Annotated in this window: 57 protein-coding genes (2 of these 57 running past the window's edge); 26 read left to right on the forward strand and 31 right to left on the reverse strand. The window is 67.6% G+C overall.

Features of this window, described 5'->3' with window-relative positions; genetic code table 11:
* Nucleotides 1-801, forward strand: the end of a protein-coding gene (locus HT102_RS00950; RefSeq protein WP_192037537.1) for an allophanate hydrolase. The gene continues 984 nt to the left of window position 1, outside the view; the window shows 801 of its 1,785 coding nt (coding positions 985-1,785); its start codon lies off the left edge, out of view; its stop codon occupies nt 799-801.
* Between the two features lie 48 nt (nt 802-849).
* Here HT102_RS00950 and HT102_RS00955 read toward each other — a convergent pair whose 3' ends face one another.
* The 4 genes from HT102_RS00955 to HT102_RS00970 all read right to left on the reverse strand — a co-directional run bounded on the left by HT102_RS00955 (nt 850) and on the right by HT102_RS00970 (nt 5,839).
* A complete protein-coding gene (locus tag HT102_RS00955) occupies nt 850-1,233 on the reverse strand; it encodes a hypothetical protein (protein WP_192037538.1) in 384 nt (127 codons plus the stop codon).
* A gap of 221 nt (nt 1,234-1,454) precedes the next feature.
* A complete protein-coding gene (locus tag HT102_RS00960) occupies nt 1,455-2,414 on the reverse strand; it encodes a DUF2157 domain-containing protein (protein WP_192037539.1) in 960 nt (319 codons plus the stop codon).
* A 182-nt stretch (nt 2,415-2,596) separates the two neighbouring features.
* A complete protein-coding gene (locus tag HT102_RS00965) occupies nt 2,597-3,280 on the reverse strand; it encodes a GOLPH3/VPS74 family protein (protein ID WP_192037540.1) in 684 nt (227 codons plus the stop codon).
* A gap of 177 nt (nt 3,281-3,457) precedes the next feature.
* A complete protein-coding gene (locus HT102_RS00970) occupies nt 3,458-5,839 on the reverse strand; it encodes an ATP-binding cassette domain-containing protein (RefSeq protein ID WP_192037541.1) in 2,382 nt (793 codons plus the stop codon).
* A 329-nt stretch (nt 5,840-6,168) separates the two neighbouring features.
* Between HT102_RS00970 and HT102_RS00975 the strand changes: the two genes are divergently transcribed.
* The 3 genes from HT102_RS00975 (at nt 6,169) to HT102_RS00985 (ending at nt 8,418) form a co-directional block, all read left to right on the forward strand.
* Nucleotides 6,169-6,594 (forward strand): hypothetical protein, encoded by a 426-nt coding sequence (locus HT102_RS00975; RefSeq protein WP_192037542.1) that lies wholly within the window; start codon nt 6,169-6,171, stop codon nt 6,592-6,594.
* A 21-nt stretch (nt 6,595-6,615) separates the two neighbouring features.
* Nucleotides 6,616-7,074: a limonene-1,2-epoxide hydrolase family protein gene (locus HT102_RS00980; protein ID WP_192037543.1), complete on the forward strand. Its 459-nt coding sequence runs from the start codon at nt 6,616-6,618 to the stop codon at nt 7,072-7,074.
* Between the two features lie 216 nt (nt 7,075-7,290).
* A complete protein-coding gene (locus HT102_RS00985) occupies nt 7,291-8,418 on the forward strand; it encodes an IS30 family transposase (protein WP_192037544.1) in 1,128 nt (375 codons plus the stop codon).
* 52 nt (nt 8,419-8,470) lie between these two features.
* On the opposite strand, the gene HT102_RS00990 is transcribed toward HT102_RS00985, so the two are convergent.
* The 4 genes from HT102_RS00990 to HT102_RS01005 are packed head-to-tail and all read right to left on the reverse strand — an operon-like array spanning nt 8,471 to nt 11,057.
* Entirely contained in the window at nt 8,471-8,803 is a 333-nt protein-coding gene (locus HT102_RS00990; protein ID WP_192037545.1) for a hypothetical protein, read from the reverse strand.
* Nucleotides 8,804-8,850: 47 nt separating this feature from the next.
* Nucleotides 8,851-9,465 (reverse strand): uracil-DNA glycosylase family protein, encoded by a 615-nt coding sequence (locus HT102_RS00995; RefSeq protein WP_192037546.1) that lies wholly within the window; start codon nt 9,463-9,465, stop codon nt 8,851-8,853.
* A gap of 52 nt (nt 9,466-9,517) precedes the next feature.
* Nucleotides 9,518-10,534 (reverse strand): PIN domain-containing protein, encoded by a 1,017-nt coding sequence (locus HT102_RS01000; RefSeq protein WP_192037547.1) that lies wholly within the window; start codon nt 10,532-10,534, stop codon nt 9,518-9,520.
* 7 nt (nt 10,535-10,541) lie between these two features.
* Nucleotides 10,542-11,057 (reverse strand): helix-turn-helix domain-containing protein, encoded by a 516-nt coding sequence (locus HT102_RS01005; protein ID WP_333473223.1) that lies wholly within the window; start codon nt 11,055-11,057, stop codon nt 10,542-10,544.
* A 120-nt stretch (nt 11,058-11,177) separates the two neighbouring features.
* Here HT102_RS01005 and HT102_RS01010 point away from each other — a divergent pair, with 120 nt between their 5' ends.
* The 3 genes from HT102_RS01010 (at nt 11,178) to HT102_RS01020 (ending at nt 14,517) form a co-directional block, all read left to right on the forward strand.
* Nucleotides 11,178-11,534: a hypothetical protein gene (locus HT102_RS01010; protein ID WP_192037548.1), complete on the forward strand. Its 357-nt coding sequence runs from the start codon at nt 11,178-11,180 to the stop codon at nt 11,532-11,534.
* A gap of 8 nt (nt 11,535-11,542) precedes the next feature.
* On the forward strand, nt 11,543-13,795 hold the full coding sequence (locus HT102_RS01015) for a TPR repeat region-containing protein (RefSeq protein WP_456298952.1): 2,253 nt from the start codon (nt 11,543-11,545) through the stop codon (nt 13,793-13,795).
* 107 nt (nt 13,796-13,902) lie between these two features.
* Nucleotides 13,903-14,517 carry a hypothetical protein gene (locus HT102_RS01020; RefSeq protein WP_192037550.1) on the forward strand — a complete coding sequence of 205 codons (615 nt, stop codon included), beginning with the start codon at nt 13,903-13,905 and terminating at the stop codon, nt 14,515-14,517.
* Between the two features lie 105 nt (nt 14,518-14,622).
* On the opposite strand, the gene HT102_RS01025 is transcribed toward HT102_RS01020, so the two are convergent.
* The 14 genes from HT102_RS01025 to HT102_RS01085 form a co-directional block, all read right to left on the reverse strand.
* Complete coding sequence (locus HT102_RS01025) at nt 14,623-15,489, reverse strand: DUF6390 family protein (protein ID WP_333473224.1); 867 nt, start codon at nt 15,487-15,489, stop codon at nt 14,623-14,625.
* A gap of 1 nt (nt 15,490) precedes the next feature.
* The gene (hypE, locus tag HT102_RS01030; protein WP_192037552.1) at nt 15,491-16,573 is read right to left on the reverse strand and encodes a hydrogenase expression/formation protein HypE; all 1,083 of its coding nucleotides are present in this window, start codon (nt 16,571-16,573) and stop codon (nt 15,491-15,493) included.
* The gene (gene hypD, locus HT102_RS01035) at nt 16,566-17,675 is read right to left on the reverse strand and encodes a hydrogenase formation protein HypD (RefSeq protein WP_192037553.1); all 1,110 of its coding nucleotides are present in this window, start codon (nt 17,673-17,675) and stop codon (nt 16,566-16,568) included. The genes hypE and hypD overlap by 8 nt, the downstream gene beginning before the upstream one ends.
* Nucleotides 17,672-18,010 (reverse strand): HypC/HybG/HupF family hydrogenase formation chaperone, encoded by a 339-nt coding sequence (locus HT102_RS01040; RefSeq protein ID WP_192037554.1) that lies wholly within the window; start codon nt 18,008-18,010, stop codon nt 17,672-17,674. Before HT102_RS01040 ends, hypD begins: the two co-directional genes overlap by 4 nt.
* Nucleotides 18,011-18,057: 47 nt before the next feature.
* Nucleotides 18,058-20,325, reverse strand: a complete 2,268-nt coding sequence (gene hypF / locus HT102_RS01045) for a carbamoyltransferase HypF (protein WP_192037555.1) — start codon at nt 20,323-20,325, stop codon at nt 18,058-18,060.
* Nucleotides 20,322-20,576 (reverse strand): HypC/HybG/HupF family hydrogenase formation chaperone, encoded by a 255-nt coding sequence (locus HT102_RS01050; RefSeq protein ID WP_192037556.1) that lies wholly within the window; start codon nt 20,574-20,576, stop codon nt 20,322-20,324. Before HT102_RS01050 ends, hypF begins: the two co-directional genes overlap by 4 nt.
* Nucleotides 20,577-20,579: 3 nt before the next feature.
* On the reverse strand, nt 20,580-21,098 hold the full coding sequence (locus tag HT102_RS01055) for a hydrogenase maturation protease (RefSeq protein WP_192037557.1): 519 nt from the start codon (nt 21,096-21,098) through the stop codon (nt 20,580-20,582).
* 10 nt (nt 21,099-21,108) lie between these two features.
* Nucleotides 21,109-21,228, reverse strand: a complete 120-nt coding sequence (locus tag HT102_RS16375; RefSeq protein WP_408611284.1) for a DUF6893 family small protein — start codon at nt 21,226-21,228, stop codon at nt 21,109-21,111.
* Nucleotides 21,225-22,676: a hypothetical protein gene (locus HT102_RS01060; protein ID WP_225443047.1), complete on the reverse strand. Its 1,452-nt coding sequence runs from the start codon at nt 22,674-22,676 to the stop codon at nt 21,225-21,227. The genes HT102_RS16375 and HT102_RS01060 overlap by 4 nt, the downstream gene beginning before the upstream one ends.
* Nucleotides 22,673-23,338, reverse strand: a complete 666-nt coding sequence (locus HT102_RS01065) for a DUF6084 family protein (protein WP_192037558.1) — start codon at nt 23,336-23,338, stop codon at nt 22,673-22,675. The genes HT102_RS01060 and HT102_RS01065 overlap by 4 nt, the downstream gene beginning before the upstream one ends.
* Nucleotides 23,335-23,904, reverse strand: a complete 570-nt coding sequence (locus HT102_RS01070; protein WP_225443101.1) for a DUF5947 family protein — start codon at nt 23,902-23,904, stop codon at nt 23,335-23,337. Before HT102_RS01070 ends, HT102_RS01065 begins: the two co-directional genes overlap by 4 nt.
* 83 nt (nt 23,905-23,987) lie before the next feature.
* Entirely contained in the window at nt 23,988-24,926 is a 939-nt protein-coding gene (locus tag HT102_RS01075; RefSeq protein ID WP_192037560.1) for a NifU family protein, read from the reverse strand.
* Between the two features lie 4 nt (nt 24,927-24,930).
* On the reverse strand, nt 24,931-26,745 hold the full coding sequence (locus HT102_RS01080; protein ID WP_408611285.1) for a nickel-dependent hydrogenase large subunit: 1,815 nt from the start codon (nt 26,743-26,745) through the stop codon (nt 24,931-24,933).
* 28 nt (nt 26,746-26,773) lie between these two features.
* Entirely contained in the window at nt 26,774-27,829 is a 1,056-nt protein-coding gene (locus HT102_RS01085) for an NADH-quinone oxidoreductase subunit B family protein (RefSeq protein ID WP_192037561.1), read from the reverse strand.
* Nucleotides 27,830-28,215: 386 nt separating this feature from the next.
* On the opposite strand from HT102_RS01085, the gene HT102_RS01090 reads away from it, so the two are divergent.
* The 12 genes from HT102_RS01090 to HT102_RS01145 all read left to right on the forward strand — a co-directional run bounded on the left by HT102_RS01090 (nt 28,216) and on the right by HT102_RS01145 (nt 40,350).
* On the forward strand, nt 28,216-29,205 hold the full coding sequence (locus tag HT102_RS01090) for an ABC transporter substrate-binding protein (RefSeq protein WP_192037562.1): 990 nt from the start codon (nt 28,216-28,218) through the stop codon (nt 29,203-29,205).
* A 3-nt stretch (nt 29,206-29,208) separates the two neighbouring features.
* Nucleotides 29,209-30,306, forward strand: coding sequence for a FecCD family ABC transporter permease (locus tag HT102_RS01095; protein WP_192037563.1), 1,098 nt, complete (start codon nt 29,209-29,211; stop codon nt 30,304-30,306).
* Nucleotides 30,303-31,364 (forward strand): FecCD family ABC transporter permease, encoded by a 1,062-nt coding sequence (locus HT102_RS01100; protein WP_192037564.1) that lies wholly within the window; start codon nt 30,303-30,305, stop codon nt 31,362-31,364. Before HT102_RS01095 ends, HT102_RS01100 begins: the two co-directional genes overlap by 4 nt.
* Entirely contained in the window at nt 31,365-32,171 is an 807-nt protein-coding gene (locus tag HT102_RS01105) for an ABC transporter ATP-binding protein (RefSeq protein ID WP_192037565.1), read from the forward strand.
* 31 nt (nt 32,172-32,202) lie between these two features.
* On the forward strand, nt 32,203-33,168 hold the full coding sequence (locus HT102_RS01110; protein ID WP_192037566.1) for an ABC transporter substrate-binding protein: 966 nt from the start codon (nt 32,203-32,205) through the stop codon (nt 33,166-33,168).
* A 41-nt stretch (nt 33,169-33,209) separates the two neighbouring features.
* Nucleotides 33,210-34,181, forward strand: coding sequence for an iron-siderophore ABC transporter substrate-binding protein (locus HT102_RS01115; protein WP_192037567.1), 972 nt, complete (start codon nt 33,210-33,212; stop codon nt 34,179-34,181).
* 4 nt (nt 34,182-34,185) lie between these two features.
* Nucleotides 34,186-35,931: an ABC transporter ATP-binding protein gene (locus HT102_RS01120; RefSeq protein WP_192037568.1), complete on the forward strand. Its 1,746-nt coding sequence runs from the start codon at nt 34,186-34,188 to the stop codon at nt 35,929-35,931.
* Nucleotides 35,928-37,718 (forward strand): ABC transporter ATP-binding protein, encoded by a 1,791-nt coding sequence (locus HT102_RS01125; RefSeq protein WP_192037569.1) that lies wholly within the window; start codon nt 35,928-35,930, stop codon nt 37,716-37,718. Before HT102_RS01120 ends, HT102_RS01125 begins: the two co-directional genes overlap by 4 nt.
* Complete coding sequence (locus HT102_RS01130) at nt 37,688-38,647, forward strand: (2Fe-2S)-binding protein (RefSeq protein ID WP_192037570.1); 960 nt, start codon at nt 37,688-37,690, stop codon at nt 38,645-38,647. The genes HT102_RS01125 and HT102_RS01130 overlap by 31 nt, the downstream gene beginning before the upstream one ends.
* Before the next feature lie 98 nt (nt 38,648-38,745).
* Nucleotides 38,746-39,567 (forward strand): siderophore-interacting protein, encoded by an 822-nt coding sequence (locus HT102_RS01135; protein ID WP_192037571.1) that lies wholly within the window; start codon nt 38,746-38,748, stop codon nt 39,565-39,567.
* 76 nt (nt 39,568-39,643) lie between these two features.
* Entirely contained in the window at nt 39,644-40,057 is a 414-nt protein-coding gene (locus tag HT102_RS01140) for a hypothetical protein (protein WP_192037572.1), read from the forward strand.
* A gap of 5 nt (nt 40,058-40,062) precedes the next feature.
* Nucleotides 40,063-40,350, forward strand: coding sequence for a hypothetical protein (locus tag HT102_RS01145; protein WP_192037573.1), 288 nt, complete (start codon nt 40,063-40,065; stop codon nt 40,348-40,350).
* Here HT102_RS01145 and HT102_RS01150 read toward each other — a convergent pair.
* From HT102_RS01150 to HT102_RS01165, 4 genes are all read right to left on the reverse strand, one after another.
* The gene (locus HT102_RS01150; protein ID WP_192037574.1) at nt 40,284-40,742 is read right to left on the reverse strand and encodes a cupin domain-containing protein; all 459 of its coding nucleotides are present in this window, start codon (nt 40,740-40,742) and stop codon (nt 40,284-40,286) included. The two genes, HT102_RS01145 and HT102_RS01150, sit on opposite strands and share 67 nt — an antisense overlap.
* A gap of 12 nt (nt 40,743-40,754) precedes the next feature.
* Nucleotides 40,755-41,594, reverse strand: a complete 840-nt coding sequence (hypB, locus tag HT102_RS01155) for a hydrogenase nickel incorporation protein HypB (protein ID WP_192037575.1) — start codon at nt 41,592-41,594, stop codon at nt 40,755-40,757.
* A gap of 3 nt (nt 41,595-41,597) precedes the next feature.
* The gene (locus tag HT102_RS01160; RefSeq protein ID WP_192037576.1) at nt 41,598-41,927 is read right to left on the reverse strand and encodes a hydrogenase maturation nickel metallochaperone HypA/HybF; all 330 of its coding nucleotides are present in this window, start codon (nt 41,925-41,927) and stop codon (nt 41,598-41,600) included.
* A 138-nt stretch (nt 41,928-42,065) separates the two neighbouring features.
* Entirely contained in the window at nt 42,066-42,482 is a 417-nt protein-coding gene (locus tag HT102_RS01165; RefSeq protein ID WP_192037577.1) for a MarR family winged helix-turn-helix transcriptional regulator, read from the reverse strand.
* A 100-nt stretch (nt 42,483-42,582) separates the two neighbouring features.
* Between HT102_RS01165 and HT102_RS01170 the strand changes: the two genes are divergently transcribed.
* A complete protein-coding gene (locus HT102_RS01170; protein ID WP_192037578.1) occupies nt 42,583-43,650 on the forward strand; it encodes an alkene reductase in 1,068 nt (355 codons plus the stop codon).
* A gap of 36 nt (nt 43,651-43,686) precedes the next feature.
* On the forward strand, nt 43,687-44,469 hold the full coding sequence (locus HT102_RS01175; protein WP_192037579.1) for a TauD/TfdA family dioxygenase: 783 nt from the start codon (nt 43,687-43,689) through the stop codon (nt 44,467-44,469).
* Between the two features lie 62 nt (nt 44,470-44,531).
* On the opposite strand, the gene HT102_RS01180 is transcribed toward HT102_RS01175, so the two are convergent.
* From HT102_RS01180 to HT102_RS01195, 4 genes are all read right to left on the reverse strand, one after another.
* A complete protein-coding gene (locus tag HT102_RS01180) occupies nt 44,532-46,067 on the reverse strand; it encodes an acyl-CoA synthetase (RefSeq protein WP_225443103.1) in 1,536 nt (511 codons plus the stop codon).
* Nucleotides 46,068-46,138: 71 nt separating this feature from the next.
* A complete protein-coding gene (locus tag HT102_RS01185; protein WP_192037580.1) occupies nt 46,139-47,662 on the reverse strand; it encodes an aldehyde dehydrogenase family protein in 1,524 nt (507 codons plus the stop codon).
* 56 nt (nt 47,663-47,718) lie between these two features.
* Entirely contained in the window at nt 47,719-48,195 is a 477-nt protein-coding gene (locus HT102_RS01190; RefSeq protein WP_192037581.1) for a PaaI family thioesterase, read from the reverse strand.
* Nucleotides 48,192-49,451 (reverse strand): acyl-CoA dehydrogenase family protein, encoded by a 1,260-nt coding sequence (locus tag HT102_RS01195; protein WP_192037582.1) that lies wholly within the window; start codon nt 49,449-49,451, stop codon nt 48,192-48,194. The genes HT102_RS01190 and HT102_RS01195 overlap by 4 nt, the downstream gene beginning before the upstream one ends.
* A gap of 209 nt (nt 49,452-49,660) precedes the next feature.
* Here HT102_RS01195 and HT102_RS01200 point away from each other — a divergent pair, with 209 nt between their 5' ends.
* From HT102_RS01200 to HT102_RS01220, 5 genes are all read left to right on the forward strand, one after another.
* Nucleotides 49,661-50,254, forward strand: a complete 594-nt coding sequence (locus HT102_RS01200) for a TetR/AcrR family transcriptional regulator (RefSeq protein WP_192037583.1) — start codon at nt 49,661-49,663, stop codon at nt 50,252-50,254.
* Nucleotides 50,255-50,276: 22 nt separating this feature from the next.
* A complete protein-coding gene (locus HT102_RS01205; RefSeq protein ID WP_192037584.1) occupies nt 50,277-50,759 on the forward strand; it encodes a DUF2231 domain-containing protein in 483 nt (160 codons plus the stop codon).
* A gap of 292 nt (nt 50,760-51,051) precedes the next feature.
* On the forward strand, nt 51,052-51,381 hold the full coding sequence (locus HT102_RS01210) for a hypothetical protein (RefSeq protein WP_192037585.1): 330 nt from the start codon (nt 51,052-51,054) through the stop codon (nt 51,379-51,381).
* Nucleotides 51,378-53,714, forward strand: coding sequence for a TPR repeat region-containing protein (locus HT102_RS01215; protein WP_192037586.1), 2,337 nt, complete (start codon nt 51,378-51,380; stop codon nt 53,712-53,714). The genes HT102_RS01210 and HT102_RS01215 overlap by 4 nt, the downstream gene beginning before the upstream one ends.
* Nucleotides 53,711-54,502 carry a hypothetical protein gene (locus HT102_RS01220; RefSeq protein ID WP_192037587.1) on the forward strand — a complete coding sequence of 264 codons (792 nt, stop codon included), beginning with the start codon at nt 53,711-53,713 and terminating at the stop codon, nt 54,500-54,502. Before HT102_RS01215 ends, HT102_RS01220 begins: the two co-directional genes overlap by 4 nt.
* A 129-nt stretch (nt 54,503-54,631) precedes the next feature.
* Here the strand turns inward: HT102_RS01220 and HT102_RS01225 are convergent, their stop codons facing one another.
* Nucleotides 54,632-55,273: the 3' portion of a hypothetical protein gene (locus HT102_RS01225; protein WP_192037588.1), read on the reverse strand. It continues 384 nt past the right edge of the window; 642 of the gene's 1,026 nt are visible here — the last part of the coding sequence; the start codon falls outside the window, past its right edge; its stop codon occupies nt 54,632-54,634.

Here is a 55,273-nt window from a genome sequence, read left to right on the forward strand (position 1 = left end):
TCTGGCGGCGGGGTCTCTGGCGGCGGGGTTTCTCGCGGCGGGGTTGATCCGACCGTTCGCGCGATCACCATGAAGGCGAAGGACATCCCGGCCCGCGACCTAGTGCGCGATCAGCAGCACCTGCGCGCGCTCCGGCTGCGCGCCCGCTCCTTGCTCGACGGGTTCGACGCGATGCTCGTGCCCACTGCCCCCGAGCACCCCACGATCGAGGACGTGCAGGCCGACCCGATCGGTGTGAACTCACGCATGGGCACATACACGAACTTCATGAACCTGCTCGACATGGCCGGGATCGCCGTTCCCGCGGGCGAGGCGGACGGCGGACGCTTCGGCGTCACCATCGTCACGCGGGCCTTCGAGGACCAGGTCGGCATCGATATCGCCGCGCTGCTCACCGGCACCGAGCCGCCGCTCTACCCCAGCACCGGGCTCGACGTCGCGTTGTTCGGCGCGCACATGCGCGGGCTCGCCCTCAACCACCAGATGATCACCCACGGTGGACGATTCATCCGCGAGATCGCTACCAGCCCCCGCTACACCATGCAGGCCCTGCCCACCGACATCCCCAAGCCCGCAGTCACCCGAACCGGCACCGCCAGCCTTGTCGGCGAGCTGTGGCAACTACCCCCGGCCGGGCTCGGAGCCTTCCTCGACGCGCTGCCGCAGCCGATGACGCTCGGCAAGATCGAGCTCGCCGACGGAACCTGGGTGACGGGCTTCGGGTGCAGCGACCCCACCGGCGAGGACATTTCCGCCCACGGCGGGTGGCGCGCCTACCTCGATCTGAAGCCTCGATCGTGAAGATCCAGCCACCTACCGCGTGGCCAGAACTTCACGATCGGTGGCGGATCAGAGCACCAGGATAAAGCGCTCGACTACCCGCGGAGCACCGGAGCGATCGTAGGCGAAGCCCATGTAGACACCCGGCTGCACCTGGCGGATCTCATCGCGGATGAATCCCAGCGGCCCGCCGGCGTAGTCGATCAGAATGGCCGGGGCCCCGTCGGCGTAGGACGGGCCCACACTCACCGAGGCCGGGAAGACCTCCAGGCCGACCACACGGTTGGTGACGGTGCCCGTTCCGAAGACCTTGCCCTGCCACACCAACTCGGCGACGGGATTGCCCTTCACGAACCCCTGGGCGGTGGCGTTCTGCGGAACAGTGCCCGGGCCGAGCGCGCGGTACAACGCGTCATACTCGGCGGCGGAGCAACCGAACCGTAGATCGTTCACGGTCGCTGCGGGATCACCCGCGCTGACCGAGCACGATGGCCCGGTGCTGGGCTGCGACAATGCCGCCGGTGCACCACCAGCAAGAAGGGCGAGAGAGGCGGCCCCCGCCGCTAGGGAACGTGTCCAGAACCTGCCCATGATGCACGCCTTTCCTTGATCAACAGTGTTCCCTCCACCGTACGCAGTGTGGCGTGGATCACAAGCGCTAGGATGGGCTGCTCTCATTCGTCGACCCGCGCGCGATAGAGCCCGACCGCGCTGCCCACCAGCAGCACCGTGCCCGCGATCAGCACTGCCGCCGCTCCCCCGATCGCACCGCCGGTCCAATGCCACACTGCCTCCGATACGGCGAGCGCGGTGGCGAGCACACCACCGATCACCAGGATGGGTGACCGCGTCGCGGCGAACAGCACGAAGCACGCCACCGCCACCACCGCCGCGAGCGAATACGCCCACGCCTCGGAGTCCGCACCCAGCCCGAGCTGCGAGCCAATCACCGCGATCGCCACACCCACCAGGAACCCTGCCCACGCGGGTGCCAGGATTGAGCGGGCAGCGAGCACCAGCCAGCCGATTCCCAGCACCACCAGCCCGACCGCCAGGAATTCCTCGGCCACGTTGAGCTCCCCCAGCGTTCCGGCGACCGCGACCACGCTCATCACCGCGCCCGCCGACAATGTCACCAGCGCGGGCATCGCCACATAGGCGCATACCGCCACCACGAGTCCTGCGAGGCCCGCCCACATCGCTTGCTCGCTGCTGGCAAACGAGCCCGCCGCGAACGCGATCGTCACCGAGGCCGCCGCGAACAGCACAGCTCCGAGTCGTTGCCGCGCCGAACCACCATTCGACGGCAACGCCCGCACCCCTCCTGCGAAGCCGACCGCGGCGATGATCAGCACCAGGGATGTCACCGCTAGGATCAGCGCCCGCGCATCGCGGGACAGGTCCTCCCACGCCAGGCCCAGCAGCAGCGTCGCCCCCGCGACGACCAGGGCGCCACCGACATATCCCGCGACCTCCGGCAACACCCGGCGCACCAAAGGCGCGCGGTCCTCCCGATAGCCGGCTTCCAGCGCCGCTACCACGGCTTCGCGCTGGTCCTCGCGCAGCACACCGGAATCCACGAGGTTCTGCAGCCTCGCGAGCTGGGCGGGATCGAGCGCATTCGAGGTAGTCATGCGCGAAGCGTACAACTCGGCGGGAACGGGCATCGGCTGGTTCCTGGCGCGGACACGGCTGGCGCCGGTCACGGTTGGCGCGGGGAAATCTGCTGGCTATTGTCATCCGACACGCCGCGACACACCCCGCCCGGGCGTGACAATGGCTAGCAGATTCGGGTGGTGGTGGGAGCTGGGACGGTCTAGCCCCCGCCGGTTCCGCTGGTCGCGGCGACGGAAGCTGCGACTCCGGCCGCGACAGCCGCATTCGTCGCCTGCACCGCCTCGCGGACGCCCTTGCTCGCCCAGGTGGTGGACCCATCGCCCGCCGCGATCTTCTTCGCCCGTGCCTTCGCGGGCTTGGCATCCCGCTTGCCAACTATCGGCTTGACGAGGTCCGCCGCGGAGAGCAGAGCAATGAGCGGACCCGTCACATCGTCGGGGCGAGTGCCACGTAGCAGGCATGCCTTGACGCTCGAGACGAGCTCGTTGCGTCGGCGGGTGTCGAGCACATCGTGGCGGGTGGTGGGAAACAGCCCGAGGATCTTGACAACGCGGGGCGCGACGGCGCGTTGCTCGGTGAGTTCCGCATAGACCTCCCGCTGAGCGCGCTTGCCCAGTCGGGTCACCGCGCTGGCTGGCTTCTGGGGCTTGCGGCTGGCCAATCTACCAAGCGCGTCGTCGAGCAAGGTCTTGCCGAGGGGCCGCTTGTCGAGCACCTGCACGCGTGCATGGCGCCCCTCGCCGTTCACGGCCAGTCGCTCTGCCGCGATCAAATCGAGCATCAAGGCGCCACCGAGGACGGCATCGGACACTGTGCTCGAAATGTACGACTTCCCCGACTGCGGATCGGTGGTCAGCAGGACAAGATCGTGTGCAACACCCATCTGTGAAGTGTATTCGGCATGCCGCAGAGGCGCATGGGGGCGGTGGTTGGCAGGACTGGCGGCCCGTCATCAGAAATTGCTGGCCATTGTCACGCGACACGCCGCGACACACCCCGCCCGTGCGTGACATTAGCTAGCAGATTCGGCGCGATGGCTGCATGTCAGCTCGCCGCCCCCCTACTTCCCGGTGTACGCCGCGAGGTGCTCCCCGGTGAGGGTGGAGGGGCTGGCGATAAGGTCGGCGGGGGTGCCTTGGTAGACGATGTTGCCACCGTCGTGACCGGCTCCGGGGCCGAGGTCGATGATCCAGTCGGCGTGGGCCATGACGGCTTGGTGGTGCTCGATGACGATGACGGTCTTGCCGCTGTCGACGAGGCGGTCGAGGAGGGCGAGGAGGTTGTCGACGTCGGCGAGGTGGAGGCCAGTGGTGGGCTCGTCGAGGATGTAGGTGTGGCCCTTGCCGCCCATGTGGGTAGCGAGCTTGAGGCGTTGCCGCTCGCCGCCGGAGAGGGTGGTGAGCGGCTGGCCAAGGGTGAGGTAGCCGAGCCCCACGTCGGAGAGGCGCTTAAGGATGGTGTGCGCGGCGGGCGTGCGGGCGTCGCCGGTGCTGAAGTATTCGGTGGCTTCGGCGACGGGCATGGCGAGGACGTCGGCAATATTGCGCCCGGCGAGGTGGTATTCGAGCACCGCGGCCTGGAAGCGCTTGCCGTCGCAGTCCTCGCAGGTGCTGGCGACTCCGGCCATCATGGCGAGGTCGGTGAAGATGACCCCGGCGCCATTGCAGGTGGGGCAGGCGCCTTCGGAGTTGGCGCTGAAGAGCGCGGGCTTGACGCCGTTGGCCTTGGCGAACGCTTTGCGGATGGGTTCGAGCATCCCGGTGTAGGTGGCGGGGTTGGAGCGGCGGGAGCCCTTGATAGCGCCCTGATCGATGGTGATGATGCCGTCGCGACCGGCGAGGGAGCCGTGGATGAGCGAGCTCTTGCCGGATCCGGCAACTCCGGTGATGGCGCACAGCCCTCCGGTAGGGATGTCGACGTCGACATCGTTGAGGGTGTGGGAGCTGGCACCGCGGATCTCGAGCTTGCCGGTTGCTGTGCGCACGGTGGGCTTGATGGTCGCGCGGTGGTCGAGGTGCCGCCCGGTGAGGGTGTCGCTGGCCCGCAGCCCGTCGATGGTCCCCTCGAAGCAGATCGTGCCGCCGTGGGTTCCAGCGCCAGGGCCGAGGTCGATGACGTGGTCGGCGATGGCGATGGCCTCGGGCTTGTGCTCGACAACGAGGACGGTATTTCCCTTGTCCCGCAGGCGCAGCAGGAGGTTGTTCATGCGCGCGATGTCGTGGGGGTGCAGCCCGATGGTGGGCTCGTCGAACACGTAGGTGACGTCGGTGAGGGATGAGCCGAGATGGCGGATCATCTTGGTGCGTTGCGCCTCGCCGCCGGAGAGCGTGCCGGAGGGCCGGTCGAGGGAGAGGTAGCCGAGGCCGATCTCGACGAAGGACTCGAGTGCGTGGCGGAGCTTGCCGAGCAGCGGCGCGACGGAGGGGGCGTCGAGGTCGCGGATCCATGCAGCAAGGTCGGTGATCTGCATCGCGCATGCGTCGGCAATGTTGATGCCGTTGATGCGGGAGGAGCGCGCCTCGGGGGCAAGCCTGGTGCCGTCGCACTGGGGGCAGGTGGTGAAGGTGATGGCACGTTCGACGAATGCCCGGATGTGCGGCTGCACCGATTCGATGTCCTTGGACAGCATCGATTTCTGGATGCGCGGGATCAGGCCTTCATAGGTGACATTGACGCCTTCGACCTTGACCTTGGTGGGTTCCTTGTAGAGCAGGTCGTGCATCTCCCGCTTGTTGTACTTGCCAATCGGCTTGTCGGGGTCGAAGAACCCGCATCCGCGGAAGATGCGGCCGTACCAGCCGTCCATGCTGTAGTTGGGAATGGTGAGCGCGTCCTCGTTCAGCGACTTTGAATCATCGAATAGCGCGGTCAGATCGAAATCGGTGACCTTGCCCATGCCCTCGCAGCGCGGGCACATGCCACCAAGCCGATTGAACGTGGCCTTCTCGGTCTTTGTCTTGGCCGACCCCCGCTCCACCGTGATCGCGCCGCTAGCTCGCACCGACGGCACATTGAACGAGTACGCGTTCGGCGGGCCGATAGGCGGATCACCGAGGCGGCTGAACAGGATCCGCAGCATGGCGTTCGCATCCGTCACGGTGCCGACCGTGGATCGCGCGTTCGCCCCGATGCGTTCCTGATCGACGATGATCGCCGTCGTCAAGCCCTCCATGACGTCCACTTCGGGCCGCGCCAGCGCGGGCATGAACCCCTGCACGAAGGCGGAATAGGTCTCATTGATCATGCGCTGCGATTCCGCCGCGATCGTGCCGAAGACCAGCGAGCTCTTGCCCGAGCCCGAGACGCCGGTGAAAACCGTCAATCGGCGCTTCGGGATCTCGACATCCACGTCCTTGAGATTGTTCTCCCGCGCGCCCTGCACACGAATCACATCATGGCTGTCCGCCACATGCACCGCTGGATCATGCTCGCTCACTGCCATGCCCGCCACGCCTCCCTCACGCCCCGTTGCCTCGACCCGCACAGCTGATCTAACCACCGGAGTCCGACAAGAACATGTCGATCTGACGGCTCCCGGCCAGAGTGCACTAAACGACAGCTCCATCGCCGAAACCTGTCGTTTTTCGCACTGTCACGGGTCGAGGAGCGGGCGTCCACCACACGACTGTCTGGACACGCACTCCGATCATGTCCAACACGCCGACGCAGCGCGTGTTCCTCCCCGGGATGCACTGATACCCGCTGGTAGCCTCGGCTGCACTGCCAGCACCGCGAGGGGGTGCTGGTGCACAACGCATTCCGGGGGATTGCATGCCTGTCACTATTCTGCCGGCGCCTGTCGCGGCATTTCCGCCGTTGGCGCTCGCGGTCCGGCTGCTCGACGATATCCATGTCTTCGCGGAGGTCCTGCGGAAGGTGCTGCCCCAGCTCGATGATCTGCTGGCGATGGGCCGGGACCTGGCGACGAACCTGGAGAAGGCACTGCCCATGCTCGAGGAGCTCAACGGCAACATGGGCGGGGCGATACCGCATGTCGGTTCGCTCAATGGGCATCTCGATACCGTGGTGCCGCTGATGGCGTTGCTGGACGTGCGGGCGGGGCTCAGCGGCTTGAGCTCCCTGACTCCGATCGATGGGGCGTTCGACCGGCTTGGGCGTGTGGTTGATCGGCTTCCAGGTGCGCGAATGGTCGATCGCCTGCCAGGATGGCGCAGGGAAGCTGCCGCGACAGCGTGATCAATCGACAAGGAGCCTGGCATGGATGACGCAAGCATTGGTGTGGTCGTCGAGTTTCTGGCGGCGCTTCGCGATGAACGCTTCGACGACGCATTGGACTACGTGACCGACGATGTCGTGTGGCACAACGTTTCACTCCCCAAGGTCCGCGGCAAGCGAGACTTTGCCCGTGCGATCAGACTCATGGAGCGGGCCCGGATGGGCTTCGACGTGCAGTTCCGTCACATCGGCGGTGATCGCCATGCGGTGCTCACCGAGCGCACCGATGCCCTTAGCCTTGGCCGGTTCCGGACCGAGTTCTGGGTGTGCGGCACCTTCGAGCTGCGGGACGGGCGGATCGCCGTGTGGCGCGACCGTTTCGACTACGCCAACTTCACGGTCTCGGCATTGCGGGGCCTTGTGGGGATGGCGCTGCCGCGCCGCGGGCCCTTCGCCTTGTTCGCACCGGGCACGACTGGGGCGCTACCAGACCACGCCTGACCCGCGATGCCGCGAGTGTGCGTGCCGCCGGAGCGCGAGTGTGCGAGAAGCGACACCGTCCGTGCGGCGGTTTCAGGGAGCCATCGCAACACCCCTGGCTGAAGGGGCATGCTGATGGCGAGGAAGATTCCGTGGGAGGTCCGGGCGGCGGCGTATAGCAGGCTGGTCCGTGGCAGGTCCGCGATAGAGATCGGCGACACTCTAGGGGTGTCGAGGATGACGGTGAACCGGTGGGCGGAGCAAGCGGGCATGCAGGTGCGGCGGGGAGCCGCCGGCGGGGTGAGGCCCATCCCCGTGGACGCCGGGCCACCACCGTCGCCAGGCAGGGCCTACCGGCGTCTCACGCTGGCGGACCGCTCGTTCATCGAGGCCGCGCGGTCGCTGCCGGAGCCACTGCCGCTGCGCGCGATCGCCCGCCGGCTCGGGGTGTCGCCGTCGACGGTCTCCCGGGAGATCAGGGCGCGCGGGGTCATCCACTGGGGCGAGCACCGCTACGACGCCGGGCTGGCCCACTACCGGGCGCTGGCCGCCCGGCCCCGCCCGCGGCCGGGCAAGCTCGATGACCCCGCCGTGCGCGGGCCGGTGGTGGCGCTGCTGAACCAGAGGTTCTCCCCCGAGCAGGTCGCCGCGGAGCTGCGGGCGCTGTTCCCCGGCCGGAAGGAGGCGCACGTGTCGCACGAGACGGTCTACCAGGCCCTCTACGTCCAGGGCCGGGGCGCGCTGCGCCACGAGCTGGCCGTGGCCAAGGCCCTGCGCACTGGCCGGGCCGGGCGCATCCCGCGCTCGCGGCTGCCCGCGCGCGCCTCGAGGCCCTGGCTGGAGGGGGCGAGGCTGTCGGACCGGACCGCCGAGGCCGCCGACCGGGCCGTGCCGGGCCACTGGGAGGGAGACCTGGTCGTGGGGCCGGGCAACTCCGGGATCGTCACCCTCGTCGAGCGCTCCACCCGGTACGCGCTGCTCGGGAGGCTGCCGGGCGCCCGCGACAGCGCCACGGTCGTGGACGTCCTCGGGCGCATGATCGAGGGCCTGCCCGCCGGGCTGGCCCGCACGATCACCTGGGACCAGGGCACCGAGATGGCCGCGCACGCGCGGTTCACCGTCGCCACCGGCTGCCGGGTGTTCTTCTGCGACCCGCACTCGCCGTGGCAGCGTGGCAGCAACGAGAACACCAATGGGCTGGTCCGCGACTTCTATCCGAAGGGCACGGACTTCAACGAGGTCACCGATGCCGGCCTGGCCGAGACCCAGCGCCTGCTCAACATCCGTCCCCGCAAGACCCTGGGCTGGAGCAAGCCCTGTGACAAGCTGGCAGGACTGATCGCAGGTGTTGCGATGGCTCCCTGAAACCGCCTGCCGAAACCTGTCGTTTTGCGCACTCTCGCGGGGCCGAAGCCCGCTACCCCAGCTGCGCGGCGATCGCGCCCGCATCCGGAGTGGTGATGACGGCTCGCTTGTACTCGTGGTCGCGCAGGTCGAGGACAAGTGCCTCGCCGCGGGTGACGTTGGCGTAGGTCTTGCCCTTGCCGCGCCAGGTACCCATCGCGATGATCGTTGGTACGCCGGTGCCAGGGGCGCGCATGCCGTGGAGTTCGCTGAATCCGTTCGCGGCGGCGTATGCCCTCCGGATCCGTGAGCGACGAATGACGAGATCGCCATGCAGGCCAGCGATCTTTTCGCGCGTGCTGAGCCGGATGGTCACGGTGCGATCGTTCACCTCAATGGTTGCCACGGGTGCCAGATTAGCGCGCCGATAGTTGCAGCAGGCCCACGCACCATCTAGCGCAGGCGATCCGCTAGCTGGATCATGGCGGCCTCGAACGATGACCGCTGGTCAGCGCGGTTGATGCCCGGTGGCGAGGGCGAGGCACCTGCCATGATCGTGAGTTGTCGGTAGGGGTGGAGCAGCCGAGGCTTCCATCCGTCACGGGCTGCGGCTCCGAGGGTCACGACGAACTTGAGGTTGGGCAGCATGGCAAGGAGTTTGCGCGTGTAGGGCGCGGCCTCGCGCCGCTCCGCTGCCGTCGGGTTGTCACCGGCGATGGGAAACGGGCAGATGTTCCACGGCGTGATGTCGGTTCGATCGATTCCATGCCGGGCGAACGCGTCGAACAGGTTCGCGGCGCCGGTGTCATCGTTGTCGATGCTCAGCAGGCGTGTTCCAGCCTTGTCTGGGTCGGCATCGGCCTCGGGGGCTTTGAGGACCATCAGGGCGCGGGCCTGGGTCCCGCCGAACGTGGGATCGATATAGGGCAGGGCTGGGTAGCCGATGGCGCGAGCGATCTCGTCAATGAGGGAGTTGATGGGTTCAACGTGCGGATCGCGGATACGCGCAGCACGCTCGGCGCGGACTGCATGGCTCTCCAGGGTTCTTGGCGCGGACGGGATTCGCATGCCCGCAGCCTAGTGATCTTGGCCGGACCGAGGATCGCGATCTCAGAAGGTGCTATCGGGAACCGGGGCGCGCGCCCTGCTCGATCCGGCTGAGCGGAGGAAGCCAGTTGCGGGACATGCCCCACACTCGCCAGTACCCATCTGGACAGCGGACCACAGTAAGGATGTACACGTCTCGAATCGGTGTGTCAGCGAACGCCCGCATGTTGTGGCCGGTGACGGGGACAAATTTGGCGTAGGCGACAGCGTCGGGCGCATCAGGGCAGGCAATGAGATTCTGCGCCATCGCCCACCCAGACAACTCTCTAGCGGCCTGGCGAAAGTCTCCCCAGTCCGCGGGGCTCGCACTCAGCGCGGCGAGCGCGTCACCTGCACCTGGCTCGTCGAGCGCGAGCAGGCACGTCCACCAGAGGTAGGCCGCCCCTCGGGCAGTCGCATGATCGAGCCCAGTGCTGTCTGGAAAGAACGCATTGACGGCCTGCTGGCTAGAAACGATCTCCAGAGGAAGTGGGCTTCCGGGCGGAAACAGCGCCTGGGTGGCTTGGTTGGCAAATCCTGGGACTGCGCGGGCGAGGGCATCGAGCAACTGGCTCAGAGAGAACGCGGGCTTGCGGCATTCTTCCTGCTGATCGCGCAGGCACCGCAGGACCAGTGCAGCATCAAGGTCGAGCAGGTCCTGGAGGAAATCGTCGGGGTGGAGGGCTTCGATCCCGAAAGGTGCCAATGCATCTGCGGGAAAGTCCTTGAGATTTGCCGTCACCACGGCTTGGGCACCCGCGCGCACGGCAGCGGCCAGCACATGGCGATCCTTGGGGTGGTTGCCCATGGTTGGCACGAGGCGCTCGTAGCCGGTCACGGCAGAGCTGGGGAACGCATTCCGCATCTGGGAAATCCGTTTGGCAGCACGCGCAGGGGTGACGCCGAGCTTGGGCAGGTTGCGCTCGACCTCATCAAGAATTTCCTCCGACCACAGGGGTCGGTACAGCCCTGCATCGGCCAACCGCAGCATCAAGTCACACACCGGTAGCGGGACGAGCACGCACGCGTCGAGGACCACAGGAAAGCTCACTCGGCGCTCACCGGGTTTCTGGGAAGTCGCTGCCACGCAGGTAAGCGTCTTCGTCCGCAGCTTCAGCGGACATCGCGTCGAGGACGTCGCGCCGTGCGGTTGCCGATCGTCGCTCGTAGGCCAGCAGATCGGCGAGCAGCACTCTCCGATGACGTCCCGGGCTGCTGTGCGGGATCTCTCCGGAATCGAGGAGGCGCACCACAGTGGGACGAGAGACGCCAAGAATCTCGGCTGCTTGCTGGGTGGTCAGAACAGTGCCACGCGGGGCGAGGGTCACCGCGTGGCCTGCAGCCATGGCGACGATAACTTCGCGCAGCACCTGTGCCACAGGCTCGGGCAGTGCGATCGGAGCGCCATCGGCGCCAACGATGGCGAGCTCGCCCGAGGCTGCCACAGCCTCCCGCAAACGCGTCATCTCCCCACCCGCGTAGGCGGGTGGCAGCACGGTGTGCTCGGCGTCGATCGTCATACACAACAATAAACCGAAAAAAACGAAACCAGCAAGGACGGCGTCGTGATCCACCCAGCCACCGCTGTGGCAGCAATCACAGCCGTGCAACGGAACCATCCGCCTCTGCGCTGCGTCCCATCGTATTGTCACGGAAGTCCTGCTCCACAGTTTTGCGACGTCAAGGAGGGTCAGGTGTCGGCACCACTATCCGACGGCTCGAGCGGTGAGGGGTTGGCCGCCAAGCTGGGCTTGCGGGTCGATCCTGCTTTCCTGCGTGCCGCGGAGTCCCGCCTGGCTGGTCATGCCGAGGCGGTCGGGGAGCTTGATCCTGCGGAGGGCCTAGAGGATCTGGCGCGTTCCTTGCCGGGCTCGCAATCGGCGTCGAGCTGCGGTGTCGCGTCGGCGGCTCTCGATCAAGCGGTGCATGTCCTCGCGCAACGATGCGAGCATCTTTCCCGGCTGTGCCAGGGCACTGCGGAGGACTATGAGGTGACCGAGGCTAGTTTCGCCGCCAGTTTCGGGGCATTGAGGGGGACGTTGTGGGGCTGACGGTGCCGATGGTGCAGGCGTGGGATCCTGGCACGTTCGCGCGCGCCTCGCGCGTGATGGCCGACCGTGCTGATGCGTTGTTCAACCACGGCAAGCGCCTTCGCGACGCGTTCGACGCTCTTGGGGAGCAGTGGGATGGCGCCGCGCACACGGCCGCCGATGATCGCGCGAACGCCGAGTGGGGGCACGCCAAAGCAGTCGCGGTTCGAGTCGAGGAGACCGCGGACTCTCTCGCGCGGGCGACCTACGACCTAGGCAGCACGTGCGAGGCATTGCAGGCGCTCCTGCTCGATGCTCCCCGCAAGCGGCTGCTGGTCCGTGACGACTGGACCGTCACCGCGCTTGATCCAGAATCCCAAGCCCTGGCCGTGGCGGAGGCGCAGCGCATCACGGGACTCCTCGCTGATCTCGAGGCATTCGACGCGACGCTCGCCGCCGCGCTCACCAGCCTCGCCCGTGACGTCGACCAGCTCACCCCCACCGACACCGGTATCACCCCGAGCGATTCCATCGAGCTCGCGAACCGGCTCCGCGCCGAGCTCGGCTCACCACTCGGCATCACGCCAGCGCTCGCTGCGGAGATCGGCGAGCACCTCGCCCAGCTCGGGCTCTCGCCTGCCCAGCTCGCCGCCACGGCCGCCGGGCAACCTGTCTCCCTCCCACCGGACCAGCTCGGTGCGCTGCGCGCATTCTTCACCGAGACCAGCGGTAGCGACCTCCGTAGCCTCTCGTGGCACTACGACAACGAAGCCGACCCAGGGGGCGATGAGCACCACACCGCGCTCGCCAATGCCCTGCTCCTCGTGTCGAATGAGCAGATCGGCGCGGGCCTCGACCACCATGGCGAGCTGCGCAGCCCCGGCGGATACCAGTATGTGCCCGACGATATCCGCGAGGCGCTCGCGAACCGGCGCGACGACGGCCTCCCCGGCATGACCACCGTCAAGCCACTGGCAGATCTACTTGCGACAGCTGATCCGCAGTACGCGCCCGGCGAGGAGCTCGGCGCCCAGCTCGTCCACGCCGCCGCCCCCATCGGAGCCCTCTCCGTCGAGGCCGAGCAGCTCGACGGACGCAACGCCACCCTCGAGTACCCGTTCCACAGGGACTACCCGGAGATCTCCGACACCCTGCTAGACGTGGGCCTGCGCAACACCGACAGTGCTGCCGCCATCCTCACCGGCACCTACAGCCACGGCGCCGACCTGCCGTCCTACGACCGCGACACCACCGTTGCCCAGCTCCTCCTCCACGGTGGATCATCCGCCACCCCGCTCATCGACTGGATCGCGGACGACGCCACCAGCCCCGACCACGACACCGCCACACGCGCCGGCCAATCCGCCCACGGGCTCGCCCAGGCCATCGGCTCCGACACAACCGGGATCGGCGGCAACAACCACCACGCGTTCCTCAACGTCCCCCACCACGACAACCACGCGATCGGCCACACCAGCCCCGAGACCACCCGCGCCATCGCCAACGCGCTGACCCCGTATATTCCGAATATGGGCCAAGTGAACCCAAACCTTCTTGCCACCGATGGATTTGGTGCAGTGTCACATGGAGAAGCTGTCCGAATATTCTCGGTCATCGATAGCAATGCTGATGTGGCGGCAGACTTCAATGCCCGGGCATATCGATCTGTTTCTGACCTCGAAGTCATCTATATCGAAAGCCTGGTGGGTGGTAATGGAAATCGACACACTGACATCGGCAGCTACATTGGATGGATTCAAGGATATATTGAGCACGGCTATATCGTCGAAGCCGAGGATCGATCCGAGGGCATTCTGTCAGCTGCCGCTTCGCAACGCGAAGCCATAGAGCGCGCTTCGACTATCGTAGGTTCCACCCTATCCTTTGCTCCTTATGTTGGGCCAGCGATGAGTGGCGCCAGCGCACTGCTTGGCGAGTCACTGCCTAGCCGAATCGCAGGCAATGTTGAGCCGATATACACTGGCGACATGATCAACTCAGATCAAACAATAGCTCGGCACACCTACAATGCAATCGTGACGCTCGACGGCCTAGGGGCGATCTCGCCAGACACTAGACTGGATGCGTTTCGATCAGGTACGGGTGACTTTCTTCCTTACAGTGAGGCGATCCTAGTCGACAATCCGCATAATAATGCACTGACTGGTAGCGCCAAGCTCGACTCGATTTCAATAAACTACCTCACTGACAACGGATTCCCCATCTCCGATTATACTCAACGAATACAGAATGCCCGCCTAGAGATCGGCAAACTTAAATGACTCCACCGCGAAACTCATACACCTTCTTACTAGGTTCTCTAGCAGCATCAGCAATCCTCGTAGGATGTAGTTCAGGTAGCGTCGCGAACGACTTCGTCGATAAATGCATGACCGAGCCCGTGCCCGGAACTGCCCTTCTTCACGGCCTGGTTGGCGACCTCGAGGACTCCGAAGGGCTTGCCGGCATGACGGGAACCCTCGACCCCTACCTTGATGCTGAAGGAAAGCTCCTATCGCTCGAGGTCGGCATTTCAGTTGACAATCCAGTCAATAACGCGCTGACCGGATATGCGAAACTCGATGCTGCTCTCGTCAACTACCTCACGTCCATCGACTATCCGCACCATCCGTTCGCCCTGGCGTACTCGAACCTGCGCGATGTGACACTCAACGGCCAGGAACTGCTCCCCGACGACCGGATCCTGTACGCGCTCGCGGAGGCCAACGAAGCCGAACTGGCCGGCCCGAGCGCGGAGTTCCGCGACTTGCTGCCCACCTCGGCAGCGCTCGACCCGTTCCGCAGCACCGAGGGTGTCCTCGTGCCATTCGAGGATGCGATCGCCATCGCCAACCCCACCGACGACCCGATCATCGGCCACACGACCCTGACCCGCATCCTCACCGAGCACTTCACGCGCCTCGACATCCCCGCCCACGTCCTCGTCGATACCTACCGCGAGGCCACCACCGACTGCGTGCCCGAGGCCCCTCAAGGAGAGTAGCGCCAGAGCGCAAGAGGCCCCACGAGTGTGCGAGAAACGACACTGCCAGCGCCGAAACCTGTCGTTTTTCGCACACGCGTCGCGGCAGTCTCGAGCGATCAACCCCTACCCCCGCCCGCGCAGCCATTCATTGGCGATACCGAGACTCACGTCGGTGTAGTGCTGGAGCGCGTCGAGCTGGGTCGCGTTGAGGGAACTACAGATCCAGTCCCAGTGCAGGGCCACCTGGTCGCCGGGCCTGGGTCGTGGGGCGAGTGTGGTGCCAGGGCCGCGCCAGGTCGCGGTTTCCTCGGTGGGGTTGCCGAGGGTGATCTGTCCGTTGTAGGTCAGGGGCTGGGTGCTGATGGTGGCGGAGGTGGAGTCGACGGCGGTGACGGTGCCCCAGCGGATGCGGCATTTCTGCAGGATGTCGAGGGCGGCGGGGCCACGGCCGAGGAGGCGTGTCCAGGGGTAGACGGTGAGCACGTGGAAGGTGTGGTGGGCGCAGGCGTGATGGATGCCGTCGAGTATGTGGCCGGTCTGGTGGGCAAAATCGCGCCGGAGCTGGTCTAAAAGCGCGTGAGGGTCGAGGTTGTCGAGGAGTGGGTTGCCGAGCCAGTATGCCTCGACGATGTCGGGGTCCAGCAGACCGCCCAGTCGGCCGTCCGAAAGGCCGGCACGACCGGCTCCCCCAGCGATCGCGTGCAGGTACGGCCAGGCGCCGTCGAAGCTGCGCGCCCACTGCTCTGTCGCCTGCCGCTCGCCCACCCCCGAGACTGCCGCACCCGCGCCCGAGGCACCACCCCCCAGATGCGCCACGGTCTGGCGGGTGTCCGGTGGCCCGCAGTAGCCAAGAGCATTCGGCGGGTAGGCATAGCGAGCGAAGAGCGCGGCTCCCTGATGAACCGCAGCTCCCTCATGAACCGCCGCTCCCGCGTCAAAGGCACCTGCGCCAAAGACGCCAGAGCCCCGCATTTCCGCACCATCGCTCATGTCAGCAGATGCGGGGTAGTTGTTCTCCGGCGGGGAGGTCGACGACGCGGGTTCCGCCGAGCGCGGTCTTGGCGACGACCATGCCGGGGTGCTCGGTGACGACTTCGCCGATGATGGTGGCGTCGCGGCCGTGGGGGTGCACGTGCATGGCGGCGAGGACGGTGTCGGCGTCGTCGGGCGCGACGAATGCGATGAGTTTCCCTTCGTTGGCGACGTAGAGGGGGTCGAGGCCGAGGAGGCCGCAGGCGTCGCGGACCTCGGGCGGGATGGGCAGGGAGCGCTCGTCGAGGGCGGCGCCGAGGTGGGCGGTGGTGCAGATCTCGTTGAGGGCGGCGGCGACTCCGCCGCGGGTGGGGTCGCGGAGGACGTGGATGTCGGCGCCGGTGGCGATCATGGTGGCGACGAGTCCGTTGAGGGCGGCGGTGTCGCTGCGGATGGTGGTGCCGAACTCGAGTCCTTCGCGGCAGCTGAGGATGGCGACTCCGTGGACGCCGATGTGGCCGCTGGCGATGATGGTGTCGCCGGGCCGGGCGCGCTGGGGGCGGATGTCGACGCCCTCGGGGATGATGCCGAATCCGCTGGTGTTGATGTAGACGCCGTCGCCGTGGCCGGAGTCGACGACCTTCGTATCCCCGGTGACAAGCTTGGTCCCGGCGGTGGTGGCGGCGGCGCCAAGGTCGGTGGCGATGCGGTGGATGATGCTGAGCGGGGTGCCTTCCTCGAGGATGAACGCGGTGGACAGCACGAGGGGTTGTGCTCCGGACATGGCGATGTCGTTGACGGTGCCGTTGACGGCGAGGTCGCCGACGCTTCCGCCGGGGAAGATCATGGGCTTCACGACGAACGAGTCGGTCGAGAACGCGACGCGGGTGCCGCCAACGGTGACGACGGCCGAGTCGGTCATCTCCCCCGCGGCCGCGGCTCCGAAGGCGGGCAGGAACAGGTGCTCGATGAGCTCGCCGGACATGGCTCCACCACCGCCGTGGCCCATGACGATGTTCGGGGAGTCACGCAGCGGCAGGGGGCACGCCCAGCCTTCGAGGTCGAGGGTGGCTGCTTGTCCGTTGCGGGCAGGCTCAGGCATGGGTGGCCTCCTGGATCTCGAGGCGGCGGTAGAGGTAGTAGGCGGCGCACGCTCCCTCGGACGACACCATGGTCGCGCCGAGCGGGGTGCGTGGGGTGCATTGCTTGCCGAACGCGGCGCACTCGTGGGGCTTGATGAGCCCTTGCAGCACCTCGCCGGAACGGCAGATCGCGGATTCGTCGGTGTGGAGGTCGTGGACGTGGAAGCGATGCTCGGCGTCGAACTCGCGGTACTTGGGCGCGAGCTGCCAGCCGCTGTCGGGGATGGTGCCGATGCCGCGCCAGCCGCGGTCGGTGATCTCGAAGACGTCGTCGAGCATCTGCTTGGCGGGGAGGTTGCCCTCGGGGCGGACGGCGCGCTGGTAGGCGTTGTCGAGGTGGTGCTCCCCCTTCTCGAGCTGCTCGACGGTGCGGCGGATGCCCTCAAGGATGTCGAGGGGCTCGAAGCCAGTGACGACGATGGGTACCTGGTACTTGTCGCACAGGGCTGGGTACTCCTCGGTGCCCATGACCGAGCACACGTGCCCGGCGGCGAGGAAGGCCTGGACGCGGCAGGTGGGTGACTCCATGATCGCCGCGATCGCCGGTGGCACGAGCACGTGGGAGACGAGCAGCGAGAAGTTGTGGATGCCGAGGCGCTTGGCCTGGTAGACGGTCATGGCGTTGGCGGGGGCGGTGGTCTCGAAGCCGATGCCGAAGAACACGACCTGCCGATCAGGGTTTTCGCGGGCGATGCGCAGCGCGTCGAGCGGCGAGTAGACGACGCGGATGTCACCGCCCTGGCTCTTGATGCGGAAGAGGTCGGACTCGCTGCCGGGGACGCGGAGCATGTCGCCGAAGGAGCAGAAGGTGACGTCGGGGCGGGCGGCGATCTCGAGCGCCTTGTCGATGATCTCGAGCGGCGTGACGCAGACGGGGCAGCCGGGGCCGTGGATCATCTCGATGCTGTCGGGGAGCAACTGGTCGATGCCGTGGCGGATGATCGAGTGCGTTTGCCCGCCGCAGACCTCCATGATCGCCCACCGCTGGGTGGTGGTGTCACGAATCTGGTCGAGGAGCTTGCGCGCGAGGTCGGGGTTGCTGAACTCGTCGAGGTATTTCATGATGCCGCTGCCTTCCCATTGGTGCCGCCGGGCTGGTGCGCACCAGTCCCCGGCGGGTCGAGCCCCGCTTGCTTGGCGGCGAGCGCGAACTGGTCGCCGAATTCCTCGTCGAGAACACCGAGCTGCTCGAACTCGGCGAGGGTCTTCTTGGCGGATTCCTCGTCGAGGCGCTGGATGGCGAACCCTACGTGGACGATCACATAGTCACCGATGGTGGCGTCGGGGATGTAGTGCAAGCAGACGTCCTTGTGGACGCCCCCGAAGTCCACCTCGGCCATCAGGGTGCCGTCCCGTTCCTCCAGGTCGAGGATCCTCCCCGGTACTGCTAGGCACATCGTCTACCTCCTCGTTTCGCGGGCGGGCTCGCTGCCGGCCCGGTGGGTCATCGCATGGCTGCCACGATCAGTTGGCCGAGCGCGATCCCGCCGTCGTTGGGCGGCACGCGCCGGTGGACGAGCACCCGGAATCCCTCGTTCTCGAGGCCGCGGCGGGCGAGGGCGAGCAGCAAGGGATTCTGGAACACTCCCCCGGTGAGCGCTACGGTTCCGAGGCCGCTGGATGCGCGGGCATCGCGCGCCCAGCGGACGGTGAGCCCGGCGATGGTGCCGTGGAAGCGGGCGCCGATGGTCCCGAGGGAGACGCCGGCGCGCAGGTCCGCGATGACGGCGGCAAGCATCGGCGCGGGGTCCGCGATGCCACCGGCCATGCCGACCGGATAGGGGCTGGCCTCCGGGTGCTGGCGCGCGTGGCCCTCGAGCTCGATGGCGGCCGCGGCCTCGTGGTCAACGACCTGTCGTGCCCCGGCGAGGGCGGCGACGGCATCGAAGAGCCGCCCCATGCTGGTCGTGGGCGCGCAGCCGAGGCCCGTGTCGAGCTGGTGGCGCAGCACCTGCCGCTCGGCGTCGGGGCAGGCCGCCACGGGCGGGAGGTCCTCGTCCCAGTCCAGGCCCGCGGCGTGAAGGTGGGCGAGCGCCATCCGGTAGGGGCGGCGCACGGTCACGTCCCCGCCCGGCAGCGGCACTTCCTTGAGATGCCCGAAGCGCTGCACGTCCTTGTATCCACCGATCAGGACCTCCCCGCCCCACACAGCACCGTCGGTGCCGTATCCGGTGCCGTCGTAGGCCAGCCCGATGACGGATTCGGTGTCGTCGAGGCCATGCTCGGCCATCACCGCAGCGATGTGCGCGTGATGATGCTGGACGAGGTGCACGGGACGTTCCCCGGCGTGACGGCGGGCCCAGGCGGCGGAACGGTACGCGGGGTGCGCATCGATGGCGAGCTGCTCGGGCTCGACGCCGGTGAGGTGCTGGAGGTGCTGCTCGGTAGCTGTCAGCGCCCGCAGTGTCGCGAGGTCGTCCATATCGCCGATGTGCTGGCTGAGCCACGCGTACCGGCCGTCGGCCACCGCGCAAGTATTCTTCACGTCCGCGCCAACGGCCAGCGTCGGGCGCACGCGGATGGGCACGGCCAACGGCAGGGGTGCGTATCCGCGGGAGCGGCGCAGCGGCATCTCGGTGTCGTCGACGACGCGGGCGACGGAATCATCGCAGGGCACGAGGATGGGCCGGTCGTGCAGCAGGATCGCATCCGCGATGCCGTGCAGGCGCTCGATGGCATCGTCGTTGCGGTAGGCGATCGGCTCCCCACCAAGATTGCCGGAGGTCATCACCAGCACCTCGGGGCCGGGTGGATCACCGGGCAGCCCGAGCAGCAAGTAATGCAGCGGGGTGTAGGCGATCATCACGCCCACATCGGGGATCCCGGGCGCCACGCCTGCGGCGAGTGGCTCGATCTTCGCGAGCAGCAGGATAGGCCGCTGCGGGCTGCTCAGGACGCGCGCCTCGGTGTCGTTGATCCGCGCGATACGCCGGGCGGTGGCTAGGTCGCGCACCATGACGGCGAATGGCTTGCTCGGGCGGTGCTTGCGGTCGCGCAGGGCGGCGACGGCGGCAGCGTTGGTGGCATCGCAGGCAAGGTGGAAGCCGCCGATGCCTTTGACGGCGATGATGTGGCCGGTGGCGAGCAGCTCGCGGGCGCGGGCGAGCGCCTCCTCGCCCCGCAGGCTGCCAGCGGCATCGATCAGCTCGAGGGTGGGCCCGCAGCTAGTGCACGCGATGGGCTGGGCGTGGAAGCGCCGATCAGCAGGATCGCGATACTCGGCGGCGCAGTCCGCGCACATCGGGAAGCCCGACATGGTGGTCGAGCACCGGTCGTAGGGAAGTTCCCGGATGATGGTGAATCGTGGCCCGCAGTTGGTACAGGTGATGAAGGGATGCCGGTAGCGGCGATCGGCGGGGTCCTGCATTTCGCGCAGGCAGTCCGCGCAGATCGCGACATCCGGGGACGCGAGAGTACGACCGCCGGCGTGGTGCGAGGTGCTGGCAATGCGGAACCCCGTGCCACCGCGCACCCGGACCGGCTCCGCGCGCACCTGCTCGACGACGGCGAGCGGGGGCGGCTGCTCCTTCACACGCCGGGCGAACTCCTCGACCGCCGCGGGGGTGCCCTCCACCTCGATAATGACGCCGTCACTGTCATTGCTGACCTCCCCGCTGAGGGCGAGCTCGGATGCGGTGGCGTAGACGAAGGGCCGGAACCCGACGCCCTGGACCACACCGTTGACGTGGAGCCGCTGCCGGATGCGCGTCATGGTGGGTCACCGCGCGGGGAGGCGCGCCCCATCATCTCGAGCCCGGCGCGCGCCTGGGCAGCTCCTTCCGGGCTGGTGCGCTCGACCGCGAAGCCCATATGGATGATGACCCATTCGCCCGGCCGCACGGGCTGCTCGTCGAGCATGCCGATATTGACCTTGCGCAGTTGCCCCTCGACGTCGACGAGGGCGAGCTGGTCGCCGTAGCCGTCGAGCATGTGGTCGACGCGGCCGGGGATGCCGAGGCACATGGGTCAGCCCTCCGTGCTCGCGGTGGCGAGATGCGTGGTGATGGTGTCCGCGACAGCGCGGGCTGCAGTAGCCACGGCGGCCTCGAGCGGCGGGGAGAGCCCGATGCCCTCCTCGAAGGTGGCGGCCTCGCATCCGACGACGAACGTGCGGGGCAGGGCGCCGCCGAGCGCGTCGAGGGTCGCGAACACGGCAGCCGGATCCATCGCGTGCCCGTCGATCCCCGACGCATCCCGGGGCACCGCGGTGGAGCGCAGCGCCACGAGGTCCGGGGCCTCCACCTCGAGGATGTGCACGGTGCCGGGGCTGCCGCGGGACGGGATGGCGTCGACGAGGATCAGCGCGTCCCAGTCCTCGAGGAGGTCATAGGCGAGGTGCATGCCGCGGATGCCGTAGTCGACGCAGCGCACCGTGCCTGGCAGGGCGATGGTGCCCTCCCCGAGGACGCGCAGCACGGCGGGGCCGAAGCCATCGTCGCCGAGGAAGATGTTCCCGATGCCTGCCACGAGCACGTGCGCTGCCATGCCTGACCTCCTACATCTGCCGCATGCGCATGTACCGCTTCATGTCGGGAATGTTCTTGATCCCGACCATCACCCCGAGTGCCGCGATGGCCGACACCACGGCGGTGGTGATCATGCCGACGATTCTCATGGCGTTGCCTCCTTCCAGGTTCGAGCGCCCTCGCCGCCGTGGGGTTCACGGTCCGGGCCGGGGGGTGGCTCGTGGGGTGCGCCGGGCAGGGGCTCGAGCTCGCTCGGCGCGAAGTAGAAGTACCGGCCGAACCAGTCGTGCAGGTCGGCCGCGGGATCATCGACGAGCACCACCCCGACGTGGGTGGAGCCGTCGACGTCGGTCTGCACGTTTGCCACGCGCGCCACCTGGTCGCGGAAGAAGATGTCCTGCGCGTCCGCTCCCCGCCGTGGGTGCACCCGCACCAGGCTGCCCTTGCCGATGAGTGTTCCGGCGATGACCGTGGTGGCGGTGCCGGGATCGACGCTCGAATCCACGACTGGGTCCCACCAGGGCTTGTCGCCGGAGCCAGAAGAATCAGGGATAGCAGGATCAGGCTCGCGGTAGGTGGGTATCTCGTCGCGGAAGGTGCCGTGCAGCGCGGCGAGCGATTCCGCGGTGGAGCCGTCGGCGCGGTCGATGATGCCGGCGGCGAGGGGGTCGGTGGCCCGCGCGAGTTCTTTCTCGGCATCGGTCATCGCCATGACGCGCAGGGTGAGGATCTCGTCGATCTCGGTGGCGTCGAACATGGGCCCGGTGCTCTCCCCGGCGATCTCGGGGTAGTCGTAGAGGATGATCGGCGACACGAGCATGATGCGTCGCTCGCCCGGAGCTCCGGCGAGCACGGGGAAGCAGCGGTGGTGGGTGCGGGCGCGGGCGGCGTCCTCGGCGGCGCGGTCGGGCTCGAGCAGGGATACAAGCTCCCCGTCGGGGGTGGTGACGATCAGGTGGGCGCCGAGCAGGGAGTGGCGTATCGCGTCGGTGCGCGCGTCGGGGCCGGTGGGCTCGGCACTGGTGTTGCGGACCTCGAGGACGAGGGTGCTGAGGCCGTCGGCCATCGGGGTTCGGCGCAGGATCGCTTTGGCGCGCAAGGGCCAGCGGGTGCGGCGCAGCCGGCATTCGGGACCAAGCGTCTCGATGTCCTCGCCGCCGTCGATTGCCGCATCGCGCACCGGCTTCTGGACCTGTCCAGGTGTGCCGGATAGATCCCATTCAAGCTCGATCTCGTGGGCGATGGCCTCGTCCCAGCTGACGTACCGGCGATCCCCCACCCAGGCCTCGGGCACGGGCTCGTAGCGGCCGTCGCGCAGCTCCTCGACCTCGCGCCGCTGCAATTGCAGGAAGCGCAGCGTGGCGTGGATGACGGTGCCCCCACGCAGCAGGAGCTCAGTGGCGAGTCGGGAATCCTCGCCGGTGCTGGCCTCGGCCGCACCGGGCGGTCCGAGCACCCCGAACTGCCAGCGTGCCTGGTTCTTGCGGGAATCGGCCCGGTAGGGATACAGCAGGTAGCCCTCATAGAGAACGGCGTCGGCGACGGCCCTCGCGCGCGCCAGGCTCTCGGTCCCGAAGCCGATGGGTGTGCTGCTCATGGTGCCTCCCCTGCCTCGCGGTCATGCAGCAGCAGCAGCGTCACTGCCGCGTCGAGCGAGGTGAGTCCCTTCGCCGCCTTGTAGCGCAGCAACTGGTTCATGGTGCTGGTCTCCAGGCGCAGCCAGCCGCTGTCCGGGTAGTGCTGGGCGATCAGGTCATGCCACACCTGCAGCGGCATGTCGTGGCTGGCCTCGCAATGCCACGGGATGCGCTGGACGTGGATGCCGTCGCCGCTGCGGGTGAAGATCGTTCCGCTGAACAGGAACACCAGCGGCACCGCGGCATGCTGCTCCCCCGCTGCCTGATCGAGGGCGTGCAAGTACTTCGACGCGGTCACCTCGAAGTCGTAGGTGCAGGGCACGGGCAGGGCGGCGTCGTAGGTGCCGACGAAGCCGGGCACTGTGGTGGCGGTGTGCAGCCACGGGAACGGGCGGACGCTCGACGACCACTGGTCGCGGGGGCCGAACATGTCGCGCAGGCCCGCCGCCTCGTCGTCGCTGTAGGGGCGGCGCTGGGGCTCGATGCGGATCTGGCAGTTGAGAACCATGGCGTGCACCTGGGCGCCGGTGCTCTCGGTGATGCGCAGGCCAGCGAGCAGGTTGGGGGTGGCGGCGTACTTCTCGGGGGCCACCTCGATGACGTCGAACGCGAGCTCGGTCACCGGATGCCTCCTGCGCGGGCGGCGGGACGGGCCCGGGCGGCGATGCGGTCGAAGAAGGTGTCGATGCGCCGGCGCGCGTCCTGGCCGCCGTCGAAGCCGCGCCACACCGCGCGCAGTTGCCCGACGAGCTCGTAGCAAGCATCGATGGGCACGAGGTAGCACTCGGGCGCGGCGAGGGGATCCTCGGGAACGCGGATGAGCAGTGCTTCCACGTCGGGCAGCATCGTGCCCAGGTGCGGGAGCGAGTTGGTGATGTCCTCCCACTGGCGGATGTCGAGCTCGGACTCGGTGGCCCCGGCGGGTCCGGGATAGAAGGTGCCGGTGTGGCCGAGCTTGGAGTTGTGGAAGCAGAACGCGAGCCCGACGGGTATGTCGAGCGCGGCCCATTCCTGCCGCGTCAGGCCCTCGTCGCCGAAGGAGAGGTAGCGGGCCGGCACGGATCGGAATCGCAGGCTCGCGCTGGTGTCGGTGAAGAGCAGGTAGCAGGGGCGGCACACGCACATCAGTTGCCGTCCTTGCACGTCGACGACGTGGGAGTGCTCGTCGCCGATGGGGACCGCGCACATGTCGCAGCGCTCCCCCGGCTGCGTCTCGGGCTGGGTGGCGCGTATTCGCCGCAGGACGTCGAGCGGCGAGTCGCTTGCCCCGCTCACTGCCCGGCCCCCGCGGGCACCGACACGGAGAGCACGCCCTCGCGGCGCAGCACGGGAAGCGGCGTGAGGTGCTCTCCCCCGTGTTCGCTGCTGGTGTCATCGATACTTGCTCCCGCGCGGCCGATGTCGAAGTGCGCCCGGCAGCGCGGGCAGCGCAGCACGGCCGTGCGAGTCCCGGCCTGGCGGTGCAGCACGGCCCCGGCCATGGAACCGAGGCAGTGGCCGCACCGGTCGATGAAGGCGTAGGCCTCCTCCCCGACGCGGCATGCCAGGATGGTCGTGCCGCCGACGGCGAATCCCGCGACCTCGCCATCGGCGAGGCCCTCGAGCTCGGGCAGCTCCGCCCAGCTCCCGGCGTGGTGGGGGCCGTTGTGGTCGGATCCGTTCTGGTGCACCTTGGCGAACAGCGTGTCGGGCGCGATGAGCCCGCTCGAGCCGTCCCCCGAGCGATCCTCGGTCTCGACCTGGATGTCAGTGATCTCGGGGGCCGCGGACCGCACGGCATCCTCGACGGCGAGCTCGAGGGTCACCGAGGAGGAGGGGCAGCTCTTGCAGGTGCCCTGGAACCGCAGGCGCACCACGCCCTCGTCGACGCCGATCAGATCGACATCGCCGCCGTGGGAGCCGAGGTAGGGGCGCACGCTGTCGAGCGCCTTGCGCACGCGCGCCTCCACATCGTCGGGGTGCAGGCCGTGGACGAGCAGCAGGCTGGCGACGAGGTCATCGTCGGCGATCTTGCGGAGGATCACGCCCCCGTCATGCTCGCCGATCACCCGCAGAATCTGCTCGAGCCCGGCCCCGTACAGGCCGACGACCTCGCGCACGAGGGTCTCGGCGCGCTCCCGCGCGATGGGCCCGCTCGCCGACATCGCGTCGAGCAGTCCATCGATGCGGTCACCCGCATCGCGCCAGGTTCCCGGGCTCCCGGCAGGCATGCGATCACTCGCCCGTCAGCGACTGGGTGGGCGAGTGCAGCTTCTCCAGTGTCTTCCCGCCCCCGAGGTACATGTGCACCCCGCACGGCAGGCATGGATCGAAGCTGCGGACGGTCCGCATCACGTCGATCCCCTTGAAGTTCTCGAGGTCGTTCTCCTCGAAGATCGGCTGCCCCTGCACCGCGTCCTCGTACGGGCCCGGCGTGCCGAAGCTATCGCGCGGGTTCGCGTTCCACGGCGTCGGCGGGTACGGGTGGTAGTTGGCGATCTTGCCGTCGCGGATCACCATGTGGTGGCTGAGCACGCCGCGCACCGCCTCGGTGAAGCCGCACCCGATGCCCTCGTCCGGCACCTCGAACTTCTCCCAGGTCTTGGTCCGCCCGGCCCGGATCTCCTCGAGCGCCTTCTCGCAGAAGTGCAGCGCGCACGCAGCGGCGTAAGCCTGGAAGTAGGTGCGTGCCCGGTCCCGCTCGATGGTGTTGGAGCCATGCGCCGGGATCTTCCATTCGAAGCTGACCGGGCCCTTGAGCGCAGTCTTCGGCAGGTTGATCTGCACGCTGTGGCCGGTGGACTTGACGTAGCCGACGTCGACGAGCCCGGCGAGCGCTGTCGACCACAGCCGGGCGAGCGGCCCGCCTCCGGTGTCGAGGGCGAGGTGATCGGTGCCGTCGAACCAGCGGGGCGACATCACCCACGAGTACTTGTCGTCCATGTCGCGGCGCTGCGGCCGCGGATTGGTGTGCTGGTTCCAGGGGTGGCGGCGGTCCACGGGATTGCCCAGCGGATCGCGGGTCACGAACATCTCCTGATCGGTCCAGTCGTCGTAGTACGAGGAGCCGAGCAGGATGCGGATGCCCAGGTTGATGTCCACCAGGGAGGTCGTGACGAGCTTGCCGTCCACCACGACGCCGGGGGTGACGAACATCCTGCGCCCCCACGCCTCCATGTCCTTGTACTCGAAGTTGCAGATGTCGGGATCCTGGAAGGAGCCCCAGCAGCCGAGCAGGGTGCGGCGCAGGCCGACCTTCTCGTAGCCGGGCAGTGCTTCGTAGAAGAAGTCGAACAGGTCGTCGTGCATGGGCACGACCTTCTTCATGAACTCGACGTAGCGCATCAGCCGGGACATGTAGTCGGTCATCAGCTGGATCGTCGCGACGGTTCCGACGCCGCCGGGATACAGCGTGGAGGGGTGGACGTGGCGGCCCTCCATGAGGCAGAACATCTCGCGGGTGGAGCGCGAGACCGCGAGGGCCTCGCGGTAGAACTCGCCGGAGAACGGGTTGAGCGAGCGCATGATGTCGCCGATGGTGCGGTAGCCGTGCTCCCCGGCGTGCGGGGCCTCGGTCTTGTTGGCGCGCTCGAGGACGCCCGGGTTGGTCTCGGCGACCATCTTCTCGCAGAAATCAACGCCCACCAGGTTCTCCTGGAAGATGTTGTGGTCGAACATGTACTCGGCCGCCTCGCCGAGGTTGATGATCCATTCGCCGATGTGCGGCGGCTTCACCCCGTAGGCCATGTTCTGCGCGTAGCAGGAACAGGTGGCGTGGTTGTCACCGCAGATGCCACAGATGCGGGAGGTGATGAAGTGCGCGTCGCGGGGGTCCTTTCCCTTCATGAAGATGGAGTAGCCGCGGAAGATCGACGAGGTGCTGTGGCACTCCTTGACGACCTTCTGCTTGAAATCGATGGTGGTGTAGATGCCTAGGCTGCCCACGATCCGGGTGATCGGATCCCAGTTCATCTCCACCAGGCCGTCCGCGTTCTCCTTGATGGGCGGCGGGGTGGGCAGCGGCCCGGGCCCGTGAATGGTTGACGTCATCGCATGCCTCTTCGCTTGTACCGGGCTGCTACCAGGTGCGGGTGGCGCCGGTGGTCAGTTGATCGCCGCGGGCGCGCCACTTCGGTTCCCGGTCAACGGTGTGGGAGGTGATGTTGCGCAGGGTGCGGATCACCGATCCGTACACGCCTACCGCGGCGCTCGAGAGCTTGCCGCCGGGCGGTTCGTCCATGAACGGCATGAACATGTCGGGGAAGCCTGGCATGGTGCAGCCGATGCAGATGCCGCCGACGTTCGGGCAGCCGCCGACCCCGTTGATCCAGCCCCGCTTGGGGACGTTGCACTTGACGACCGGGCCCCAGCATCCCAGCTTCACGATGCACTTCGGGGAGCCGTACTCGGTCGCGAAATCGCCTTCCTCGTAGTATCCGGCGCGGTCGCATCCCTCGTGGACGGTCTTGCCGAACAGCCACGTGGGGCGCAACGCCTCGTCGAGCGGGATCATCGGCGCCTGTCCCGACGCCTGGTACAGCAGGTAGGTCAATGTCTCGGACAAGTTGTCGGGGTGGATGGGGCAGCCCGGCACGCACACGATCGGCAGGCCGGCCTTGGATTTCCAGTCCCAGCCGAGATAGTCGGGCACGCCCATCGCCCCGGTGGGGTTGCCCGCCATCGCGTGGATGCCGCCATAGGTCGCGCAGGTGCCAACCGCCACGACGGCGGTGGCCTTGGGGGTCAAGCGGTCGAGCCATTCGCTAGTGGTGATGGGCTGGCCGTCCTCGTCGTTGCCGAAGCCGCACCAGTAGCCGTCGCTGTCGTCGATCTTCTCGTTCGGTATCGAGCCCTCGACGACGAGGACGAACGGCTCGAGCTCGCCGCGATCGGCCTTGCGGAACCACTCGAGGAAGTCGTCGGCTCCCCCTTCGGGCCCGCATTCGAAGTCGATGAGCGGCCAGTGCACAGCTATGTTGGGAAGTCCGGGCAGGGCGCCGAGGGCGATCTCCTCGATCGTGGGCTGGGTGGCTGCGGTCAGGGCCACCGAATCGCCGTCGCAACTGAGTCCTGCGTTGATCCAGAGGACATGGATCACGGGGGTTTCTTCTGCTGTAGCCGCCGTGTCAGACATGGTTGCCACTTTCCGGGGCAGGGCACGCGCAAGCCCACAGGCCCCTGCGTCACCGGAGTCGACCCTCGGCCCACTTGCGTGACGTAGATCACATTCTAGGCGATCATGATCAGTCTGGTCAAAGGTCGATCTGCCGCGTCACCTGCAAGGCTATAGGCTTGGCTAGCCTAACGTCACTAGATCACGGGTGGTCAGCAGCCCGAATCGCCGATCCGGCGGCAGAAGCGCATGGCGACGCCCGGAGAACGCGCGCAGCCGAGCCTCGACCGACCGGCTCGATTCGGTCTTTGACAGCAAACCCCCAGGCCAGAGGCGTACTTCACCAAACGGACTATCCGCGCACTACGGTCGTGCGGGCCAGGAACCCGAGTCACCAAGGAGCCTCCATGAAACGGTGGGCACGCGCCACCACTGCCGTGGCAGCCATCGCTCTCGCCGCGAGCTGCAGCGGCAACGCCGACGACGCCACCGGCGAGACCGATGGCGCGGCGCCTGGCTTCCCGCTCGTGATCACCGACGCGGCAGGCAAGGAGCACACCTTCGATGCGCCCCCGCGCATTGGATGCATCTGGTTCGGCTGCATCGAGTCCATGGCGGACATGGGCATCGCCCCGGCCGCGCACTCCGCGCCCGAGCAGTTCCACAACGCGTTCAACTTCCCCGCCGGCCCCAGCGAGCATCAGGTCGAGGACTCCTCGAGCGCCGAGCAATGGGCGATGGCCGAGGTCGATGTCCTCATCACCCGCGTCCCCGAGTCTCCCGAGGACGCCGCTCTCGAGCAGGCCGCGCCGGTGTTCTACCTCCACCACCCCAGCTACGGCGACAGCACCGAGACGGGCATCGACGCCTACTACGAGAACATGCGCATCATGGGCGAGCTGACCGGCGAGCCCGACGCCGCGCAGGAGGCAATCGACCGCTACGAGGCGACGGTGGCGGCGCTCGAGCAGGCCGCGCCGGAGGGTGCCGCCGATACGACGGTCGCGCCGATCTTCGGCGGCAGCGAAGGCTATTACCTCAGCGGCAGCGAGAACCCGTTCTGCGATGTGCTCGCCAGCAACGAGCTCGGCCGCTGCGTCGACGCCGAGACCGGCGAGATGAACGGCGAGGCGTTCCTCGCCCTCCAGCCGGACTGGATCGCCTTCATGACCGACTTCGGCAACGAGCCCACCCGCGATGATCCGGTGTGGGGGCGGCTCGATGCGGTCCGCGACGGCAACGTCTACGCCGCGCAGACCCGCATCTACTGCTGCAGCCTCCGCGGACTCACCCACGCGCTGCAGGAGTACGGGCACACCGTGTGGGGCGAGGAAGCCGGGATCCCGGCGCCGGGCAAGCTCGACGACTTCGACCCAGCGACCGACGCGATCCGCTGATCAATGATCCCACCGGCCACCACCTTGCTGCCGACGGTCTCCCCCGAGCCCGTTGCCGCCGAGGAGCCTGCAGCTCCCGCACCGCCGCCCCGGCCGCGAGCCACCCGCTTCGTCATCGCTCTCGCGGTGATGCTCGCGCTCATCGCCGGGGCGGGGGCGGTGCAGCTGGCCCGGGGCGAGCCGAATGTCTCCCTCGGCTTCGCCTTGTCAGTGCTTCTCGATGAGGGCGCAGGCACCGATGCCGCCTTCGTGATCCGCGAGCTCCGTGTTCCACGGATCGTGCTCGCGGTGATCAGCGGGGCCGCGCTCGGGCTCGCGGGGACCCTGCTGCAGGGCGCGTTCCGCAATCCGGTCGCTGACCCCAGCCTGCTCGGCATCTCCCAGGCGGCGTCCCTCGTGGTGGCCGTCAGCATCCTGATGCCGGGGACCCTTCCGGCGGGCATGGTGCCGGTGCTGTGCCTCGCAGCCGGATTCGGCACCGGGCTCGTGCTGGTGCTGCTCTCCCGCACGGTCCGGGATCCGGTGCGGCTCATCCTCATCGGCGTGGTGCTGGCGATGTTCTACAGCATGCTCATCAGCATGGTCCTGCTGCTGGCGGTCGATTGGGTCGACCTCTCGGCCTACCTGCGATTCACCGCGGGATCACTCTCGGCGGCAGACTGGGCGGACGTCGGCGGAGTCCTGCCGTGGATCGCGGTGGGCATCCCGGCCGCGTTGCTGTGCGGTCGTGCGCTGAACCTCCTTCAGCTCGGCGATGACCTCGCGACCGGGCTGGGGCTAAGAGTGACATCGTCACGTTTCCTCCTGCTCGGCATCGCGGTCCTGCTCATCGCGCCGCTGGTCTCCATCACCGGTCCGATCGGGTTCATCGCCTTGCTGTCCCCGCACGTCGCGCGGTTCGCGGTGCGGTCGAGCAACGCGCATTTCGTGCTGCCCGCGTCCGCGCTGGCCGGGGCTGCGGCCATTCTCCTGGCAGACGTCGCGGGACGGCTGCTGCTGTTCCCGCTGGAAGTTCCGGTGGGCGTGTGGACCATCGCTGTGGCCGGGCCCGCGGCGATCCTCCTGGCACGCCATCGATTGTCGAGCGCGAGGCAGTCATGAGCACACCAACGACGAGCACCGTCGACCGCGACGCGCGGTGGCGCCGCCTCGCGCCTGTCCTGCTCATCATTGTCGCCGTCGTATCGGCCGCCACGCTGCTGGTCGGCGAGAACAACATGCTGACCCCGCTCGACGTGATCGCCGTGCTCGCCAGCGATGATCCGGTCACGCTGCACGAGATCGCCGTCAACAGCCGGGGCCCCCGCATCGTGCTCGCGATCATGGTCGGCGCGGGGCTGGGCGCGGCGGGCGCGCTGCTGCAGAGCCTCGTGCGCAACCCGTTGGCGAGCCCCGAGTTCGTCGGCGTCAGTGCCGGGGCGGTCACGGCGACCGTGGCGTTCATGGCCTTCGGGCCCGCTCTGGCTGCCGGGATGATCGGGTGGATCAGGCCGCTCGTCGCGACGGGCGGCGGGCTCGTGGCCGCGGTGGTCGTCTACCTGCTCGCCCGCCAGGTCGGCAGCGTCGAGTCCACCCGGTTGCTGCTCGTCGGCATCGTGACCAGTGGCGTTCTCGCATCGGTCACCACCGTGAGCATGATCGCGCTCGGCGAGCAGGCCGGGGAACTGCTGTCGTGGCTGTCCGGATCGCTCGCCCTGCGCACCTGGCCGGACACCATGTGGGTGGCTGCCTACCTGGTGCCGGGCGTGGCGCTGACACTCATCGCCATCCCGCGGGTGAACCTGCGCCAGCTCGGCGATGACGTCGCCATCGGGCTGGGCCAGCGCAGGGAGTGGGATCGCCTGATCGTCCTGCTCGCGGCCGTCGTGCTCACCGCGGCCTGCGTCAGCATCGTCGGCGCCATCGGGTTCGTGGGGCTCATCGGTCCGCACATCGCGCGCAAGATCGTCGGCAACGACGCCCGGCGCCTCGTCCCCGCCGCCGCGCTCGGTGGCGCGCTGATGGTTCTGATCGCGGATTTCGTCTCCCGCAATCTGGATCCCGCCTGGATCGCCGGGCCCCTGGGCCTCGAGGTCCGCAACGTCACCCTGCCCGTAGGGGTCTACCTGACGCTGTTCGGGGTCCCGTTCCTGCTGTCGCTGCTGTGGAAGGCCAAGTAGATGACCACGACAACTGCCCTCGACGTCGCTCTTGAGGCTCGTGGGATCCGATCCGGCTATGACCGGCGCAACGTCGTCGATGGCGTCAGCATCGCCATCCCGACCGGCAGCATCACCTGCCTCGTCGGCCCCAACGGCTCGGGCAAGTCCACGCTGCTCAAGAGCTGCGCGCGGCTGCTATCGCTCAGCTCCGGCGCCGTCTACCTCGGTGGTGATCTGCTCTCGGCGCTCCCGAGCCGCGCGATAGCCCAGCGCATGGCGATCCTGCCCCAGGGGCCCGCGGCTCCCGAGCAGATGACAGTGCGCGAGCTCGTCGAGCAAGGCCGGTACCCGCACGCAGGGCCAGCCCGGATGCTGCGGCGCCAGGACCACCAGGCCGTCGCCGACGCGCTCCGCGCGACAGGCCTTTCCAGCTTCGCCAACAGGGACGTCAACCACCTCTCCGGCGGCGAGCGGCAACGAGCCTGGATCGCGCTGGCGCTGGCGCAGGACACCCCCATCCTGCTGCTCGACGAACCCACCACGTGCCTCGACCTCGGCTACCAGATGGACGTCCTCGAGCTCGTGCAGAAGCTCAACCGCGACAAGCAGCTCACTGTCGTGATGGTGGTGCACGACCTCAATCACGCCACCGCGTTCGCCGACCACCTCCTCGTGCTCGACAACGGCGCCATCGTCGCCGAGGGACCGCCGGAGGAGGCCATCACCCGGGACCTGCTGCGCGCCGTGTTCCGCGTCGACGCGGATGTCATCACCCACCCACGAACCGGCAAGACGACCGTCCTGCCAGTCGGATCCGCGCACTAGCCCCCAGCTCACGACACTAAGGAAAGACTCGATGAGAACCCTCGCCCGCGTTGCGGCCATTCCCCTGCTCGCCGTCCTCGCCGCTGCCTGCGGCAACACCGACGATTCCCGAGACGTGGAGACCCGCGTCTTCACCCATTCGCAGGGCGACACCGAGGTCCCCATGGACCCGCAACGCATCGTGGCGACCACCGACCAGAACGCGCTGCTGCCGCTGCTCGAGCTTGGCATCACGCCCGTGGGCAGCGCGGGGGCCGAGATGGAGGGCGGTGAGTTCCGCTTCCGCCGCACCGATGGATACGACACCTCTACCGTCGAGCCCGTGGGCGCCTACGGTTCCCCCAGCATCGAGAAGATCGCCGCGCTCGACCCTGATCTGATCGTCGGCTACGAGTATGACGACGAGCTCTACGAGAGCCTCTCGGGCGTCGCGCCCACCGTGCTCGTGCAGATCTTCGACCGCCCGCTCGACGAAGCGCTCCTCGAGTTCGCCGACCTCGTCGGCAGGACCGACAAGGCCGAGGAGCTGCAAGCCGATTTCCGGGGGCGGGTCGATAGCTTCCTCGAGCGGCTCGGCGACCGCAAGGACTCGCTCAGCATCTCCCTGATCCATCAGGGAGACCCTGGTGTCTTCTATCGCGTCGACACCGGGCAGGCCACCGGCACCGTGATGCAGGCCCTCGACCTGCTGCGGCCCGAGCCCCAGCAGGGAACCGGCGACTTCGATGGGTTCAGCGTCGAGACGCTCGGCCTCCACGACGCCGACGTGGTGCTCGTGTTCGACTTCTCCGCCGACGAGGGCACGAGGCAGCAGAACGAGCTATTCACGTCCCCCGTCTTCGCCGAGCTCGCCGCCACCAAGGCAGGACAGTCCTACCTCATCGACGGCGGCACCACCGTCGGGGCCGCCTGGGGCAAGATGACTGCCTTCCTCGACGAGCTCGAGCGCATCCTGCTCGCCGACGACTTGCGCGCCGACGTGGTCATCGAGGAGTGAATCCCGTGCATCATCCGCTCGCCCCAACAAGGAGAACCATCATGAACAAGCATCGAAGGCTCACTGCCCTTGCCGCTGGCGTGGCCCTGGCCGCCCTGCCCCTGGCGGCATGCGGGAACAACGCGACCGAGGACGGCGAGGCCATGACCGCAACGCGCACGGTCACTGACTACAGCGGGGCCGCGATCGAGGTTCCCGCCGACCCACAGGCGGTGATCGGCATGGACATCTCCGACACCGCGGCCCTGGTAGCGCTAGGAATCACGCCGGTCGCGGCGAACGATCGCATCGCTGGCCAGTTCGTCGGCACCGAGGACTTCCTTCCGGATGGATTTGATCCGGCTACCCTGCCCACCTTCGGGCTGGCCTATGAGCCCAATTTCGAAAACATCGCCAGCCTGGAACCCGATCTCATCATCGGCAACGAGTTCATGAACGAGATGTCCCAGCAGATGTCGCAGGTCGCACCCACCGTCCTGGTCTCCTGGCCTGACAATGGGTCCTGGCAGCAACGGTTCCAGGACGTCGCCGACGCGGTGGGACGCGGCAGCGAGGCCGCCGAGGTCGAGGCGGACTTCCAGGACTTCATCGACTCCCTGCCCGAGGGGCTCGATGGCACCACCGTGGCCTTCGTCCGCCCGACCCCCGATGGAGGCTTGCGGATCGACAGCCTGCCCACGGCATTCCCGGGATCTGTTGCCGATCAAGCGGGAATCGACATGCTCATTCCTGACGGAGTCGGCGAGCTCGACGAGGGATCCGGGTTCATCGAGCTCAGCGGCGAGTTCCTCGACGTGCTCAGGGGCGCCGATCTCATTGTTGTCCCCGACTACACAGTGACCGGTGCCGCGGAGGAGGATGCGGTGACCCAGTTCGCGAGCAACCCGCTGTGGGAGGAGCTGCCCGCGGTGCGCAACGGGCGCGTTGCCCAGGTACCGGGCCTCGTCTACAACGGCGGCAACTACTACGCCGCGAAGGCGCTCCTCGCTGCGCTCGTCGAACAGCTTTCCTGAAGCGATGCGTGACCCCGGCGCGGATGTCAACGCCGCACTGCCCGATGGCGACCAGCCCGCGCGCATCACAGGCCTTGGCTTGATCGCGTGGGCGCTCGCGCGGCAGCGCGGGCGGATACTGATCGGCGCTGGGGCAGGCATCGCCTGGATGGGCACCACGGCGCTACTGCCAGTCGTGCTGGGTGGTGCCATCAACGGGGCGGTGGCTGGTGGCGAGGACGTCGCCTGGGGGGCGCTCGCGATCGGCGTGGTCGTTGCGCTCAGCGCGCTGACCGCGGTTCTCCGCCACCACACCGCCGTGTTGCTCTACAGCCGGACCCGTTGGCTGCTCGAGCGCCTCGTGACCCGTCGCGCGCTGGACCGGCGCGGCGGCGACATGCCGGGACCGGGGCGGCTGCTGTCGCATGTGCAGAATGATGCGCAGGCGGTCGGCGGCATCGCCGACCTGATGTGCCGCGGCTCCGGCGCCATCGTCACCTTCGTCGCGGTCGGCGCTGGAATGCTGGTCGTCGCGCCACTGCTCGGGGTGATCGTGCTGGTTGGCCTGCCCCTGTCGATGCTGTCGCTGGTCCCGCTGTGGAGCTCGTTCAGCCGACGGGCGGAAGCCGTCCAGGAAAGCCTGGCCGCCGCCACTACAGTGGCATCGGACTCCCTGTCTGGCTTGCGGGTCATCAAGGGCCTCGGTTCCGAGGCGACTCCGCGGCGCTGGTACCGGGAGGCCAGCGCGGGCGTGGAACGATCCGGGGTGTCGCTCGCCCGCATCTCCTCTGCTTGGGATGCGATCTCGATGCTGGTGCCAGGAGCCTTCCTGGCGCTGGTGCTGTGGGTCGCGGGAAGCATGGCCATCGAAGGAACCCTCAGCGTCGGCGAGCTGGTCATGTTCACCGGCCTTGCCGTCTTCCTCGCCATACCGCTGAACACCCTTGCGGAGGTCGGCGATGTGTGGGCCACTGGGCTCGCCGGGGCCCGGCGCATCGCTGAGGTCCTGCGCACCGAGCATCCTGTCGACGACTGTGCCAGTCCGGCGCCGACCGGCCAGCTTGTCCTTGACCGTGTGACGCACGGATCGCTGCACGGCCTGTCCCTCGCCACCAAGGACGGAGAGCTGCTGGGCATAGTGAGCTCCGCCCCAGGTGTCGCCGGGGACATCCTCGCGCTCGCCGGGAGGAGCGTGGATCCCGACCGCGGCACCGTCCGGCTCGGCGATCGCGATATCCGCACCATTGAACTGGATGAACTGCGACGACGCGTACTGGTTGATTCCGGGCACGAGGTGTGGCTCAACGATCATTCGCTGCGCCACAACCTTGCTCTCGCGGACCCAGCCACCAGTGACGACGACCTCGGGCAGGCCTTGGAGGCTGCGGCGGCGGAGGAGTTGCTGCATCGGACGGGCGGTCTCGATCACCGGGTCGGCGAGCGAGGCCTGGCATTATCTGGTGGGCAGCGCCAGCGGGTGATGATCGCGCGTGCCCTCGCGCTGGATCCCGAGATCCTCATCCTCGATGATCCCACGAGCGCGCTCGACGCGATCACTGAAGCGCGGGCAGCGAACGGGCTCGCCGGGGCACGTGCCCTGCGAGCGACGATCGTGTGCACGCTCAGCCCCACCCTGCTCGGGCTCTGCCACCGGATCCTCTACATCGCTGAGGGGCGTGTCGCGGCCACCGGAACACACCAGCACCTGCTCGCGCACCCCGGCTACCGCGCGCTCGTGCTGCCCGACACGGTGGGAGCGCGACTGAAATGACCACTCAGCCACTGCTTCCCGTGGCCGGGCACCAGGCCGCGCGGGCCCGGATCATCCGCCTGCTGCGCGACCGCTGGCGCCGCCTCGTCCTGCTGATCCTGCTCAGCGGAACCTCGATCGCGGCAACCCTCTCCGGACCGATGCTGATCGGCATGGTCATCGACGCGGTGATGGGTGGCGATGGGCAGCGCGTGGTCACCTTCGCCGCGCTGGCCTACGCCGTGCTCGCGGCAACCGGCGCGGCCTTCCACTACCTCGCTGGCATCACCGCGGCCCGCGTCGGGGAATCGGCCCTGCGGGAGCTTCGTGTAGAGGTTTTCGACCATGCCCTTGGCGTGCCCCTCGACGTTGTCGACCGCGCGGGCACCGGGGAGTTCACCAGTCGGCTCACCAGTGACGTCAATGTGCTGGTCCGCGCCGTGCGCGAGAGCGCGCCGAACGTGCTGTTCGCTGCGCTGGAGCTCATCCTGATCGTGGTCGCCCTCCTGCTCGTCGACTGGCGACTCTGTATTGTCGCGCTGCTCGCCGGGGCGCCGCTCACCGTTGCCGCGGGCGCCTGGTACGCGCGCCGCGCGCCCGCCCGCTACCTCGCGGAGCGGCAGGCCCACGCTGATCTCGCATCCGGACTGCTGCAGTGCTACCGGGGCCGGTCCACCCTTGCCGCCTACCGCGCTGGTGGGCGCTACCGCTGGTCGATGGCACAGCGGGGGCGGGCCGTGCTCGATGCGGGACTGTCCACCACAGCGGCCCGCAATCGCTTGCGCCCCGCGGTGCGCCTGTCGCTGGGCCTCGCGCTGATCGGGGTGATCATCGTGGGCGCAGCACTGGTTGGCGCGGGCGCGGCCACGGTAGGGGCGGTCAGCGCCATCGCCCTCTATATCGTTCGGCTGCAGGCGCCGGTGAGCACGCTGCTCGAGGAGCTCGATGCTATCCAGCAAGCCACCGCGGCTAGCACCAGGCTGGTGGGCATTGCCCAGATCCCCCGGCACCGCGGAACCATCGGCGCTCGACCGCTGGCGCGACAGCCGCTCGCGCGACCCGAGGGCATCGATGTGGTGCTTTCTGGTGTCGAGTTTGGCTACGAACCGGGTCGCCCGGTAGTCCAAGCCCTGGACCTGCACGTTCAAGCAGGTGAACGAATCACGATCGTGGGGTCGTCCGGGGCGGGCAAGACAACGCTGGCGAAGCTGCTCGCGGGACTTCACGAGCCGTGGTCGGGCGAGATCCGGATCGGCGGGCACCGAACACACGACCTCGGGGCCGAGGAGATGGCCCGTCTCGTCGCGCTCGTGCCGCAGGAGGGGCACATCTTCAGTCGCACCGTCGCCGACAATGTGCGCCTCGCGGCGCACGGAGTGACCGAGGAGCAGATCAACGAGGCGCTAGCTCTTGTCGGAGCGGGCTCGTGGGCCGCCGGATTGCCGCAAGGCCTCGACACCCTCGTCGGCGAGGAAGGGCACGGTCTCGGCCCGCCGCAAGCGCAACAAATCGGCCTCGCCCGATTGGTGTGCGCGGACCCACCTGTCGTTGTCATGGACGAAGCGACAGCGGAGCTCGACCCGTCCGCTGCCGCCCGCACCGAGCATCACCTGTCCGCGGCGCTCGCGGGCCGCACCGTCATCACGGTGGCCCATCGTCTCGATAGCGCCACTCGTGCCGACCGGATCGTCGTCATGGAGGCCGGCCGCGTCGTGGAATGCGGGAGCCATGAGGAGCTGCTCGCCCGGCCCGGCCACTACGCGGCCCTCTGGCAGCAGTGGCGATCGAGCCGTGCGAGCGGCGCTTGATCGAGCAGAAGATCCAGCTCAACCACGTACTGCGCAATTCTTCTCGTCGGTGGACTAGTTTCGGGCGGACTGTTCCCGGCAGGCGTACCGACGCCATCGAGGAGGGCCCCGTGCATCATCCGCTTGCCCGTACTGTTGCCGGGGTCTCTGCTGCCTTGCCGGTGGCCACGCTGCACCAGGGCATTCCGGGGGACGAGGCCGGGTGGATCACCTGTAGCGAGGTGGATACCTCCTTCATCAGGGACTGGGAGCGTGCTGCGAGCGAGCGAATGATCCGCGAGTACGGCAGCGCGCATCCGATGACCGCGAGCGCGTACGTGCTTGGGTGGTACGGGCGCGTGCCTGGCATCATCGGCGGGCTGAGCCTCGCGCTGGACCACCGGGTGCCCCGGCTCGCAGCGAGCGAGCTCGCGTTCGGATGCGACCCGCTCGAGGCCTACCCCGACCGCTACGCGCTGCTCGATAGCCGGTTCTGGTGCCTGCCTGATGACCCGGACGCTTCCCACCCCGACGCGTCGGTGGTCGCGAATGATTCAGCGCTCGCCGCGATCCTTCGGGCGCAGGTCCGTGCCCACGCAGACGCTTTCCTCGCCAGCTATCGCGGAGGGGCACGGCTCCCCCGGCGAACCCTGCAGGGGGTCTTCTTCGACGGCATCGACATCGGCATCTGGCTGCACGATCGCTCCCCCGGCGCCGAGCACGCCACCATCGAGGCGGCCCGCGAGGTGCTGCCCGGTGGCACTGCGGAGTTCCGCGACAGCACCACGCTGTACCTGCTGGATGACGCCCTCGGCCGCACGCACCTCACCCGCGAGCGCATCAGCTGTTGCTACTACTACAAGATCGCGGAGCAGGAACGGGCTTGCCTGACGTGTCCGCGGACGAGCATCGATGAGAGGGTGCAGCGGCTCGCGGAGATCGAGGCCTAGCTTCTACGCTGGCGCGACCCGTACCTCTAGGTTAGGCTAGGCTAACTAATGTACGGCGGTCCGGCCAGGCCCCGGGCGCGATCAGCGAAGGAGCTTTCATGCACGGAGAGGTCATCTCGACAACGCGGCTTTCCCCTCAACTCGTGCGGGTCACGCTCGGTGGCGACGGGCTCGACGATTTCGTCCCGTCCCCGTACTCGGATAGCTACATCAACGCATTCTTCCTCCCTGGAGGCGCACCGTACGCGGTGCCGTTCGACGAAGCCGAGGTGCGGAGCCATCCCCGCGAGCTGCGCCCGTTCCCGCGCCGGATCACCGTGCGATCATGGGACGCGGAACGCCGCGAGCTGGCCCTCGATTTCGCGGTCCACGGCGACATCGGGCATGCGGGCCGGTGGGCGATCCACGCCAAGCCCGGTGACCTCTTGCAGTTCCGGGGACCAGGAGGCGGCTACAGCCCGCACGCGGACGCCGACTCCTACCTCTTCGTTGGTGACGAGAGCGCCCTGCCGGCGATCGCCGTTGCCGCTGAAGCTGTTCCCGCCGGCCGCCCCGTCACCGTTGTCGCCGAGGTGGAGGACGCAGCGGGAGAGATCCCATTGCGCTCGCCAGGCGACCTCGGAATCACCTGGGTGCACCGCGCGGGCCGGCACGAGGATCACGACAACCTGCTGGCAGCGGCGGTGCAGGCGCTCCCTCGCCCCGCCGGGACGGTGAGCGCCTTCGTCCATGGTGAGGCAGCCGCCACCCGCGCGGTGCGGCGCGTGCTGCTCGGTGACGCCATCGTCGAGCCCGAGCACCTGTCCTGCTCGCCCTATTGGCGACGTGGCCACACCGACGAGCAGTGGCGGTCGGTCAAGGCCGCCTGGATCCGTGAGGTCGAGGCAGAGACGGGGATCCTCACTCGGCCGGCGCGATGAAGTTCTGCTCGATATCGTCAAGGACCAGCTCGAAGCCTGCGATGTCGATGCTGTTCCCGATGCCCGAGTCCACGAAATGGACGCGCTAGTTCTGCACTGCCGGGAGCGTGCCGCACAACTCTGCCGACTCGAGCCTCTCCCCCTCGCCTCGTGCGGTGTCATCGAACCCAATCAAGCGCTCGGTTGCCCCGCCCTCACCGCATGCTCCACCAGCGCACGCACCTCCGCGAGCGGCGAGGCCTTCACCTACACCGTTGCCCGGGGCATCACGATCACGCTCGACAGGTACCCAGGGACAGTGGTCGCGCAGAGCAGTGTTGCCGCAGCGCTCTGGGACAACAACTACAAGGGCGCCGGAATCTACGCCGACCTGCCTGACCCGCTCGACTACCAGACCGGCAACATCGATCCCTCCACCATGACCGTCCTAGGCACCACCTGGGGAGAGTTCAATATCGAGAAGTACGCCGCGCTCAGCCAGACCTGCTGATCGACATGACCTTCGACCGCGAGACCCTCTGGTATGCCGCGGAGATCGAATCCACCATCGCCGGGATCGCGCCGACCATCGGCATGCCGCTCACGGGACTCTCCGTGGTCGAGCAGATCGAGGCATTCACCGCGCTCGCCCAGAAGCTCGGCGCCACCCCCGCCACGACCACCGATGAGCAGGCCTTCAACGACGCCATCGCGAGCGTGGCCGCGGCTAGCATCCGCTACTCGACGCCGCACCCCGGATCGTCGACGCTGATCGTGGTTGGCCCACCATCCGCAGAGGCGTAGAGGACATACAGGACCAAGGGATCGTCACCCCGATTGATCCCCACGTGCGAGGCTCCCTCGCCCGGCACCTCCTCGATCAACGATCCCATCGGATCAACCCGCTCCGCGCAATCGCTGTAGATCCGTGTCAACGTGCCGCTCGCCACGTAGCCATACACGGGCATCTCGTGCCAGTGCCACCCGGTGTAGCCGCCCGGATCGATCTCGATCATGCGGAACGAGAAGCCCGTGGTGTTCCCCATGCCACCCCACACGCTGAACGGCACCTCGAAGGCCCCCACCTCCTGGCTCTCGACCCCGGATGAGGGCGAGGCTCCAGCAACACCGCCGAACGCGGTCAATGCGAGCGCGGCCCCTGCAGCTAGGGAGGCAGCGCGAGTCGAGAATTTCATGATCCTGGCCTTTCAACCCGTGGTTTCCAGCGACAACGCATTCAGCTCGGACCGCCACTGCTCCATGCCCTCGCCCGTCCACGCGGAGAGCGCGATGATCCGGACGTCCGGGTTCACCGACCGCGCGTACGCCGAGCACTTCTCGACGTCGAAATCGACGTACGGAAGCAGATCCGTCTTGTTGACGATCACTAGGTCCGCGGCGGCGAAGATGTGCGGGTACTTCAGCGGCTTGTCGGAACCCTCGGTCGTGGAGATGATCACGACCTTCAACTGCTCGCCGAGGTCGAACAGGGCCGGACAGACCAGATTGCCGACATTCTCGATCAGCAACAACGTGCCATCGGCGGGCTGGAGCTCATCGAGCGCGGACCGCAGCATCGACGCGTCGAGGTGGCACCCGGCGCCGGTGTTCACCTGCACCACGGGGGCTCCCGTCGCGGCGATCCGATCGGCATCGAGCAAGGTCTCCTGATCGCCCTCGATCACAGCGACGGGCCGCTCGGCGCGGAACTCACGGATCGTCTTCTCCAGCAGGGTCGTCTTCCCCGCGCCCGGCGAGCTCATGAGATTCACCGCGACGATGCCATGAGCGTGCAGCCAGTGCCGGTTCTCCATCGCGATGAGGTCATTCTTCGCGAGCACCTTCTGCTCGAGCGTGATCGTCTCCACGTGCTCGTGGGTGTGGGTGTGCTCATGCGCATGGCTGTGCTCATGGGAGTGGCTGTGCTCATGGGAGTGGCTGTGGTCGTGCGAGTGGCTGTGCTCGTGGGAGTGGTGATAGTGGTGCTCGTGTCCCGGCGTCGACACCCGGGGACCGTCCGTCTCGCCACATCCGCAGGTAGAGCACATCGCCTATCCCACCTTCATCGATTTGATGCACATCTCGCGACCGGTGATCACGTCCACATCGGCGCTGCCGCAATCGCACAGGAGAATCATGTCCACGAGCACGAACTCGCGATCGCAGGCCTTGCAGCGAGCCCGGGCCGTGATGATGTCGAGATCGAGCGCCGCACCATCCGCGATCGTGCCCGCCGTCGCGAGGTCGAAGCAGAAGTGCATGGCATCAGGAACCACGGCGCACAGCGCGCCGATCTCCACCTGCACCGAGCGCACCCGTCGACCGGCGGCATGCTCGCACACCGCATCGACAATGCTCTCCGTGATCGCCAGCTCATGCATCACGCACCTCGGAATGGTCTTCTCCAGACTAAGCCTCCGAGTGTGACGTGGACAACAGTTTGGGGGGCCTTCCTCATAGCGACCGATCGTGAAGATCTGGCCACGTCCGGTGTGGCTGGATCTTCACGATCGGCGGGCTCAGCCCAGCAGCTTGTCGAGGAGTTGCTCGAGGGCGGCGCGCTCGCTGCGATCGAGGCGTGCCATGACCGTGGACCCTTCGGCGACCATCCGGGCGAGTTCCTCGCGCAGCTCGGCGCCGCGGTCGGTGAGGGCGAGCAGCTTGACGCGCCGATCAGCGCCGGGGACGCGCTCGACGATGCCGAGCCGCTCGAGCCTGTCGGCGAGGCCGGTGACGTTGGAGGCATCGCAGCCCATGGATTCCGCGAGCGCGCGCATCGGCGAGGGCGCGTCCATCTCGAGCACGGTCCGCGCCTGCAGCGGGGTCAGGCCGAGCGAGACGGCGATGGCGTCGAAGTCCTCGCTCATGCGCTTGGTGACGTCGAGCAGCTTGAAGCCGAGCTCGCGCGCCTCGGCGACGCGGTGGTGGGCGGTCATGGATCTATCGTATCGGTCCACAATAGTTGACACCATCAAGTATCCGCTGCCATGCTTGATCCAGTTTCATTGATTCCATCAACTATTGAGGAGCTAGACCATGGCCGGAATGTGGGACCCCTTCACGCTCGGACAAATCCGCCTCGATCACCGCCTCGCGCTCGCGCCCATGACCCGCTCCCGCGCCGACACCGACGGCTCCCCCAACGGACTCATGGTCGAGTACTACCGGCAGCGCGCCACCCTCGGCCTGCTCATCACCGAAGGCACCCAGCCATCCGACGACGGCCAGGGCTACCCCTACACCCCCGGCATCTACACCGAGTCGCACATCGCCGGCTGGCGCAAGATCGCCGATGCCGTCCACGAGGCCGGAAGCCAACTGTTCATCCAGCTCATGCACGTCGGCCGCGTCGCCCACCCCGACAACCACCCCACCGGTGGCCAGCCCGTCGCCCCATCCGCCATCGCCGCCGGGCACGACATGTTCACCCCCACCGGCATGCAGCCCGCCCCAACCCCGCGGGCGCTGGCCACCGAGGAGATCCCCGGCATCGAGGAAGAGTTCGCCCAGGCAGCCGAGAACGCCATCACCGCCGGCGCCGACGGAGTAGAGATCCACGGAGCGAACGGCTACCTGCCCTGGCAGTTCCTCAACGAATCCGCCAACCAGCGCACCGACCAGTACGGCGGCTCCATCGAGAACCGGGCACGCTTCACCCTCGAGACCACCAAGCTCGTCGCCCAGCGCATCGGCGCCGACCGCACCGGCATCCGGCTCTCCCCCGCCGTCAGCTTCAACGGCCTCGACGAGGGCCCCGGCTACAAGGACACCTACCGCTACCTGCTGCGCGAGCTCGACACCCTCGGCCTCGCCTACATCCACCTGTTCTACTTCGGCGACGACGATTTCCTCCGCGAGATCCGTGCGATGCTCACCACACCGCTGCTGCTCGTCCGCGCCGGACGAGACTACGACTCCATCGACCGGGACCTCGCCGACGACCTCGCCGATGTCTATCCCATCGCCACTGATGCGATCTCCAACCCCGACCTCGTGCACCGCCTCAAGACCGGCGCGCCCCTCGCGCCCGGCGACAGCAGCACCTTCTACGGCGGCGACGCCACCGGATACATCGACTACCCCACCATCGACGACGCTAGCTAGCCGGTTCCCCAAGCCCCTTCCCGAGGAGGACATCTCATGCCACGTCCCGCAGCGCTGCCCGAGATCGCCCTGCCAGCCGAACCGACAGAGCAGAGCACCGCCACGTTCCTCGACGAGGCACGGGCAGCGCTGCGGGATCGAGGCACAGCACTCATCCGCCGGACGGGACCACGCACCGGTGTTCCCCAGGCCATGCTCGACGCGCTTTCCAGCATGAGCGGGGCCAGCACCGCGCGCCTCGCCGACCTGCTTGCCGCAGCCGCGCCGCCCGCGCCCAGCCATGACCAGCCATCCCCTGGCATTCCCGCGCTGCCGCTGCACCGCGATGGCGCACTGATCGGACGGCCACCGAGCTTCATTGCCTTCACCGCGACTAGCGTCGAGCCAGGCACCCACGACAGCGCTCTCGAGCTCGTCGACACCGTCGCCGCGCTGCCTGCCCTCAGCCACGACCTGCGCGACCTGCTCGACACCCACCCCCTCGAGTACCGGGTTCTCGACCGGCGGCCGTTCCCCCATCTCCCCGAGGGATGGTTCGAACTACCCGCCTACACCAGCACGCCCACCGGGCAGGCGCTCAACATCATCCTGCCGCCAGCGGCACCGGGCCCGTGGCAGACCCGGCTCCGCGGGCTCACCGACGGAGACTCCGCCGAGGCGCTGCGGCGCATCGATGACGAGTTGCGGCGATCCCCCGCCTACATCACGCATTCCTGGTCCGCGGGCGACATCATCCTCGTCGACAACAGTCGCGTGCTCCACGGCCTGCGCGCCACCCCGGCAGGCTCGCGCGCCCGCCTCGCCCGCGCCTCCTCCTGACGACCGATCGTGAAGATCGAGCCACGTCCGGCGTGGCTGGATCTTCACGATCGGCGGGGTTCTCACATCTCGCGCAGCACGCGCTTGAGCACCTTCCCCGACGGGTTGCGCGGCAGCTCATCGACGAACGCCACCTCGCGCGGGACCTTGTACCGGGCGAGGTTCTGCTTGACGTACTGCTTCACGGTGTCCTCATCAAGGGTCTCGCGCGTGACCACGAACGCCTTCAGGCGCGCGCCGTACTCCTCGTCCGGCACCCCGAGCACCGAGGCCTCGACGACCGACGGATGCGAGGCCAGCAGCTCCTCGACCTCGCCCGGGAATACGTTCTCCCCGCCCGAGACGATCATGTCGTCGTCGCGGCCATCGATGAAGAGCCGCCCGCCAGCGTCGAAATGCCCGACGTCGCCGGTGGCCATCAGCCCATCGACCGACGCCTTGGTCCCACCGCCCGTATACCCCTCGAACTGCACGGTGTTGCCCACGAAGATCCGGCCCGTCACGCCAGCGGGCGCGGGCTTGTCGTCATCGTCATAGATCCTGACGACGCTCCCGGCGACCGGCTTGCCGACGCAACCGGGCTCGGCCGCGAGGTCCTCCGGCGTCGCGACGGTCGCATAGGCGACCTCGGTCGAGCCATACATGTTGTAGAGGACGGGACCGAACGCCTCCATCGCGCGCTTGCAGAGATCGGCACCGAGCTGCGCGCCGGCGACGAAGATGATGCGCAGCGACGACAGGTCATAGCGTGAGACCCCATGCTCGAGCATGCGGCTGAGCATCACGGGAGCCACGATCATGCCGGTGCTGCGATTGCGCTGGATGCTCTCCAGGGTCGCTTGCGGAGAGAAGCGGCGGCGTAGCACCATCGTCGATCCCATGCCGATCGCGAGCAGCGCGTGCGCGAACCCGAGAGTGTGGAACATCGGCGCGCACACCTCGATGGTGCCGTTGGTGCTGAACGGGACGCGGCTGGTGATGCCGCCGATCGGCGCGAGCGACATCGGGTCAGGGCGGGGCGCTCCCTTGGGCGTGCCGGTCGTGCCGCTGGTCAGCAGGATGATCTTCGCGTGCGCGCCGGGGCGGGGCGGCGCGGTGGAGGGCGCGGACGCCATCAGGGCCTCGATGGAATGCTGGCCCGGATCCTCGCTCCAGGCGCGGAACGCGCCTCGCGGAGGCGTGACACCGTCGAGCATCGTGGCGTACTCGTCGTCGTAGACGAGCAGGTCGGTGCCCTCGCGGGTGGCGACGTCGCGGATCTGCGGCCCGGCGAAGTCGGGGTTGAGCAGGATGATCCGGGCGCCGCACTTGGCTGCCGCGAGCAGCGCATCGAGGAACCCGCGATGATTCCGCGCGAGGATCGCTACGCCTTCCCCTGGCTGGAGGCCACGAGCGAGCCAGGCGTTGGCGAGCGCGTTGGACCGCTTGTGCAGTTCCGCGAAGGTGAGCTCGCCACGCTCGTCGACAACCGCTGTCTTGTCGCCCCAGCGCGCAGCGGCGACACCGACCGCGCCGCCGATGAGTCCCCACCGCGCGATGGCGAGGCCGCTGTTCGCTAGCGCCACGGGCGACATCACGCCGAGGACGCCGCTGCGCATAGCGTAGCGCGAGTAGTTGAGCTCGGCGCCCGCGCGCAGCGCCGCCTCCTTGCCCTTGCTGATCGGATTGATCACTTTCCCAGCTTCCTTCGCAGATCGCCGGCACCCAGGAATCGCATCGTGCGCATGATCGTCCTGGATTTCGTCGCCGAATACGGGTACCACAGCAGTTTGGACAGGGCGGCAAGCTCGACGCGGTGGCTGACAAAGGCTTGCGTCCTGGTGTATTTCCGGATGCCCTCGGCGCCGCCGAACCTTCCGCCTATGCCCGAGGTCTTCCACCCGCTCTGGGGGACAGGGAAGCAGATGAGGTGGGCCGAGCCGTCATTGATGACTACGGAGCCCGCTTCGATCCTGCCGCCGATCCTGCGTCCGCGGTCGGCGTCACCGGTCCATACGCTCGCTGACAGGCCGAACGGCGAGTCGTTGGCCAGCCGGACCGCTTCGTCCGCATCGGCCACGCGCATCACCGGAAGGACGGGGCCGAACGTCTCCTCGTTCATCACGCGCATCGAATGGTCGACGTTCGACAGGACTGCCGGGGCGATGAAGTGTCCCGAGATCGTGCCGCCGACGGTCACGGTCGCGCCCTTGGCGACCGCGTCGTCGAGGTGTTCCTGCACGATCGTGACCTGCGACTCGGTGGCCATGGCGCCGATGTCCGTGTCGAAGCCAGCTTCCCCGCCCTGGCGCAAGCCACCGACCACCTTGGTGAGCGCCTCCACGAACTCGGGATAGATCGCCTCCTCGACGTAGATCCGTTCGACCGAGGTGCACATCTGGCCGGAGTTGACGAGCCCCCAGAACGCGATGCCCTGTGCTGTCAGGTCGATGTCGGCATCGGCCAGGACGATTGCCGGGTCCTTCCCGCCGAGCTCGAGGCCGCACGGGATCAGCCGTTCCGCCGCCCGCTTGCCCACCGAGATCCCGGTCTCGGTCGATCCCGTGAACTGCACGTAGTCGACGTTGTCGACGACCGCGGTTCCCACGCCGCCGGATCCCACCGCGCAGGCGAGCACATCGGGGGCACCGATCTCGGCCCAGCCCTCGATCATGCGATGCACAGCGAGCGGGGTCACTGTGGACGGCTTCACCACCACCGCGGCACCCGCCAGGAGAGCCGGTATCGCATCGAACATCGACAGCGCGATCGGGAAGTTCCAGGGGCTGATCACACCCACGAGCTGGTACGGCTTGTAGACCGTTTCCAGCCTCCTCGTCCTGGTGAGCGCCGACGCGGGCGAGGGTTTCTCCGGCGCGAGGAACTTGGCCGCGTTGTTGGCGTAGTAGTTGAGGTTGTCGATCGAGAAGGGAAGCTCCAGCCGGGCGTCATGCTCGGATTTCCCCGTCTCCTGGCGCAGGAGATCGCTGATCTCGTCATTGTGGTCGAATAGCCAGTCGCGGTACTTGCGCACGCATTCGACCCGTCCTTTGGTGCCGAGCGCCTCCCATTCGGGCTGGCTGGCGCGCAATCGCGACGCAATGCTGGCGACGTCCGCGGCCGAATGCGCATCGAGCGATCCCACGACCCTGCCGTCGACCGGCGAGGTGACCTCGATGCGTTGCTGTGCCGTTCGGTTCGTGCGTTCATCCATCGCGGTCATCTCGCTGCCTTTCATGATTGGCGGTATTGCTCGCGGGCCGAGCTGCGTCACATTCCCTGCTTGCTGTGCGCGCGCAGCTGGTAGAGCCCTCTCGTCGTCGCCACGATCGTGCCGTCCGTATCGGTGATCGTTGCATTGAGCACAAAATCGGATTTGCCATTCGCCGCTGCTTGCTCAGCGATCCGCTCGATCTCAGCGTCGTCGAGCGATGCCTCCGCCCGCACCTCGGTCTTGGCTGGCCGCTTGAAGGCAATCTGCATATCCTTGACCAGTGGGTAGAACCGTGAGTTGTCGAATGACGCGACGGCGATCGCGCCACCGAGGATCTCGGCCACGGTGAACAGCACGCCCGAGTACATCACGCCGAAATGGTTGCCGTTTCCTTCTGCTGGAACCGTGGTCGCGGCGAATCCCCGACGGACCTCGACGGCCTTGAGGCCCATCTTGTGGGCGATCGGGATGGCGAGCTCGAGCGTGCCGTTGATGATGTCAGCAAAGGGCGGGGCCTCATTGGTTCCGGTCATTTCCTGAGCAAGCCTTTCGCGATGTGGGTGATCTGCACTTCATTGCTCCCCGCGTAGATCATGAGCGACTTCGCGTCACGGGCCATCTGCTCGACCGCGTACTCGCGCATGTAGCCATTGCCACCGAGCAGTTGCACGGCCTCCATCGCGACTTCAGTGACAGCTTGCGACGAGTACGCCTTGATCGCCGATGCCTCCGCCAGGGTGGGCAGCTTCCCGTCCCGCCCCATCTCGATACCACGGAAGACCATGTTCTCCACGTTGATCCGCGCGATCTCCATGTTCGCGATCTTGAGCTGGATGAGCTGGAAGTCGCCGATCGGCTGGCCCCACAGCTCGCGCGACCTCGCATAGTCCAGGCAGATGCGCTGGCATTCCTCGATGACGCCAAGGGCCATCGCCGCAACACCCATGCGCTCGACGACAAAGCCTTCGCGCGCGCTGTCGCGACCATCTCCCGTGCCGCGGCGCTCCTCGGTCTCGCCCAGGAGCCGGTCGCGGCCAAGACGCACATTGTCGAAGAACAGCTCACCAGTATGGGAGGAATTGATGCCCATCTTCTTGAAGGGCTTGCCCTGGGCGAATCCCTCCATACCGCGGTCGAGGACAAAGCCGAGCACCTTGCGATCCCGCTTGGCGATCGACGGATCGCCGTCGTCGAGCTTCGCGTACACGATGACGACGTCAGCCTCGGGACCATTGGTGATGAACGTCTTCTGCCCATTGAGGATGTAATCGTCCCCGTCGCGCTTGACGTAGGACTTCATCCCGCCGAATGCGTCGGACCCCGACTCTGGCTCGGTGATGGCCCAGGCCGCGAGCTTGTCGAAGGTCACGAGATCGGGCAGCCACCGCTTCTTCTGCGCCAAGGTGCCTTCCTTCATGATGGTGGCGACGCCGAGCCCCATGTGCACGCCCCACGTGACGAACAATCCCATGCAGGCGGCGCATAACTCCTTGGTGAGGATGATTGCCATCGTTTCCTGGCCACCGAGGCCACCAATGCCCTTCTTGCTGGGCGGGGGCTCCTCGCCCGCGGCGATCGCTTTTTCCCTCGCTTCTTCTTTGGCAAGGATCTTCTGCAGCATTTCGCTCGCCATCTGGTCGATGGCGAACGTCTTCATCATCGTGCGCAGGATGGGATACGGCGATATCTCGCCCGATTCGAGCCCATCGCGATGGGGCCGGACCTCAGCGTCCATGAAGCCTCGAACGGAATCGATGATCAGACGGTCAGTCTCGGACCACTCGTACATGCGGGCCTCTCTGTCCAGCGCAAACTATTGATGACGCCTGTCCTCACAGTAGGATTGAGGACACCTGTCGTCAATCTGGCCATGATGTGACGTGCACCACAGCAACGGTACGCCGCTAGCATGAGAGGCTGCGCTCAAGAAGGGAGCTGGCGTTGACCGCGCGAAACGAGACCCCGGCGACGCCGCCGCGAACGTGGGGCGGCACGACCATGGCAGAACGACGCGCCTTCCGCCGTGGCGCGCTCATGGACACCGCCCTCGACCTGATCGGCGAGAACGGCTGCGCGGCCGTGACGGTGCGCTCGCTGTGCCGAGCCTCCGGACTCACCGATCGATACTTCTACGAGAACTTCCCCAACCGGGACGCCCTGCTCGTCGAGCTCTACGAGCAAGTCGCCGCGGAAGCGCACGACGCGCTCGTCACAGCAGTTCCAGGAACCGCGCGAGAAGACGAGCAGATCCGCGCAGCTGTCGAGGAATTCGTCAGGCTCACCATCGACGACCCCCGCAAAGGTCGGCTGCTCCTCGTCGAACCACTATCGGAACCCGCGCTGAACGGCCTCAGCATCGCCACCGTCCCCCGATTCACCAAGCTGGTCCTCCAGCAGATCCCCCACGAACTCGGCCGCACCAAGCGCGCACTGATCGCCACCGGGCTCGCCGGCAGCCTCGGCGCAATCTTCCTCTCATGGCTCTCCGGCCAGCTCAAGGCCAGTCGCCAAGAGATCATCGACCACTGCGTGGAGATCCTCCTCGCAGCAACGCGAACCGGCCAGCCCGCGAGATCAACAGATGGGGCGTGAACAAGGAAACTAGGATCGAACCGTGTCGACATTCAACGGACTGCCCGCACATCCCCTCCTCGTTCACTTCCTGGTGGTGCTGCCACCCGCGCTAGCGCTCCTGCTCATCACTTGCGCCGTCTGGCCCGCGGCGCGCGAACGCTTCGTCGTCACCCTCCTGCCGCTATCACTGGTGATCCTCATCCTGACCCCCCTGACAACCAGCGCAGGCAATGCCCTCGCCGAAGTATTCCCGCCCGAGCTGATCGCCGAGCACAAAGAACTCGGCGAAACGATGATCTACGTCTCGGCCTCCCTCGTCCTCGTATCCGCACTGGTCACCGCCGTTTACATGCTCGGAAAGCAACGCAAGCTCAACGCCGCCATCCCGATCGCGGTCGCCGCGATAACCATCGTCGTGGGCATAGCCGCCTGCTACCAGACCTACCGCATCGGCGACTCGGGAGCGCGAGCCGTGTGGGGCGGGACGACACTATCCCTCGGCCCCGCGGTGACCGGGCCCTGACGATTAGCGGCTAGCCCGGCCGGGGTGGCGTGGGCGACCCTCGATTGGCCGGCCGATCGTGAAAGCCTAGCCACATCCAGCGTGGCCAGATCTTCACGATCGCGGCTCCGCGGCTCGGCGGCTCCGCGGCTCGGCGGCCGCGCGGCTCGGCGGCCGCGCGGCTCGGCAGTCCAGCGGCCCCCGCGCAGGCACTCAACCCTAGAACTGTGCGCTAGCTCACACGGTGGAACCTGGCAGCGCTCCAATGCATCTATTCATGCATGGACAGTCCACGACCGGGAGGAATCCGCGCATGACTCAGCCCCCTGTTCTTGGCGCGCCGGGCGGTCTGTGGATCACTCCGGCGGCGGTCACTGAACTGATCGGCGCCCTCGAGGCGTTCGCGAGCGAGATCGGCGGCCACAACGCTGCGAAGGTTACCGACGAGGTCGCGGCCGCGTTGCCTGCTTCCGATACTGCTCGTGCGCTGACCCACTTCTCGACCGCATTGTCCGGGGCGCTGGCCCACATGTCGGATCGCGCTCTCGATCTGGCTCAGGTGGCGCGGTTTACCTGGAACGATATGGCTGGCGCGGACGCCGCTCTGGCCGCGGACATCGCGGGTATCGAGGAGGCGGGATGAGGCCGACGCGTTCCCAGTGGGAGCAGACCTGGCCCGCGGTGCTGGCGTTGGGCGAGAACCGCGCGAGCCGTCTGGCCAGCACAATCCTCGAGGAGAGCAACTCATTGATGCGCACGTTCACCAGCGAGGCGATCGAGTGGACGGGCGCTGCCCGTGACGCTGCCGAGGAGCGTGGGCAGCGCGAGCATGGGCGGAACAAGCAGGTCGCGTTCGCGCTGGAGGACTTCGCGCTCGAGTGCACCGCCGCCATGAATGCGCTCGCTCCCCTGGTCAGCGAAGTCCGATCCCTGCTCATCGGGGCGGAGGCGCAGGGCCTCACGGTCACGGAGGACTGGACGGTCATGGTTCCTACGTCCGCGGATTCCGCCACGGCCAACGAGGCAGCCACGTTGCAGGGACGCCTGGCAAGCTTCATCGATGAGTTCGACCGCATCGACTCCCGAACCGCTCGCGCGATCAACGACATCACGGCGGTCCTGCGGGAACATGCGCCCGAGGGAGAGGGACTGTCCGCGAAGCAGGGCCGGGAGGCTGGGCAACTGCTCGGCAGCGAGCGGGAACTGACCGACAGCGATCTCGCTCGCATCGGCCAGGAACTGCGGACAGCCGGGCTCAGCGCCGAGCAGATCCGCGTGCTCGCCGAGGGCGGCACGGTCACCGACGTGCCCGAATCGACTTGCGAGTACCTCGGTGAGCTCGTTGGCACCGCGGGCCTCGACGGCATCATGCGCCTTCACGATTCCTTCGCCGCGCAAGCAACACCCGATAGCGCAGCGAATATCAAAGCCCTTGCCAATGCCCTACTGATCGTGTCCAACGAGAACATCGGCAGTGCCCCCGGCTCAACAGGTGGGTACGACAACCTGCCCGCCGATATCCGCGCTCTCCTCGGCGACCGCTACGGCGATGGGCCCGACGCCAATGCGGAGGGGCAAGGCCCGGCACCACGCGAGATGGCGGATTTCGCGTCGCTCCTTGCCAGCTCCGATCCTTCCCTGCCACCGGGCGAGCTTCTCGGCATCGAGCTTGGGCGCCAGGCAGCCAACCTTGAACTCGAAGCCAGGGAAGCACGGGATCACCGATCCTCGCCCAGCATGACCGGGCTCGGCCTCGACACCTACTTCGCCAGCGAGCGCGACGAGCACTACAGCACCGCGCTCGAGGACCTCCTCGGTGTCGCTACGCGCAACCCCGACGCGTCGGCCGCGCTGCTCGCCGGAACGACCAGCGACGGCCACGCCATCGAGGGCTACGACCGCGACGCCACGGTCATCCCCCTCATGACGCGCCACTGGGAGGATCCGCAGCCCATCACAGCCATGCTCGAATGGATCGGCACCGACGCCCTCAGCGACGATCCCGGCATCCGCACGCGCGGGCAACACGGCTTCACCGACCTCATCGAGATCACCACCACAACCGCCACCGGCAGCGGAGGCAACAACTTCCAGGAGCTGATGAGCACCAGCCGCGGCTCCCTCGGCCAGCAGAACCCCGCTCTCGCCCAGCAGCTCGTCGCATCCTCCGCGCCCTACATGAACGCGCTCGGCGGGATGCACCACAGCCTGTCCGGTCTCGACGAGATCCAATACATCGCCCCGGGCGACAGCGTTCGCTTCATGACGCTGATCAGTACCGACGGGAAAGCCGCGGAAGCACTCGCCGCGAATGTCGACATCCAGCAAGTGATGAACGCGAGCTCCGTGCCCCACCTCGGCGGCGCGGAAGCGCAAGTCCTCGGCTCCGCCAATGGACGGCTGTCGACGTACCTCGAATCCGCGCTCACCGCCGAACAGGGGCACCGCGAGGCCTACGCTCGCGAAGTCGACGACCACGCCAAGGCCACCCGCCAGGGCACGACCAGTGTTATCGCGGGCACCGTCGGCGCGCTCCCCACGGTCGGCGCGCCCGTCGCGGGATTGCTCACCGCCGTGTTCGGCGACTACACCACCCCCGACGGATTGGTCGACTACGAGACGTTCAGCCGCAACGCTGACTTTGGAGCGGAGGACCGCGCCGTCACTTTGCAGCAGTTGCAGGCCATCGCCATCGCCTCCGGACTGCCCCTCGACCAGTACCCCGAGGCGTTGATCGACCACACGGGCGAACCACGGCCCGCGACCGTGGGGGAGGTTGTTGCGCAAGCGGAGCATCCCAGTCAGCCTCAGCAGCTTCGCAGCGACCTCGCCGAGGCGCTCCACCAGCATGGGCTTGGACACGTCCTGAACCGCTACGAGTACGGGACCGAGGACGCGACCATCCGCGCCGACGCGAAGCCCGTGAGCAACGAGCACTACACTCGCCTCGCCCGAGGAGATTGGGACCAATCATGACAACGTTCCGACGACGCATAGCCGCCTTCGCGCTGGCGCCCGCCCTCCTGCTCGCCGGCTGCACCACCACCGGCCCCAGCGACCCGGCCACTTCGACGTCCGTAGCAACCGATGATTACGCCTTCCCCATCGACGAGGTCGGCGATGTCACCTTTGCCTGGACCGCAGCCGACGGTATCGACCTGCTCTCCCCCGAGGCCACCATCGTCCGCGCCACCGATGAGGCCATTGCAGTGGCCGGTTTCGTCGGCGAGCAGCTTTCCTACCCAGGCCTCGACGAGTTCTGGCGCGACTTCAACGACCAATTGCGCCCGGTCGACCGACTGCGCACGCTTCACAGTGGTGTTGAACAGCGTCGCTGGGCCGGCACCACCGACTACCACATCTACAAGCTCGAATGGAACGGCAACGAGCTCTCTGCCGAGTACTGCGTCGACGACAGCTATCTCGCGACATCTGCCGATGAGGGCCGTAGTTTCCGCTGGTTGCGGTCATCGATAACCCGCGTCACCACCAGGAAGCTCACCCTCGCCCGCGACACCACCGACCCGCCGGCACCTCCACCAGCACCCACCGGCCGGCGCGCCCCCACCTGGAACGCCTTCGACGGCTGGCGCGCCATCGACCTCTTCCAATCAGGCGACTTCGACCACTGCACCACCTGGTACAACACCCGCGACCGCGACCCCGACCGCCCTTACTGGCCCCAGTACTCCTCGCGCGACCCCGAGCACCGGCCCCCGCCAGGACCAAACCCACCCATCGCGCCGCCAACCCCCGGCTGGTGAGCACAGCGAAGGAAGGCACCTGGACATTTGCTAGTCAATGTCGCGTGACACGCCGCGACACGCGCCGTCGTTGATGACATTGACCAGCAGATTCCGCAAGCAGCAGGCGAACCGGCGCCGGACTGCGGGTCAGCGCGAGCTGGTGACCCGGGTGTAGAGGCTCTCGCCGGCGCGCTTGGTCCGCCGCCATTCCGCGGCTACTTCCGGTGTGCCGCGGAGGTCAACGCGCGCTTCCCAGAGATATGTTGTCGGCCAGCGCCGGAAGACGGGCAGCACGGTGGTCACTACACGCATCAACGGCGGGAGTCCTCGCGGCCGCCACCCACGCGTCACAGTGAGGGTGAGTGTCGCAACCTCGCCACCGGTGCAGACCCATTCGCCCGATATGACGTCGGCGTGCTCACCGATGGAGAGGGACCACTTCCCTTTGCGTTCGTCCCCGTGCGAGAGCGTTCCTGGGGCGGGTGGCTCGGCCGAGAAGTGCAGGCGCGCGTGCGCGGCTTCGGGTCGTCCCGCTTCACGCCGTCCGTCGCTGTCCGGGGGATTGACGTTGACTACCCACAGGCCCGACGCATACTTGATCAAGTGACGGCGGTGCAGCCAAGCTCCGGGCAGCCGGCCCAGCGTCACGGGGACGCCGTCTATGCGCACCACTGGGTCAATGCTGGTACGGCGGACAAGATTGAACCGGCGCATCCAGACGAGCATCAATGCCGTTGGTTGCTCGATGGCAGCTCCGACCGGAGCCAGGAACTCTGCCGAGCGCTGCGG

Source organism: Lolliginicoccus lacisalsi (assembly GCF_014841105.1).
In the GTDB taxonomy this organism is placed as follows: domain Bacteria; phylum Actinomycetota; class Actinomycetes; order Mycobacteriales; family Mycobacteriaceae; genus Lolliginicoccus; species Lolliginicoccus lacisalsi.

What these genes read in the sequence shown, in the direction of transcription:
- HT102_RS00960 (WP_192037539.1), bottom strand. Translation starts at nt 2,414, where the DNA reads ATGACTACCTCGAATGCGCTCGATCCCGCCCAGCTCGCGAGGCTGCAG.
- HT102_RS01120 (WP_192037568.1), top strand. Translation starts at nt 34,186, where the DNA reads ATGCGTGACCCCGGCGCGGATGTCAACGCCGCACTGCCCGATGGCGAC.
- HT102_RS00965 (WP_192037540.1), bottom strand. Translation starts at nt 3,280, where the DNA reads ATGGGTGTTGCACACGATCTTGTCCTGCTGACCACCGATCCGCAGTCG.
- hypF (WP_192037555.1), bottom strand. Translation starts at nt 20,325, where the DNA reads ATGACGCGCATCCGGCAGCGGCTCCACGTCAACGGTGTGGTCCAGGGC.
- HT102_RS01080 (WP_408611285.1), bottom strand. Translation starts at nt 26,745, where the DNA reads ATGACGTCAACCATTCACGGGCCCGGGCCGCTGCCCACCCCGCCGCCC.
- HT102_RS01020 (WP_192037550.1), top strand. Translation starts at nt 13,903, where the DNA reads ATGACCGAGCCCGTGCCCGGAACTGCCCTTCTTCACGGCCTGGTTGGC.
- HT102_RS01160 (WP_192037576.1), bottom strand. Translation starts at nt 41,927, where the DNA reads ATGCATGAGCTGGCGATCACGGAGAGCATTGTCGATGCGGTGTGCGAG.
- HT102_RS01185 (WP_192037580.1), bottom strand. Translation starts at nt 47,662, where the DNA reads ATGGATGAACGCACGAACCGAACGGCACAGCAACGCATCGAGGTCACC.
- HT102_RS01025 (WP_333473224.1), bottom strand. Translation starts at nt 15,489, where the DNA reads ATGAGCGATGGTGCGGAAATGCGGGGCTCTGGCGTCTTTGGCGCAGGT.
- HT102_RS01135 (WP_192037571.1), top strand. Translation starts at nt 38,746, where the DNA reads ATGCACGGAGAGGTCATCTCGACAACGCGGCTTTCCCCTCAACTCGTG.
- HT102_RS01145 (WP_192037573.1), top strand. Translation starts at nt 40,063, where the DNA reads ATGACCTTCGACCGCGAGACCCTCTGGTATGCCGCGGAGATCGAATCC.
- HT102_RS00980 (WP_192037543.1), top strand. Translation starts at nt 6,616, where the DNA reads ATGGATGACGCAAGCATTGGTGTGGTCGTCGAGTTTCTGGCGGCGCTT.
- HT102_RS01140 (WP_192037572.1), top strand. Translation starts at nt 39,644, where the DNA reads ATGGACGCGCTAGTTCTGCACTGCCGGGAGCGTGCCGCACAACTCTGC.
- HT102_RS01090 (WP_192037562.1), top strand. Translation starts at nt 28,216, where the DNA reads ATGAAACGGTGGGCACGCGCCACCACTGCCGTGGCAGCCATCGCTCTC.
- HT102_RS01100 (WP_192037564.1), top strand. Translation starts at nt 30,303, where the DNA reads ATGAGCACACCAACGACGAGCACCGTCGACCGCGACGCGCGGTGGCGC.
- HT102_RS16375 (WP_408611284.1), bottom strand. Translation starts at nt 21,228, where the DNA reads ATGAGAATCGTCGGCATGATCACCACCGCCGTGGTGTCGGCCATCGCG.
- HT102_RS00975 (WP_192037542.1), top strand. Translation starts at nt 6,169, where the DNA reads ATGCCTGTCACTATTCTGCCGGCGCCTGTCGCGGCATTTCCGCCGTTG.
- HT102_RS01195 (WP_192037582.1), bottom strand. Translation starts at nt 49,451, where the DNA reads ATGTACGAGTGGTCCGAGACTGACCGTCTGATCATCGATTCCGTTCGA.
- HT102_RS01105 (WP_192037565.1), top strand. Translation starts at nt 31,365, where the DNA reads ATGACCACGACAACTGCCCTCGACGTCGCTCTTGAGGCTCGTGGGATC.
- HT102_RS01125 (WP_192037569.1), top strand. Translation starts at nt 35,928, where the DNA reads ATGACCACTCAGCCACTGCTTCCCGTGGCCGGGCACCAGGCCGCGCGG.
- HT102_RS01110 (WP_192037566.1), top strand. Translation starts at nt 32,203, where the DNA reads ATGAGAACCCTCGCCCGCGTTGCGGCCATTCCCCTGCTCGCCGTCCTC.
- HT102_RS01180 (WP_225443103.1), bottom strand. Translation starts at nt 46,067, where the DNA reads ATGCGCAGCGGCGTCCTCGGCGTGATGTCGCCCGTGGCGCTAGCGAAC.
- HT102_RS01015 (WP_456298952.1), top strand. Translation starts at nt 11,543, where the DNA reads ATGGTGCAGGCGTGGGATCCTGGCACGTTCGCGCGCGCCTCGCGCGTG.
- HT102_RS01190 (WP_192037581.1), bottom strand. Translation starts at nt 48,195, where the DNA reads ATGACCGGAACCAATGAGGCCCCGCCCTTTGCTGACATCATCAACGGC.
- HT102_RS01040 (WP_192037554.1), bottom strand. Translation starts at nt 18,010, where the DNA reads ATGTGCCTAGCAGTACCGGGGAGGATCCTCGACCTGGAGGAACGGGAC.
- hypD (WP_192037553.1), bottom strand. Translation starts at nt 17,675, where the DNA reads ATGAAATACCTCGACGAGTTCAGCAACCCCGACCTCGCGCGCAAGCTC.
- HT102_RS01170 (WP_192037578.1), top strand. Translation starts at nt 42,583, where the DNA reads ATGGCCGGAATGTGGGACCCCTTCACGCTCGGACAAATCCGCCTCGAT.
- HT102_RS01220 (WP_192037587.1), top strand. Translation starts at nt 53,711, where the DNA reads ATGACAACGTTCCGACGACGCATAGCCGCCTTCGCGCTGGCGCCCGCC.
- HT102_RS01175 (WP_192037579.1), top strand. Translation starts at nt 43,687, where the DNA reads ATGCCACGTCCCGCAGCGCTGCCCGAGATCGCCCTGCCAGCCGAACCG.
- HT102_RS01055 (WP_192037557.1), bottom strand. Translation starts at nt 21,098, where the DNA reads ATGGCAGCGCACGTGCTCGTGGCAGGCATCGGGAACATCTTCCTCGGC.
- HT102_RS01095 (WP_192037563.1), top strand. Translation starts at nt 29,209, where the DNA reads ATGATCCCACCGGCCACCACCTTGCTGCCGACGGTCTCCCCCGAGCCC.
- HT102_RS01085 (WP_192037561.1), bottom strand. Translation starts at nt 27,829, where the DNA reads ATGTCTGACACGGCGGCTACAGCAGAAGAAACCCCCGTGATCCATGTC.
- HT102_RS01165 (WP_192037577.1), bottom strand. Translation starts at nt 42,482, where the DNA reads ATGACCGCCCACCACCGCGTCGCCGAGGCGCGCGAGCTCGGCTTCAAG.
- HT102_RS01050 (WP_192037556.1), bottom strand. Translation starts at nt 20,576, where the DNA reads ATGTGCCTCGGCATCCCCGGCCGCGTCGACCACATGCTCGACGGCTAC.
- HT102_RS01200 (WP_192037583.1), top strand. Translation starts at nt 49,661, where the DNA reads ATGGCAGAACGACGCGCCTTCCGCCGTGGCGCGCTCATGGACACCGCC.
- HT102_RS00985 (WP_192037544.1), top strand. Translation starts at nt 7,291, where the DNA reads ATGACGGTGAACCGGTGGGCGGAGCAAGCGGGCATGCAGGTGCGGCGG.
- HT102_RS00995 (WP_192037546.1), bottom strand. Translation starts at nt 9,465, where the DNA reads ATGCGAATCCCGTCCGCGCCAAGAACCCTGGAGAGCCATGCAGTCCGC.
- HT102_RS01210 (WP_192037585.1), top strand. Translation starts at nt 51,052, where the DNA reads ATGACTCAGCCCCCTGTTCTTGGCGCGCCGGGCGGTCTGTGGATCACT.
- HT102_RS01070 (WP_225443101.1), bottom strand. Translation starts at nt 23,904, where the DNA reads ATGTGCGCGGTCCCCATCGGCGACGAGCACTCCCACGTCGTCGACGTG.
- HT102_RS01150 (WP_192037574.1), bottom strand. Translation starts at nt 40,742, where the DNA reads ATGAAATTCTCGACTCGCGCTGCCTCCCTAGCTGCAGGGGCCGCGCTC.
- HT102_RS01075 (WP_192037560.1), bottom strand. Translation starts at nt 24,926, where the DNA reads ATGCCTGCCGGGAGCCCGGGAACCTGGCGCGATGCGGGTGACCGCATC.
- HT102_RS00970 (WP_192037541.1), bottom strand. Translation starts at nt 5,839, where the DNA reads ATGGCAGTGAGCGAGCATGATCCAGCGGTGCATGTGGCGGACAGCCAT.
- hypB (WP_192037575.1), bottom strand. Translation starts at nt 41,594, where the DNA reads ATGTGCTCTACCTGCGGATGTGGCGAGACGGACGGTCCCCGGGTGTCG.
- HT102_RS01215 (WP_192037586.1), top strand. Translation starts at nt 51,378, where the DNA reads ATGAGGCCGACGCGTTCCCAGTGGGAGCAGACCTGGCCCGCGGTGCTG.
- HT102_RS01060 (WP_225443047.1), bottom strand. Translation starts at nt 22,676, where the DNA reads ATGAGCAGCACACCCATCGGCTTCGGGACCGAGAGCCTGGCGCGCGCG.
- hypE (WP_192037552.1), bottom strand. Translation starts at nt 16,573, where the DNA reads ATGCCTGAGCCTGCCCGCAACGGACAAGCAGCCACCCTCGACCTCGAA.
- HT102_RS01115 (WP_192037567.1), top strand. Translation starts at nt 33,210, where the DNA reads ATGAACAAGCATCGAAGGCTCACTGCCCTTGCCGCTGGCGTGGCCCTG.